Here is a 40,806-nt window from a genome sequence, read left to right as displayed (position 1 = left end):
TAAATTATGAAAAAGAGAAATCAAATTGTACTGTTGGTAGCCTTTGTGCTTACTGCCCTAAACGTTAAGGCACAGCAAGCTGCCGTTATGCCACCTTTAGTAAATGTGAGCGGAACAGGTGAAGTAAGGGTGCAGCCAAATGAGGTTGTCATAAACCTGGGTGTAGAGACACGAGAGAAGACACTCGATGCTGCCCGAAAAGAGACAGATAAAAAGGCTGCTGCCATTATAAGTTATCTTAAAAAGCAGGGCGTGGATGCTAAAGATATTCAAACTTCTTATGTAACGCTTAACCCGATTTATAACAACGGTGAGTATGGGCGTACAGCGCCTGACTTTTATGTCGCTCAAAAGAATATGACAGTAGTAATAAAGAAACTGAATAAGTTTGACGAGTTACTGTCTGGGTTGTATGATGTGGGAGCCAACCATGTGGGGGGGATACAGTTTCAGGTATCAGATGTAGAGAAGTATAAAGCAGAGGCACGCAAAAAAGCTGTGGCAAACGCTAAGCAAAAGGCTACTGCGCTAACAACAGAACTAGGTGCTAAAGTTGGACGCGTATACGCCATCAATGAAAATAACGGGAGCAGTGGCCCCAGACCTATGTATAAAGCAGTGATGATGGAAGCCAGGGCAATGGATAATGAAGGCGGGCCTTCTATTGCAGGTGGCGAGGTTATTATTTCATCAACAGTAGATGTAAGTTTTATAATTGAGTAGCTATCACATCGGTTTAAAACAGAAGAGGCAGCGTTCGTAGGAGCGCTGCCTCTTCTGTTTTAAACCGATTCTTTATGCCGGCTTTTTGTAATGCAGCATAGGTATGAATGTGTTCTCTTCAGAAAGTAAGAAACTTATCGGCTGCTTTGGGTTCTCAAGTATAGTATCTTCTCTTATACCCCAGGGTTTTAGCATTTCTTCCAGCATATGAGCATAGGCTGTCATATCCCAAGGGTTAAAGATTTCGTTGGTCACATCATCAATCAGCGTGTCAAGTATAAGTTGTTTATCTTCAGGCTTTACCTGCCGCACAAAGTATTCTGGCACCACCGCAAAAATATAGGCTGCATAAAAAACACGGGCTTTAAACTCGGCAAGCTGGATGGGGTGCAGCTGCTTTCCTTCAGTTAGTTTGTAGAGTTTACCTAAAGCTTTCTTGATGATTTCGTTATCCAGAAGCGTGCAAATAATTGCCACGGAACCTATCTTGATGCTAAAGCACATGGTTGTCAGCTCGTCCTGGTACTCAAACGGAAGTTCATCTTCTGTAGGGTCTACGCTAAGTATAAACAAGGAGCAGGGTAGGAAATCTGAGAAAACCATAGGTACCCTTAGGGATTGCAGCACAGAGAAAAATGACCTGATCTTACCCAGCATTTTCGGATCTTCGGTTATGGCATATTCTGGCATAATGAGCGGATTGGTCTCTCGGATCATCTCGGTTATGAGCGTGCCATAGTACATTTTTCCAATCCACTGAAAAAGACGCTGAGGGGGTAATTGCTGTAAGCCTTCTAAACCTTTTGCAGAGGCTTGCTCTATCTCGTTTTCTAGCGGCAGCAGGTGTTGCGTATGGCAATGGTCACAGCAGGGGATGGTTAATTGCCCAAAGGTACTGACGCTTTTATCAAGTAACAGCAGTTCTTTGTCTTTCAGGTTATACGTGTGTTGTAGCCATTCTGCAAAAACAGGAGCACGTTGTTCACTTGTTATATCTGTGCCGCATAAGAAGCAGTTCGTGTCGGTAAACTGCATTTTTTCAAACGGGTCATATAACTTTAAATCGTTCATAAGTTCTGATGTAATCTTCTGCAAAGGTAATCAAGTATGAGCATGATTAAAATTCATGCTTTGCGCGGCACAAGCCTGTAAAAGAATTTGGCTTCAGGGTTTGTACGCTTCACAGCACTGCTAAGTAACGCTTAAACTGCTTTGCCACAGAGGCCTTTCTATTTAATTTTTGCTTCCAAACACATAATCTAGACAGGCTCAAAGCTCAATACTAAGAGGCATGGAAAATCAAGTAAAGCAAAAGTAGAATGGTGCTCCTTTACAGAGCAGCTACTGGCATGCTTTGTTGTAGTTGTCTCAGCAGTTATACTTTATGTATAGGCCACTCTTAGCTTAATGAAGCTGATAAGACAAAACCATCAAGCGTATGATTTGTTACAGATAAAATCAGAAATAGTGACAAGCAACAAACACAGGTAAATATTTATGTTGATGTGCTTTCCGTGTTTGGAGCCATTGTATTAAAATGTACTTTTGAAGAAAGTATTGTGCCCAAGCAGAGGTACACTGTGGCTTACGTTGAACTTTACCACTTTATCCTTACCAGATACTAGGTATAACATTTTATGTGTAAGCGGATTGAGTGTTTTCTACTTTGATGAAATGAAGCAGAGTAAACTTGCAAGTTGTGAAGTAGGAACTGGTTACGGTAGAGAAACAAACAGAAAATAATTTTAGCAATTAGAGCGTTATAAACTGATCTAGTTCTTCACATGAGCATTCGGGTGAAAGACTTTCAAAAGTTCAGTAATCTTTATAAGAATATGGAAGACAAAGCAGCTACTATTAACATTACCTTAGAAAAAAACTATGATTCTGAATTTTGTGGAAGCATCCCGCTACACTTGGTTAACTTAATTCAGCCACACGGCATGCTTTTAGTTCTGGACAAGGCGCAGCTTATCATAAAGCAGGCAAGCGAAAATTCAGAACAATTCCTTCAAATTTCTTTAGATGAATTACTGGAGCAGCCTTTGTCTACATTTCTCTCAAAGGAGCAAGTAGATGAAATACAAGCCAAGATTGCTAGCCAGGGCAACCACGGTAAAATTCCCTATACCCTTAGCTTTAAGGCAAAAGAGAAGCTAATTGATTTTACTGCGATTGTACACCCAAGTGAGGATTATGTATTGGTTGAGCTGGAAGAAAACACAATTAAAAGCTCAGAAATACCCTTTATAGGGCTATATCAGCATATAAAATATATAACATCGCTGCTGAAGCAGGCTGCCTCTACCGCCGAGGTGGCACAAACAGCAGCTGTCGAACTGAAAAAACTGACTGGTTTTGATCGGGTGCTTGTCTATCAATTCGACCCGCAGTGGAACGGCATCGTAATAGCACAAGCTAAGGAAGAAGACATGTTAGATTACATGGACTTGCGTTTTCCAGCTTCCGATGTACCAAAGCAGTCAAGAGATTTATACTTCAGCAATCCGTACAGGTTGATTCCAACACGAAGTTATACTCCTGTACGGCTCATCCCGATTATAAATCCTTTGACGCAGCGGTTTACTGATCTTTCTGATTGTAATCTTCGTAGTGTGGCTACAGTACACCTGGAGTACCTTAAAAATCTAGGTATTACAGCGTCTATGTCTTTGCCATTGATTATCAATAACAAACTATGGGGCTTGATTTCCTGCCATCATAAAACAGAAATGAACCCCAGTTATGAAATGCGATCAGCACTTGAGTTACTTTCAGGTATTCTGTCGGCCCAACTTGCAAATAAAGAAAATGAGAAGGCAATAATGCTTAGGGCGCAACTGCGCGGTATACATGCACAGATAGTGGAACAGCTTTATAGCAGCCCTAGTTTTGCTGAAGGACTGATGTCTGGCACTCCCTACCTGCACGACCTGCTTTCGCTGACAGGTGCAGCCATCTTATTTGAAGGAGGTGTTTGGACGAGTGGAAACACCCCGCAACACCAGGAAATAAAAGAGCTTGTGTCCTGGCTGAGAAGAAATAAAATTGAGTCTGTTTTTGCTACTGATAATATAGGGAAAGACTATGGCCGCAGCAAAGAGTATAAAGACATTGCCAGTGGGCTAATTGTTTTGCCAATAAATGTTGATCAGGGCGAATTTATACTTGGGTTCAGGCCAGAAGTGCTGCAGACTGTTAGTTGGGGCGGCGATCCTAACAAAGCCATTCAAATGGAGGCAGATGGTAAAACCTACCACCCCAGGAATTCATTTGAAACTTACAAGGAGATTGTAAAACATACTTCGCTGCCTTGGCGGGAAGAAGAATTAGAAGCGGCAGCGGCATTACGTAGTGCTGTGCTCGAAAAGATTATTAAAGAAAGCTACTAACACGAGTTGTTAAGGGTAATAAGTATACTAGCAGTGCACACAACCTATGACAGAAATTGCACCCATCATGAAAGATTATAAGCAGCCAACCGACCATTACCTGGTAGGGATAGGCGCTTCTGCGGGTGGGTTAGAAGCAATTCATAAGCTCTTCGACCACTTTCCTAATAACTCAAGCTTCTCTTTTATAATCATTCAGCATCTGTCTCCTGACCATAAGAGCCTGATGGCAGAACTGCTCTCTAAGCACACGCGCATGCAGGTGCAGGAGGCTGAAGATAAAATGATAACCAGGCCTAACTGTGTATATGTATTGCCTAGCGGCAAGCAACTAACGGTTGAGCATGGGCGTTTGCGCCTTACAAATAAAGAGCGCAGCCGGGAGCCTAACTTTGCCATAGACCTCTTTTTTGAGTCGATGGCGAAGGAACGGGGGCGTTTAGCCATCGGAGTAGTTTTATCTGGTACTGGTACTGACGGTACAAAAGGTGTAAGAGCTATCAAAGCTGCTGGCGGCATGGTGGTAGTGCAGGACCCAGCTACGGCAAAGTTTGATGGCATGCCACATAGTGCTATAGACACTGGTGCAATAGATTATGTGTTGCCTCCAGAAAACATGCCGGAGCAAATCATTAAATATACAAAAGAAGTTCCGCTGGTGCTGCCAGCTATAGAGGGTTCTACTAATCATTTTGACGAAGCCATACTAAGTGACATTTTAGATTTGGTATGCACACACACCCAAACTGATTTCACCAACTATAAAAGACCCACTATTGAGCGCAGGCTTACCAAACGCATAGAAGTAGTACAGGTGAAAAGCCTGGAGGAGTATTTGACTTTTCTGCATGAAAATCCTTCTGAAATAACCTTGCTCTGCCAGGAGTTCCTGATTGGCGTCACCAGATTCTTTCGAGATGAAGACGCATATGAGTTGCTGGAGAAAGAAGTTATTCCTGCTATTGTAGAAAAAGAAGGCAAAGAAGAAAGTATAAAGGTATGGGTGGCTGCCTGTAGTACCGGCGAGGAGGCTTATTCCATTGCTATGCTTTTCAGAGAGCTCTTTAAAAAGCTGAATAAGCAGCCTAAAGTTAAAATATTTGCGACAGACATAGACAAAAGGGCAATCAGCTTTGCGTCGAAAGGTGCTTATTCGACTTCTATTGCGGAGGATGTTTCACCTGAGCGATTGAAAGATAACTTCTACCTGAAGGGTAATAAGTATATAGTGAATGAGGAACTACGGAAGCTGGTAATATTTGCGCAGCACGATTTACAGAAAGATCCTCCTTTCAGCAAGATAGATTTGGTAACATGCCGCAATATGCTCATTTACCTGAATCCGAATCTTCAGAAAAAAGTGCTTTCCCTCTTTCCTTACGCGCTCAACATGAGAGGTTATCTGATGCTGGGGCCAAGCGAGAACATCGGGGACATGGGTTCATACTTTGTTGAGGAGAACCGAAAATGGAAGCTGTTCCAGAAGGTAAAAGAAAGTGTAGGAATCAGGCAAAACTACGGTATCTCGGACTATAAACCTGCCGACATTACACTTAGCCAAACTACTATTAAGATTAGCGAGCTAGTGCAATACAGCGAATCTTTTATGGATGCTGTGGCCGAAGATTTTAAAATTACAGGCTTGTATGTAGATGAAACATACCAGCTGCTGCATGGCATAGGAGACATTAACAGGTTTCTTAAATTTCCGAACAAACGTCTGCAATTTAATTTGCTAAAGATGGTGCCGGAGGAGCTTGCCGTTACTTTAAGTGTAGGTATCCGGAAGGCTCTTAAGCAAAATTATAAAATAGTATCCAGGCAGGTGGCTATCCGGGAAGGCAAAAAAAATGTATTGGTTAATGTTTCGATCAAACCCATTGCTGCCGAAAAAAATTTACCTAAAGTTATACTTGTTCTTTTGCAGGAAGTAGGGCAGATCAAGGCTTCTGCAAAAGACATAGATTTACCTTCTGTTGCCGATGCAGATTATTACCAGCAACTGGCCTCGCTGGAAGCAGAGCTGAAAGAGGCACGGGAAAGTTTGCATCTAACAGTGCAGGATTTGAGCACTTCGAATGAGGAGCTACAGTCCAGTAACGAAGAGTTGATGTCTTCTAACGAAGAGTTGCAGAGCTCTAACGAGGAAATGCAGTCATTAAACGAAGAACTGCACACAGTTAACACAGAGCATCAGCTTAAGATAAAGGAGCTTCAGGAGTTAAACGAAGACCTTGATAACTACATCAGAAGCTCTAACATAGGGCAGATCTTTGTTGATCATAACCTGGTTATCCGGAAATTCACACCCTCTGTTACAAGCCTGATCAATATCATAGAAGGAGACCTGGGCCGTCCGATTCATCACCTGTCTCATAACCTGAAGTATGACGGGCTTAGCCATGATATCAGAGAAGTGAACAATACTTCCATTGAGGTAGAGCAGGAGGTAGAAACAATAGATGGGCAGTTTTTTCTGATGCGCATTATTCCGTACCTGAAGCATGATGGCAACAAAGACGGCGTAGTATTAAGCTTTGTGGAGGTAACCACACTGAAGGCGTTAAGTAATGTAGTGCAGGGAGTTTTAAATAGCTCCTTGAATAGCATCATGGCTTTTACAGGGGTGCGTGACGAGAAAAATGTAATCTCCGATTTTACCTGGAGCCTGCTTAACAGACAAGGAGAGGAGCTGGTTGGAAAGCCTTTTAGCTTGCTTTCCGGATACAGCGTTTTGCCAGACATGCCTTTTATTAAGAAAAATGGCCTGTTCAGAAAGCTTGTAAATGTAGTAGAGACTGGCGTGCAGCTTCATTTAGAGCAGCAACTGGAGATAAGGGGGAAACGTGCCTGGTACGAAATTGCCGCTGTCAAAATGGGCAATGGCGTAGCTGTAACAATGGCCGACATCACAGAAAAGAAAAGTAGTGAAGAAAAAATACTGCTTGCTTACGAGGAGCTGAAAAAAGTTGAGGAAGACCTGATAAACCTGAATGGAGTTTTAGAGAGAAGGGTAACAGAACGAACGCAGGAATTAGCAGCCAGTGAAGAGCGCTTCAGGTTAGTGTCTATGGCCACAAACGATGTCGTATGGGATTGGGACCTGGTGACAAACGAATTGTGGTGGAGTGATAGTCTTGAGAACATTCTCGGTTTTAGCAAAGAAGACTTTGGGGTGGGTGTAAACGGCTGGTTTGATAAAGTGCATCCCGACGACCGCACTGCTATGGTTGCAAGCCTGAACAAGGCTATTAACTACGGTAAAGCACAGTGGTCGGCTGATTACAGAATCAGGAGAGGAGACGGTTCTTTTGCCTACGTGGCAAACAGGGCCTACATCATGCATAATGAGTACGGAATACCTTACCGTGTCTTAGGTTCTTTTATTGACTTATCTGATTTAAGAAAAACACAGGAAGAACTACAAGACACCAACCTGCACTTAAGAAAAGTAAATGCCGATTTAGATACATTTGTTTATACTGCATCGCATGATTTAAAAGCCCCGGTTGCCAACATCGAAGGTCTGGTGCTTTTACTGGAAGATCAAATTGAGGCAGTAGGGCCTCTGCCAGGTGAGCCCACCAAGCCTATTTTTGATATGGTGAAAGACTCTATCATTCGCTTTAAAAATGTGATAAAAGACCTTACTGATATTGCAAAGGTACAGCGCGATGTAGACGGCTCTGCAGAGCAAGTTGATTTGCAGGAAATTTTCGATAATGTGAAAGCTGATATGCAGGACTGGCTGGCAACTGAAAAAGCACAGATAATAACGGATTTTTCAGAAGCCCCTAAGTTAAATTTCTCAACTAAGAATTTGCATAGCATACTGTATAACCTGGTTAACAACGCTATCAAGTATAAGTCAGATAAGCGTACACCGGAAGTATATGTTAAGTCTGAGAAAGAAGATGATTACATCATTTTATCTATAAAAGATAATGGCTTAGGCATGAGCGAACATAACCTGTCTAAGATGTTCACCTTGTTTAAACGTTTTCACTCACATGTAGAAGGCACAGGAATGGGGCTCTATATCGTAAAACGCATCATGAATAATGCTGGCGGTAAGGTATATGTAGAAAGCAAAGAAGGGGAGGGTACAACGTTTAAACTATACTTTAGAAATACTGTAGCTGAAGTACAACCTGAAGTTGTGCGAACTTTATAAGCAGTAAGATTTTGTTTAAATTGAAAAGCACCTGGTCTTCATAAACCTAAGTAACAGTTAACTCAAACTAGGTGCTTTTCAATTTAAAGATCAAGTATACATCTGGCGCATTCCAAGCCTCCCCATTAGCTGGACAAGTCAACGCAGGCCCTTTCAATTAGCCATCTGTTGCAAGTATAAATATCGGTGCCGTTTATCCAACATATAAGCTCACCTCTTCGTTAAGCCTTTTTTAACCAAGAGTGCGTTTATATTTCGTTTTACTGCGCAAAGTATAAATCTAAAACATGCGCTAAACCTACACATTTAGATAAAGCTTTTTTTCGACTACCTAATGCAAGACATACCTGACATAACCACTGGTGCTAGTGATAACTTTTTAGACCAGTTTAGAGGTGGAGGCGAAATGGGAGTGATGATGCGCAAGTATGACTGGGATTCTCATCCGCTGGGGGCACCGGAGCATTGGCCATTAAGCTTGAAGGCAAATGTCAGGTTGATGTTAAACTCTGGATTCGCGATGTTTATATGGTGGACAAAGGAGTTATATATGTTCTATAACGATGCATATATTCCTGCATTAGGCAAAAAGCATCCTTCGTCTTTTGGGTCCGTAGCACACCAGTCTTGGGCAGAGATTTGGGATCAGGTAGGTGGAATAGCAGAAGGCATTTTAAAAGACGGGCAGGAGTTTTATGCTGAAAATTTACTTTTATACTTAGATAGGAAAGGCTACTCAGAAGAAACCTACTGGACGCTTTCCTATAGCCCTGCATTTGATGATTTAGGTGAGGTGAACGGTGTTTTCTGTGCGTGTAGCGAAGTTACAAACGCTGTGGTGGGGCAAAGGCGGTTAAAGACATTAAGAGACCTTTCCGAAGCTCTTTTGCAGGTTAAAACACTGCAGCAAGCAGGGCAGACAGCATGTGATATCTTAAATGAGAATGTGCAAGACTTGCCATTTAGTTTAATTTACCTTTGCAACAGTACAGGAACAGAAGCTGAATTAGTTGGTAAAGCAGGTGCGTTGGATGAGCAGTTGATACCGCTTACAATTGATTTAAGTACAGAATCGCCGTGGCAACTGAAACAGGCTAAGGAAACAAAGCAACGGCTTTCTATCAAACTGAAAGCTGTGCAGCAGGAGTTAAAAGCTAGTAGTTTTACAGGAGAGTTATGCTGCAAAAATGTGGCTGTTCTTCCAATTCTGAAGCCTGGGCAGGACTTGGTTATAGGCTTCTATGTATCAGGCATCAGCGACAAGCAAGAGTATAATGCGTTATACAACGAGTTTCATGATATTCTGGCTACTCAAATTGCTACCGCTATCACCAGTGTACAAAATAAGCAGGAGATACTAAGGCAGCAGGAGTACCTGAATGAGATATTTCAGCAAGCGCCAGTTGGTATTACCATGCTTAGAGGCCCGCAGTATATCGTAGAGATTGCCAACCCGGGTGTGTGTGAAATATGGGGCAGGAAACAGGAAGATGTCTTAGGTAGGCCAGTACTAGAGGCTTTACCTGAAGCAGTAGAACAGGTAAAGGATTTATTAGATGGTGTGCTGCGTACAGGTACTCCTTTTGTAGCAGAAGAATTGCCCATTACATTAGAGCGAATGGGTGTGTTAGAGAAGCTGTACCTTAATTTTGTCTACCATCCCCTGCGCGATGCCCAGGGTTTTGTAACAGGAATAATAGTAGTAGCGATTGATATAAGCGAGCAGGTAAGGGCCAGACACAAAATAGAGGTCATGAATAATGAATTGATGGCCTCCAATGCTGATCTTGATAATTTTGTTTATTCTGCCTCTCATGATTTAAGAGCTCCAATTTCGAATATCGAAGGGCTGGTAGAGGAGTTACAGGAAAACCTGCCTGAAGATGCCACGTCTTCACAGGATTATCAGCAACTTTTTGGCCATGTTCAAAGCTCTATAGATAGGTTCAAAAGAGTGGTTGCTGACCTGACTAAAGTTGCTAAAATACAACGTGAAGCAGGGGAGGATATAGCTTCTATAAAATTAGAAGAGGTGATTAAGGAAGTTATACTTGAGTTTGATCCTATAGTTGCCGCATCAAAAGCCCTATTTCAGATAGATGTAGCACCGGCATCAGCAATAAAATTCTCTGCCAAAAATGTCAGAAGCGTTGTGTACAATTTAATCAGCAATGCTTTGAAATATCGCTCTCCAGACAGAACACCTATCATCAACATCAGTACCAGGATCACAACAGAGTATTGCATACTAACTGTTTCAGACAATGGCCTGGGTATCAGAATGGAAGATGTACGTAAAATGTTTTCTATGTTCAAGCGCTTACACGATCATGTAGATGGCTCAGGTATAGGCTTATACATTGTTAAAAGAATTGTTGAGAATGCCGGTGGTAAAATCGAAGTTGAAAGCGAAATAAACAAGGGCACAACCTTCCATATCTTCTTTAAAAAATAGTACCTAAGGACTCAGTTTGCAGCGTAACTACCCTCAGACGCTGCTTTCAATCAGGTGACAAGCAAGTCAGACTTTATAATCTGGTAGAAATCTTAGCAACACCTTTACAAATTTGCAAGGCCATACCTCATAGATGAGCCTCTTCTCCCGTACCTGTCTCAAAGGTAATAAGCACTTGAAATTCCTTTAAACAATAGGTGTTTCAAGTCGATAGTACCAACTCAACGGTAATATTGCTTTGTCTTGATTGGCATATCAATTAGCTTATTGCTAAAGCTTTAGCATCTAAATTTGGATATCTGAAACTTTATAGTTAGATTACATGTACATACATTAAATCAGGCATATTAAAATCCTGAATGCAGTGATATCCGTTGCTGAAGTTTAGAAGTGACAAAGAAAATCGAAGTAAATAAGTCCATTAGCTTAAGATATAAACAGATAACCATCAACAATTATGGCGACAACTAAATGGGTAGTAGACCCTACACACAGCGAGGTTCAGTTTAAGGTAAAGCACCTGATGATTACAACTGTAACAGGTTATTTCGGATCTTTTAACGTAGAGGTGGAAACTGAAGACGATGATTTCACAAAAGCAACACGAACTGTTTTCACAGCTGACGTTGATTCTATTAGTACGAACAATGAACAGCGTGATACGCACCTGAAATCACCTGATTTCTTCGATGCTGAAAACCACGGACAAGTTAGGTTTGAAGGCAAGGACTACGAGAAAAAAGGTGACGACGAGTATAAGCTAAGCGGCGACTTGACTATCAGAGGCGTAACAAAGCCTATAACAGTAAACGTTGAATTCGGTGGTGTGGTCGTGGATCCTTATGGGCAGACAAAAGCTGGTTTCACAATATCAGGAAAGATAAATCGTAAAGAATTTGGCTTATCCTGGGATGCTGTAACTGAGGCTGGTAATGTGGTTGTAAGCGATGAGATTAAATTACAGTCAGAAATCCAACTGGTAAAGCAGGGATAGTAGAAATAAGACATACAAAAAGAGGCTGCCTTAACAAAGGCAGCCTCTTTTTGTACGTACCAGTAATTAGCGGCTTGTTCTTTAGTTTACAGATCTGACTTCTTTTCTTGCTGAAATAATATTCCCGCTAATTTATAATTCAATGTAAAAGGCTAATAGATACGAGAGGAGGCTAAACACACTAGCCGCTATTCTTAATGAAGGAGATGAATATAAATAATTCCTTTTGCCAACCTTGAGCAGGTGTAGCCCCTGAGTCGATATAAAGTCTCTTTCGCTAAGGTATAATTAACCATTTAAGTATATCATCCTGTTTATTTAATGCCTTTCAGAAAACTTAAGTAACACCAGATGCTCGAATAGGCTGTATAAAAGAAGTGTAGCACCAGGAATCCATCCAGCCTTTAATTCTATTCTTCTTTTGCTGATAAGTATACTGTAAGATAGCTTTTTATATTTAATTGCCATGTCTTCAAAGGTGGCTATAGGATAACGCTGCTAACCTAGCAAAGACTGATCATGCACCAGCCCTTTCTAGCATAAATAAGGAGGCTTATACTACTAGTCTGGCAAATGTACTATTGTCAGTATAGCGAAAAGATGACAGCTGAAATGGGTGAAACACCTAAAGAAAAAAGCGCCTTGCTTAGGGCGCTTTTTATAATTTAATTCCAGATTAAGCTGCGTACATTTTCTTTAAAACTGTGGCAAGATAGTTCAAATTGCTACGAAATGCTGTGTTTGTCCATTTATTGCAAAATTTCTTTCGCTTCTTCATTTCCCTGCTGATAAGCCAGGTCTAAGGCTGTAAGGCCTTTGATATCTTTGATAGTTGTATCAGCACCTAGTTCTTTCATTAGCTTTACCAGCTCGTTGCGTCCAAAAAGGGTGGCAAACATAAGTGCTGTACCTCCATTACCATTTTGCAGGTTTAGGTCAGCTCCTTTCTCTACCAATAGTTTAGCTATTTCGGGGTAGCCTTTAAAGCATACACCCATCAGCGCTGTATTTCCGCCGCCATCCTGCGCATTCACATCTGCACCCGCCTCAAGCATCAACCTTGTTACTTCTTCATGACCATCATAAGCAGCTATGATCATCGGTGTAAATCCACGGCCATCAGTAATGTTGAGATCAGCCCCAGCTGCAATTCGCTCTTTAATGTAATCTATATCACCTTTTCGGGCAGCATCAAAAAGTAGATGGTCCTCGTTAGTTGAAGAGAAAGTCATATTAGTATATCGTTATGTTGATTTATAAATTAATACGGAGGATATGCTCAAATGGCTGCGAACTTATCTTCATTTAGTCGGTTGAATTTTCAAAATCAGGAACAGCTAAGGTAGCCGGGCTGTTTTTCCGCGCAAAAAGCAGATGCACTGCTAAAGCGAGAGAAGAAAATACCAATCCAACCACTACCACACCATCCCACTGCCAAATATGCCACGCTTGGCTAGCCAGAAATGTGCCTATAGCGCCCCCAATAAAATAGGTAAACATATACACGGTATTGAGCCTGTTGCGGGCCTGCGGGTTTAAGGAAAAAACAAGGGTCTGGTTCGCGATATGGGAAGCTTGCAGCCCCAGATCGAGGAGGATTACCCCAACCACAAGTCCAAGTATACTATCACTGAACATCCCAAACACAACATAGGCAAGTATGATCATGGCTATGGTAGCCACCAAAATATACTTAGTATCAAACTTATCGCTGAGCCTGCCCATAACAGATGCCATTACGGCTCCTCCTGCGCCTATTAGCCCAAATGCTCCTGCTACATCGCTGCCCTGGTTAAACGGTGGTTCTTCCAGCAGAAACACCAGCGTTGTCCAGAAGCCACCAAAGCAGGCAAAAGACAAAGCCCCTCTGGCAGCGGCGACGCGCAGCTTAGGCTCTGTTTTTACGAGATGTACAAGCGATTTCATGAGCTTCCTGTAATTGCCCTTAAAATCCGGGTGCACTTCGGGCAGCATAAAATAAATGGCTACCCACAGCACTACCATCAGTCCGGCTGCAATCATAAACATGGCTCTCCAACCAAGAAAAGCGCCCACAAAACCGCTCAACGTGCGGGAGCAGAGTATACCAATCAATAGGCCGCTCATAACAGTGCCCACTGCTTTGCCGCGGGCCTCTGGTTTGGCTAAATGTGCTGCCATCGGTACAAAGAGCTGCGGAACTACACTAGTTGCCCCTATCAAAAGACTTGCTGCCATAAGTGTATACATGTTAGGAGCCAGGGCTGCCAGCAAGAGCGAAAGTATGATGAGTACAAAATCAACCATAATCAGGCGCTTACGGCGAAGCATATCTCCTAAAGGTATGATAAAAAGTAAACCAATGGCATAACCAACCTGCGTGAGCATGGCAATGTTGCCGGCATCAGCTTCCGGTACCTGAAAGGTGCGGGCAATTTCAGCTAAAAGCGGCTGGTTGTAGTATATATTGGCTACAACCATGCCCGATGCAATGGTCATAAGCCAAAGAGTGGTGCGTGTTAACTGTGGTGGAGTTGAAGAAGTATGCGGGTTATTCATTGCAATGTAAACGAAACGGAAAATTTAAAAGCCATAAGTTACAAAGAACAACTTGAGAGATTAATTGTTTGTACATTGAATTTCTGTACAGGGGCAAACTCTTTACAGACAATTATGTATAGATTTGGTATTGTGTGGCATAAAGCAAAAGAGCAAATCTGTATTCGGGCTTCATAATTTCAGCTATATAAATCTGCCATGGCAGGCTACTGCTAAGTATAAATCTTAATCTTATGCTGTGCCGTTACCTGTTTTCTTTACTTCATGCACAATGCCTGTTAATCACATTAAACTCATCGATACTAAATGCTAAGTGCCATCTTAATACTGGGGCTGTTTTCCCTTTTAATGGATTTATATGTATTCCAGGGTATAAAAAGAATCACCAGGGGCTGGAAGTCGAAAGGCCTCCGGAAAGCAGTTTTCTGGGGCTACTGGTTCTTTTTCCTGCTGTTTATACTTTCCTTCGTCTTTGCTGTTTACCTGCGCTTTTCTTCTGATGTGGCTACCACCTTTATCAAGTGGCTCATCAATGGCTTCCTGACGCTGTTTGTAACGCAGCTGGTGTTTATACTTGTGCTGTTTGCTGAAGACATATACCGGATAATAGCAGGCGGCATCCGCTTCTTTAAAAGGCAAAAAACTACAGGCACAACAAAGGAACCGCTACTGCCGGAGCGCCGGAAGTTTGTGAGCCAGATAGCGCTGGTTCTAGCAGGCATTCCCTTCGCCTCTTTCTTGTACGGCATGGTTAAGGGCAAATATGATTACACCGTGCACCGCCATACTTTATACTTCGACGACCTGCCGGAGGCTTTCGACGGCTTTACGATCACACAAATTTCTGATGTGCATTCAGGCAGTTTTGATGATAAGGAGGCAGTTCGGCGAGGCATTGAAATGGTGCAGGCTCAAAATTCTGATCTGTTTGTGTTTACCGGTGATCTGGTGAATGACCTGGCCTCTGAGATCGTGCCTTACATGGACATATTTAGCCAACTAAAGGCTCCTTACGGGCAGTATTCTATACTTGGTAACCACGACTACGGCATGTACCACGATTGGCCGAGCGAAGAAGCCCGACTTGAGAATATAGATCGTCTGAAAGAGCACCACGCCCAAATGGATTACAGGTTGCTGCTGGATGAAAATGTTACCATTGAAAAAGACGGTTAGAAAATCGTATTGATTGGAGTGGAGAACTGGGGCAAAGGTTTTATTCAGAAAGGAGATCTGGACAAGGCATTACAAGGTGTCGATGCAGCTGCCTTCAAGGTGCTGCTCTCTCATGATCCGTCACACTGGGATGATGTGGTAAAAGTACATCCAACTCATGTACACCTTACCTTGTCTGGCCATACCCACGGCATGCAGTTTGGAGTGGAAACACCTTTGTTCCGTTGGAGCCCAGTGCAGTACCGTTACAAAAACTGGGCAGGGATTGCGCAGGAGAATAACCGATTGCTTTACGTGAACCGCGATTTTGGCTTTATCGGCTTCTCGGGCAGAGTAGGTATTTGGCCAGAAATAACAGTAATAGAGCTTAAAAGAGGTAAGGCACAAGTATAAGGCCGCCTTTAAAGTATAAGCGGAGCACATGCCCTTGCAGGGATTAAAGTGTATCTTTGTACCGGAAGCAGTTTTTACTTAGCAGCACATACGCATGTCCTTTACATCACTTGGTTTATCAGATCAACTCTTAAAAGCAGTCGCAGAGAAAGGTTTCACAAAGCCTTATCCTATACAGCAACAAGCCATACCAGCCATACTTAAGGGCAAAGATGTGCTGGGCATCGCGCAGACAGGCTCAGGTAAAACGGCAAGTTTTGCTTTGCCTATACTACAGCGCTTTGCTGGATTAACGCCTTTAAGAAACCGAAGTATAAGAGGGTTGGTGCTGGTGCCAACGCGTGAGTTGGCAGTGCAGGTGGGGGAGGTGTTCCAGGAGCTGGGGCAGTATCTTTCCCGTAGAATCAAAACTGTTGCCGTGTTCGGTGGTGTATCCATAAACCCGCAGATGATGCAGCTGGCTGGCACAGAAATTTTAGTGGCAACTCCAGGCAGGCTTTTAGACTTGATTGCTTCTAAGGCAGTAAGGCTATCGGAGGTGGAGGTACTGGTGCTGGATGAAGCCGATAAGATGCTAAACCTTGGCTTTAAAGAAGAGATGGACCAGATATTCGCGCTGCTCCCCAATGAACGCCAGAACGTCCTTTTTTCTGCCACACTTGCCGACGATGTAGCCGCTATTAAAGAGAAGTTGTTGATTAACCCGGTAACAATAGAAATACAGGCAGAGCAACAGAACACTAATCTGATCAAACAAACTGCTTATAAGGTAGCGGATGAAAGCAAAGGACCCTTTCTGCGCTACCTGATCAAACAGCAAAATATGCAGCAAGTGCTGGTTTTTATATCCTCCACTAAAAAAGCAGATAACGTAGCAGCTAAGCTGAATAAGAATGGGATTGTAGCGATGGCCATGCACAGCGGCAAGAGCCAAGGCGCCAGAACAGAAGCGCTCAAGCAATTTAAGGCTGGTAAAGTAAGGGTGCTGGTTGCCACAGACTTAGCTTCCAGAGGCATTGACATACAGTTCCTGCCTTACGTCATCAACTACGACTTGCCACGCTCTCCCAAGGATTATGTGCACCGCATTGGCAGAACAGGACGGGCAGAAGCTGAAGGAGAAGCCATCTCTATGATAAGTCCGGATGAAATGCACCACTTCAAAATAATTCAGAAGAAGATGGGGAAGCAGGTACCCTTACTTGATACCGAAGATGTAGACCTGAAGGGTTTCTAAATTATTGCGCTTGTCTTCAAATAGTTAGTGCCTTTTGATCGACCAAATGACAGGGTGGCAGCCTTGGCAGGGAACCTTACGTGTACTGGAGCGCTTAATAAGTAGTTAAATCAGAAGTATAATTTCCTTTTGCAGCCTCATGCAAGTATACATTACCTCTTTAAACTCTGGGAGCAACGGCAACTGCTACTACATTGGCAACGATACGGAAGCAGTGCTGGTAGATGCAGGTATCTCGTGCCGCGAAACTGAAAAGCGCATGAAGCGCCTGGGTTTAAGTATGGGAAAGGTAAAGGCTATCTTTATTTCGCATGAGCACTCAGATCATATTAAAGGTGTAGCAGTTTTGGCAAAGAAGTATGAGCTGCCGGTTTACATCACACCCACCACGCTCTACAGCTGCAGTCTCAGGCACGAGAACATTCAGGCAATTACATTCCAGGCGCATGAGCCAGTAACAATTGGTAACCTATCTGTTACCGCCTTTCCTAAGCTGCACGATGCCACCGATCCGCATAGTTTTGTGGTAGCCTGCGGAGATGTGAAAATTGGTATATTTACTGATATCGGTTCACCATGCGACCAACTGATTCATCATTTCCAGCAGTGTCATGCGGCTTTCTTGGAAGCTAATTTTGACGAAGGGATGCTGGAACGTGGCAGGTATCCATATCACCTTAAAAACCGCATTCGCGGAGGCAAAGGGCACTTATCCAATCGTCAGGCAATAGCATTGTTTGCAGCTTATAAACCTGATTTTATGAGCCATATCCTGCTCTCGCATCTCTCTAAGGACAACAATAACCCGCAGCTGGTAAAAGACCTTTTTACCTTACATGCAGACGGAACAGAAGTAGTAGTAGCTTCGCGTTATGAGGAGACTCCTGTGTATGGTATCAGCGCCACAAGCTTTTTCCCCACAAAGCCGCAAGCCAGTCCGGGCATTCAAACCAGCCTGTTTGATTGGTAAGGCAGCCGCAGGTAAATCTTCGTTATCACATCTGTTAATACGGCAACTCCCATAACAGCTAAAGCAGACAACCGTACATACTAACCTGCCTTAGGTTGCTTATGTGCTGTAGGCACGTATACCTCAAACAGAAGCTTTAAGCTCTTGAAGTATACCGGGCTTTGACAAATAAAGGTAACCGTCGGGCAGGCGACTAAGATTTATAACCGCCAAATAGCAACTATGGAAAACTATGCGAAGATTGCAGATACCTCTAAATCAAGGGTTGTCATTATAGGAGGGGGATTTGCAGGAATCGAGCTGGCAAAATCGTTGCGAGATGCAGATGTGCAGGTTGTTTTGATTGATAAAGAGAACTACCATACGTTTCAGCCGCTGCTGTACCAGGTAGCCACTGCCGGAGTAGAAGCAGATTCAATCATACATCCCTTCCGGAAAATATTCAAAAATCAGGATAACTTCTACTTCAGGCTGGCCGAAGTAGAGCAAGTATACACCGAAAACCGTGTTGTTGAAACTTCTATTGGTCTGATCAAATACGACTACTTGGTTATTGCCACTGGTGCCACCACGAACTACTTTGGCAACAAGCAGATGGAGGAAAACGCTATTTCGATCAAAAGCCTTGATGATGCGCTGGAGCTCCGCAATACCATCTTGTATAACTTTGAAAAAGCCCTGCAGATAGACGATGAAGAGCAGCGAAACAGTTTGATGGACTACGTAATAGTAGGAGGTGGCCCAACAGGCGTAGAAGTGGCCGGTGCCTTGTGCGAACTCCGCAACCACGTTTTTCCAAAAGATTATAAAGAGCTGAACTTTCGGGAAATGGATATTTACCTGATCCAGAGCGGGCCGCAGCTGCTAAAAGGCATGTCTGACGAAGCAGGTAAAAAAGCGCAGGAATACCTGGAGAGTTTTGGGGTAAACTTATGGATGAACCGGCGGGTGAAATCCTATGACGGCTACACTGTAACCTTAGACAATGGCCAAACATTGCTGACGCGTACCTTAATTTGGGCTGCTGGTGTTACGGGAGCGCCAGTACAGGGTATACGCCCGGAAAGTGTACTGAAAGGTAACCAACTGCAAGTGGATGCCTATAATAGGGTAGTGGGTTATGAGGATGTTTTTGCAATTGGTGACATTGCCGCTATGATCACAGCAGAGCACCCGCGCGGCTATCCTATGCTGGCGCAACCTGCCATGCAGCAGGGGGAGCTGCTGGGGTATAACCTTAAAAGCCTGATGGCTGGCAAGCCCCTGAAGGCTTTTGAGTACAACGATAAAGGTTCTATGGCTACAGTAGGCCGAAACCGTGCTGTGGCTGACCTGAAGCTCTTTAACAAGGAGATTAAAACCCAGGGCTTCTTTGCCTGGCTCATCTGGATGTTTGTTCACCTTATTTCGGTGGTAGGATTTAGAAATCGCCTGGTGGTGCTGGTAAACTGGGGCTGGAACTACTTTACCTATGATACCGGCAATCGTCTGATCATGGGCAGGAAGCACGTAAACATACCTGTAGAAGAAACGGTGCCACATAAGGCTATGGAATGATCTTTTACCATACATGCTATAAAATCAAAAGCCCTTGTTCTACCTGAACAGGGGCTTTTGATTTGAGATTTAGCTGTTTTTAGAAAGGATAGTCACGTGCTTCCTGCTGCACGCTTACCCATTGTACAGTTGTCATTTCATCAATGATAAAGTCATCTCCAAAGCGGCCGACGCCTGAACTCTTCTCTCCTCCGAAAGGCGTGGAAGGCTCATCGTTCACCGATTGGTCGTTGATGTGTATCATGCCTGTCTCCACACTTTTGGCCACTTTAAATCCGCGTAGCAGGTCGCGGGTATGCAGGGCGCCGCTCAGGCCAAACTCAGTAGCGTTGGCTAGCTCAATGGCTTCCTCATCATCTTTAAACTTGATAATGCCGACAGCAGGGCCAAAGACCTCTTCATTAAAGATGGGCATATCTTTGGTTACGCCGGTAAGTACCGTCGGAACCACCACATTTCCTTCTGCCTTGCCGCCGATCTCTAACTTAGCGCCTGCCTGCACGGTTCTTTCTACAAGATCAACCACACGCTTAACGGCTTTGTTATCAATTAGAGGTCCTACAACAGTTCCTTTTTCGCTAGGGTTACCATGCTTTAGCGCTTTTGCCTTTTGAATAAACTTATCTTTAAATTCATCATGTATACTTTCGTGTATCAGGATACGGTTCGTAGACATACATATCTGCCCCTGGTGCATGAATCTGCCGAAAATGGCTGCATCTACGGCACGGTCTACATCTGCATCTTCCAGAATGATAAATGCGTTGTTGCCTCCCAATTCCAACGCGAGTTTCTTTAAACCTTCACCGCCGATGCGGCCTATGCCTTTACCGACAGGGGTAGATCCTGTAAAGGATATAAGGCTGGAGATGGGGTGACCTGTAAAGTAGTCGCCGATGACGCTGGATTTACCGACCACCACGTTGAACACACCGGCAGGCAAACCCGCTTCTTCAAATATTTTAGCAGCCAGCGTACCACCTGTTACCGGTGACTGAGAGGCTGGCTTCACTACAATACAGTTACCTGTTGCAATAGCGGGCGCAATAGAGCGCATGCTTAAGTATAGCGGGAAGTTCCAGGGACTGATCATGCCTACTACCCCAAGCGGCTTACGGAATACGTAATTTATTTTACCCGGAACAGATGAGTTTGTGATCATGCCTTGCATGCGGGTAGGGAAGGAAGAGGCTTCCAGGATCATGTCATACGTTTGCTGTAGTTCAACCTGTGCCTTTAGAGTGGTGCTACCAACCTCTTTTACCAGCCACTCAACTACTTCCTCTTTCCTTTCTAGTAATATCTGAGCCGCTTTCAGCATAATTTCCCGCTTCTTGGTTGGCAGTGTATCCCGCCAGGAAACGCTGTTATCTTTTGCCACCTGAAAAGCCCGGTCCACATCATCGGTGTTTGCGGCTACAAACTTGTTTATGACAGTGTCATCAAAGGGATTTAAGTTTTCAATTTCATAGTCCTCACTGCCATTGATCCACTCGCCGGCAATGAATTGTTTGTTTAGGTCGTTGTATTTTTTCATTGTATTAAATTACTATTGAAGTTTGCTTTCTACCTATTTTACAGTCTTAGGTACCTATATGTTTTTACAAGCTGTAATTAAGTTATTGAATATGATTATACTTATACTTATATATGCAGGCTTGCTATGTATGCTGCAGCACCTGCTAAGTGGCTTTGTTGCAGCAGGCTTACAGGATAAGGGACAGGGGAAGAGATTAATCGTGTAGTACCTTCAAACTTGATTATTTGTAAGGAGTCAGTACGCCATCATCAATCAGGAAAGCCTTTTCTGCATGATCGAGAATTTCCTCTTTACTGTCGGAGTAGGCTTCTATGATCCTGAAAGGCTTGCCAGCCAGGTATTCCTCCAGCCTTCGTATCTTCTCTTCGTGCTTACAGGCTAAACCATCCACTACGTATGTGTGGCCTTCGTAATAGACCTTAGTTCCAGCAAAAGCATTGATAGTATAAAGATCAAAAAGTGGCTTCACGTATAGCTCTAACCCACCAGTGGCACAAAACAGCACGACGCCTTGCTTCTTTAGTGCATCAAAACGCTGTATCAGCTCTTTATTAAATTGCCTTGGATACTCCTGTTGCCAAAACACTTTTGCATAAGCTTCTACCTGGGAGGGGGTGAGGTCGTTCAGGTAGTCAAAGAAGTTTTCTTTAAATTCAGTTTGTTTTATCTGGTGGAGCTTCTTTAGCAGTTTGTAGTAGCCAATCTCCAGCATATACCTGATGCGGGAGGGTCTTTTGGTGCAGATGAACTTATAAAACTCGTCTTTGGAGCTCTTGTTGTAGAATGTACCGTTCAAATCAAAAACGACCACTTTTACTTCTTCGTCCTTCATACTTTCTTTTCAATTTGTAAATGGAGTACATGCTATTCAGCGGTTTGTTTACGTACAACTTCCTGGTTTGCCTTCAAATGGTAGCTGTTTTTTTACAGTGACCGTCAGGTAAAGCCAAAGGATTTGAAACTGATTACTGCAGGGTTTAGTTAAAGTACAGAAGCACAAGAAAGGAAGCTATACATGATTGAAAGCTCAATGTTCCAGAAGCTCCCGCTCTGGCACCAGGAGGAGGTGCTGGTAAAGCACGGCACTTTGCTGGCGCAGCGCACGCACAAAGGCTGGACCGTAACCCTCTATGCGCTGGGCAATTCTTTTGTTGAACGGTGGACAGGTAAGGGGGCAGAGGTGATGGCCTCTTTTGCAAAAACTGCCAATGTGCTGGAAATTCTGGAGCCTTACACAGACGCCATCAACATACAGGATTACCTGGAGTATTAGCTTTACGTATTAGAGCTTGTTTAAATTTCGTTTTTGCAAGCGGTTTGCAGCGCAAAAGATGAATTTTAAACATGCTCGTAAGGCTGGTTCAGAACGCAACGAAAGACGGATTGAGCAGGTCCTGTTTGTTGTAGATCAATTCAGATGTTAAATCTGTTTGGTATACACTTCTGTTTACAGCATTAAGTATGGCATGGCCTGCGGCTGTGTCCCATTCCATGGTAGGAGCGAAGCGGGGGTAAATGTCAGCTTTGTTTTCTGCCAGCAGCATCAACTTAAACGAACTGCCCATATTTACCAGCTGCACATTTTTAAACTGCTTTATAAAAGCTTCTGTCTCTGTAGACAAGTGTGAGCGGGAAGCTACTACAATTACTTTCTCCTGTTGCAGCAGTGCCTCTAAACTTACCTTTTCAGATAGGGGCAGCAAGTGCTCTGTTATACCCTCGGCTTCCTTGTAAACATTCGTTTCCTTGGAGCCATAGTATAAAATATCCGGAACCGGTGCATAGATAACACCTGCCACAGGTTTGTTGTCCTGCATCAAGGCGATGTTTACCGTAAACTCTCCGTTTCGCTTAATAAATTCCTTTGTGCCATCCAGTGGGTCCACGAGCCAGTAAGCGGGCCATTCCACTCGCTTTTCAAAAACAGCGTGCGCACCCTCTTCCGATAGTATAGGCAAACCTGTTGGCGTAAGCAGTGCTGCTATGATTTTATGTGCGGCCTTGTCAGCTTTGGTCAGGGGGGAGTCATCTTCTTTATGGTTTATATCAAAGTCACCGGAAGCGTATACTTCCATTATGGCTTTTCCGGCTTCCAGTGCGGCTGTGCGTGCAGTATCTATCAGTTGCTTGATATTCATGGTGTTGTAAAGTATGAGGCGTCGGCAGTTGCTATGAGCAGGATTTATACGTTGGAGAGTACCCGCATCACTGCCTGGTTTTTTAGCTGTGGCTCCACGTTTTCAATCAGCCGGCAAAGAGATTGCTCAATTGATTCCGCATCGGTTTGTACCTCCATATCTGGTGCAGCCGGACACTCATAAGGGGCGCTGATGCCTGTAAAGTTCTTGATTTCACCTTGTCTGGCTTTGGCATAAAGCCCTTTGGTATCGCGCCGCTCACATTCTCCCAACGAGCAATTGACATATACTTCGGTATAACGTCTTGCACCCACTATTTCCTTTACCAGCTTTCGCTCTTCGTGGTAAGGTGCTATAAAAGCACTTATCACTACCACACCTGCATCCAACATCAGTTTCGCCACTTCGGCCACTCGACGCATGTTCTCCTTTCGGTCGGCTTCTGAAAAGTTAAGGTCTTTGTTCAGACCATGCCGCACGTTATCGCCATCCAGCAGAAATACTTTGAAGCCTTTATGAAACAGGTAGTGCTCCAGCCGCAGGGCCAGTGTGCTTTTACCGGAGCCGGATAAGCCTGTCAGGAAAATAAGCCGGGGCTCCTGCTGCATCATTTCTTTGCGCTGACTGTACGTAATCTGAGACTCAAACGGGAACACGTGCTTCATAGTATCTAATGTTTTGTGTGATAAGGGCTACAGGCTAAAGCGTGAAATATCAGTCCTTTTACCTGAAAAGGTGAATCTGAGTTATGCTTTGCTGCGGCTATACTTCCGCTTTATCCTTCATGGCAGTTTATTAGTATGCGTTTGTTTCAGGGTGAAGTATAGCGGCATGAAGTATACTTTGCCTTATCTTATACTTGCAGGAGCCGTATAGGGGCTTGTTCACCCTAAATGCAAACCAGATAATGAGAATTCTGCAAGGCGGCGCACCCAAATGTGGTAACTTCTGGCTTTACCAGATCATACAGCAACTGTTGCAACGCACCGGCCACGACACCACCAGCTTTATACAGAAGCAGCCGATTTATACCTTGGCTCAAGAGTGGGACTTAAATTATCCGAGTCAGGCAAGTATAGATGTGCTTGATGTAACAGACCTGCAGTACAGCTACCGCATCAGCAGTATTTTCCGCATGCCCATACTGGATATAGCCAGTTATATCAGCCAGACCAACCATGTCTGGACGCATTCGCCTATTTGCAAGCGAAGCCCGGAGTTGTTCAATCTGTTCGATAAGCAAGTATACATTGTCCGCGACCCACGGGACAGAGCCATTTCAGCCGCTAAATATTATACTTCTGATTACATGCTGAAGTATTACCCGCAGGGAATAACCGAGCCGCAGCGCTACCTGGAGCAGCACTTTGAGGAGCTGATGCTAGAGTGGGTATGGCATGTATATGACCATGTGCGTCTGAGCCAGGAGCAAAACATTCACATTGCTTTTTATGAAGGCTTTCTGCTGGATTTTCAGGAGGAATTAGGTCGTTTGCTTCGTTACCTGGAGATAGACTTAAGCCAGCAGGAGCGGGAGGAACTGCAAGAGGCCATGAGTTTCTCTACACTTAAAAGGAAAAACCCGAAGCACCTTAAGAAAGGAACTTCAGGTTATTGGATGGACCAGCTGACAGCGGAGCAAACTGAAAAAGCCGACATTGTTGCCGGCCCTTTAATTAACTTCCTCGGTTACCCCACCGGAAAAGACCAGCCTATGACGTTTTCACCTGTGCCACCGCACCAAGATTTCGAGCAGCTGAAGCAGGACATCATAGCGGCACAGCAGCCGCTCTACCAAGTATAAACTACCAGACTCCTAACTGCCGGCCAACTGTTTTCAGTTGGCCAATGTGGTAGCCTGTGTGATGCAACGTGGTCATGGCTGCCCAGGAGCGGGTTTTGCCATTTGCCTGCACTTCAAAAAGATCGGTAATTGGGTTCTGAACTAACGCAATCATCTCGTCCAACTCTCGTTCATAGGCATCAATGGCATCGTTCCATTCCTGTTCGCTTTGTGGCTGGTGGTTCTCCGGCCAATGCGCGTCCGGCCACACATTGTCGTTGTTGGCTGGGTCTTTCATAAAGTTTAGCAGCGTTTGGTGGCGTGCCCTGATGTGGCCCAGCAAAACCCAGGCAGAGAAGTGCAGGCCGTCCAGCATTACACCTGCTTTGTTGTAGTCAAACTCGCGTAGCAGAATTACATTGGGTGCAAATCCACCCTTTAACAGCTCTGCCAGTTGCTCTCTTACCAAGGCATCTATTTCTTTTTCGGTTGTTACTCGTTCTGTTTTCATGTCATTTCTTTTTCAAGATTCAGAAACGGAGACAGCAGAAATGAGTTGATGCAGAGCAAGCTTATACTTGGTAGGTGCTTTGTAATCAGCTACATCAAATCATGAAGCAGTAGGGTGCTGCTGCAGAAGTTTCTCTTCCTGCTCGTGTACTGCTTTTAAAGCTTCGTTCTCCGGGGCTGAAAGCGCTTCCTGCATGTCTACATCTTCTATCTGGAAGTTTACAAGGCTGGCGTGCTGTACAAGTGACTTAAACAGCCGGCGGTGCGTTTTCTTCTGTGGCAGATACTCCGGGTGCCACTGCACGCCAATCACAAAGTCCTGGGCTACGTTCTCTATCCCTTGCACCACCTCGTTTTTCTCGCGGGCAACGATGTCAATGTGCTGGCCCGGCTCTTTTACTGCCTGGTTGTGCAGTGCATTGACCTCTAACTGCTGGGTGCCAAGTATATTACCTAGCTTACTGCCTGTCTTTATATACACCCGCTTCACCGGAAAAATACTGGAAGGGTTTGGCTCCTCTAGGTAAAAGGTGTTGATGTCCTGGTATAAGGTGCCCCGAAAGTATACGTTAAGCAGCTGTGAGCCTCGGCAGATGCCAAGCACAGGTAATTCCTTTTTAACCGCCTGATCTATAAGCTGTATTTCCAGGTGGTCGCGGGCATGGTCCAGTCCATGCGTGCTTTTGCGGCTTCGACTGAAAAGCTTACGGGCAAAAAATAAAGCAGGGTAGTAGAGCCAGCGAGCAAAGCGGCCAACCCGCTGAAAAATATTTTTGTGTGGGTGGTTGATCGTTTGCTGCAGGTACTCATCCAGCACATGTTCCTGCTCATATGTACTTGGGTCTACATCGGCACCGCCCCCTATCACCAGTGCCTGCAGTCCATCGGCCGTGCGTGGGTTTGAGGGAGTGATGCGTACAGGTCTGCCACCTGCTATCCAAATACCTAAAGCTGTAAAAAACCATGCGGCACCACCACCTTTGTCAGGGCCTGTTACGCCTATGGTAGGTCTGTTTCTGTTTATCTTAAACTTCTTTGTCAGGTTAGCCATTTTTCTGTCTCCTTTGTCCATTTGCTGTCAAACCCAATCAGGCAGTTGTCTTTGAGGTGCAGGTATTCCTGGCTCATTTTTTCCAGCTTATCTGGCGTATTTGCCAAATCGTCTATCACCACCCAGTAGTTCCACTCCTGTGCCAGCGTCCAGTCGGGTTGCGAAATAGAGCTGTTAGGCAGCCTGTAATGGAATGTTTCCCTTGATTTTACTTTGCCTATGTCTTTAAACTGGTTTACGGTATCCTGGCTTAGCGCTGAGAAGAGCGGGTACATGTCCAGTGGGCGATTGCGGTCGGGGTTATAGCGATGGTAATCGCTGATCATTTTTTCCTGATCAGGCTGATAAGCTGGGTTAAGTATAAGTTTGGCATAAGCCTCCGGATATGGATCAATAAAAGGACTTACGCGCCTTGCCAAATCTGTCTTTCCGGCCTCCAGCAGCCAGGGGTATAGCAGCAGGAAAGCTCTTAAGTAATTGATGAGCGTTTCTGTTCGTGTGTTGGGTACCTCTACGTTGATGTGTGTGCCGAAGGCGTTGGTAAGAAAAGCTTTGGTTCCCTGTGCACGGTGCTCATATAGAGCTTGCCGCAGCTTTTCCAGTTGGCCTAGCTGATTACACGGCACAGGCGGTATGGCAATCTCATAAGGAAATATCTTGCCCACCACACTTTCCAGCATGTCTTCCACACTATCCTCCAGCGTGCCTTTTTCCAATTTGTAGTCTTCTAGTTTAATATTCAGCTTGTTGAACACCTTTTTGTAGTTCTTTTCGGTGAGGAGGGTCAAGTCGAACTCAACTGTAAAGTCACCAAGCGATGTACCTACTACTTTCTGAGAAAAGCGATGTGCCTCTTCTACTTTTCCTCCGTACAGCTCCTGTACAATCTGTACTGCTTCTTCAACCCCCACATTAGAAAATTCCATTTCGAAACCTACCTTTCGTAGATCTCCCTTCTCATTATGCTGCACAGAAAGTTGTTTAAAATCCATAGCTTACCTTCATTTTTATGCTAGTACAAACGGGAAAAACAAAATCCTGTTCGAGTATTGGTTAATTGGGAAAGTATAAATACCATTAATGAGCTTTTTAGGATCTAAAGGCTTAGCAGAATATCCTTGAATATTTTAACTTTCTAAGCTTCACTAGTAGCACGTTGCGGAAAGTATGAAAGCACCAAGAAGGAGAACAATGTGTGTGTAAACTCCGAGTTTTAATCAGGGTTTTAATCAGGGTTTTGTATATTAAACTTTCTTATCTAAACTTTCGCCTGATATTACATAGCTTTTATGCAAAAACTTATACTTGGTGTTGACATTGGAGGCACTCATATTTTGGCTGCCGTAGTTGACTTAAACAACCAGCAAGTGTTGCATGAAACCATGAGCAGGGCAGATGTAAACGCTGGAGGCTCAGTAGAGGAAATAATCGAGGCATGGAGCACTGCCATACTGGCCGCTACAGGTAAATGTGATACTGTGGTACAGCACATTGGCATCGCCATGCCCGGCCCTTTTGATTATGAACAGGGGATAGCCTTGATGAAAAACCAGGGTAAGTTTGACGCCCTTTATGGTGTGCATGTGAGGCCTTTGCTGACGCAGCAGTTGCAGGTGCGGCCGGAACACATCCTGTTTCAGAACGATGCTCCCAGCTTTTTGTACGGAGAGGTATTGGGCGGAGCAGCCAAAGGTTATGGCAAAGCTATAGGCCTTACATTGGGCACCGGCCTTGGCTCCACCTGGTTCAGAGACGGCAGCGCAGAAGATGCCAACCGCTGGAATATTCCGTTCAAAGATAGTATAGCTGAAGAGCACCTGAGCTCCCGCTGGTTTGTAAAACGTTTTCAGGAGCTGACCGGCCAGCAGTTACCCCATGTAAAAGCCATCGCAGACATGCATGCGGAAGATCCAAGGGTGCAACAACTGTTTGATGAGTTTGGGCAAAACCTGGCTGCTTTTCTCATTCCCTTTGTGCAGGACGAGCAGCCGGAAGTAATCGTATTGGGTGGAAATATTGCCAAAGCCCTGCCTCTTTTTGAAACTGTCCTTCTGAAAACGCTACATCAGCAAAGTATAACGCTGCCCGTAAAGCAAGCCGTATTAGGCGAAGAGGCTGCTTTGATTGGAGCGGCAAACCTCTGGAACACCTCACACATCCAAAAATTGTAATTCAGCATTCATAATTCCTATAAATACCTCGTTCTATGAAAAAGTTACTCTTGCCTGCGCTTCTGCTCACGCCCCTGCTGTCGCTGGCGCAGGCTGATTTGGTGAAGCACGTGAACCCGCTGGTCGGCACGGCCAAAATGGGCCACACCTACCCGGGGGCGACGGTGCCCTTCGGCATGGTGCAGCTCAGCCCCGACACCGACACCATCCCCTACGCTGTTGACGGTAAGTATAACAAGGACGTTTATAAATATTGCGCAGGCTATCAGTATGATGATAAGACGATCGTCGGCTTCAGCCACACGCACTTCAGCGGCACCGGCCACTCCGACCTAGGCGACTTCCTGATCGCCCCCACCACGGGAAGGCTGCAACTCAACCCGGGCACAGAAGACAGGCCCGAGAGCGGCTACCGCTCCGCCTTCTCGCATAAAAACGAGGTGGCAGAGCCGGCCTACTACAAAGTGAAGCTGGACGACCACAACATCACCGCCGAACTGACGGCTACCAATCGGGTAGGGATGCACCAGTACACCTTTCCCAAATCGGACGAGGCGCACATCATACTTGACCTGATGTCGGGCATCTACAACTACGACGGCAAGAACGTGTGGACCTTTGTGCGGGTGGAGAACGACACGCTTATTACGGGCTACCGCCAGACGAACGGGTGGGCCAGAACACGCACCGTATACTTTGCCATGGCCTTTAACAAGCCTTTTTACCAATACGGTAACAAGAACTACGACGAGGAGCAGGTGTATAAAGGCTTCTGGCGCAAGTTCGACCAGACGAAGAACTTCCCGGAGTTCGCTGCTAAAAAGCTGCGCGCCTACTTCGATTTCAAGACAGAGGAAGGAGAGAAAATCAAGGTTAAGTTCGCCCTCTCGCCGATAAGCACGGAGGGTGCCCTTGCCAACATGCGGGCCGAGATACCGCACTGGGATTTTGAGCAGGTGAAGCAGCAGGGGCAGGCCCAGTGGAACAAAGAGCTGAACAAGGTGGTGGTGAGCGCCGAGAAGGACGACCTGGTGAACTTCTACACCGCCCTGTACCACGCCTTCCTCGGCCCGACCACCTACATGGACGTGGACGGAAAGTACAGGGGCCTGGATATGAACGTGCACCAGGCAAAAGGCTTCACCAACTACACCAGCTTCTCGCTTTGGGATACCTACCGCGCGCTGCACCCGCTCTTCAACATCGTGCAGCCCAAGCGCAACGCCGACATGGTCAAGTCTATGCTGGCCCACTACGACCAGAGCGTGCATAAGATGCTGCCCGTGTGGTCGCACCACGCCAACGAAAACTGGTGCATGATCGGCTACCACAGCGTACCAGTTATCGCTGACGCGGTGATGAAGGGAAACACAAACTTCGATGCAAACCGTGCCCTGGAGGCATGCGTGACTACGGCCCGCAACAACTACTACGACGGCCTGAGCTACTACATGGAGATGGGCTACGTGCCGGAGGATAAGAACGGCTCCTCTGTGTCCAAGACGCTGGAGTACGCCTACGACGACTGGTGCATCGCACAGATGGCCAAGAAGCTGAATCGACAGGATATTTACGAGGAGTTTATCAAGCGGTCTCAGAACTACAAAAACGTGTATGATGCCAAGTCCGGCTACATGCGCCCGAGGCTGAGCGACGGCAGCTGGAAGAAAGAGTTCGACCCGCTGGACACGCACGGCCAGGGCTTCATCGAAGGCAACTCCTGGAACTACAGCCTGTACGTGCCGCACGACCCTGCTCAGATGGTCGCCATGATGGGCGGAAAGCGGCGTTTCGCGCAGCATCTGGATTCGCTCTTCACGATGGAGCTGCCGGGCAGGTACTTTGAGAACACGGAGGACATCTCCCGCGACGGCATCATCGGCAACTACGTGCACGGCAACGAGCCCTCTCACCACGTGGCCTACCTCTACAACTGGACCGACCAGCCTTGGAAGACGCAGGAGCGCACGCGCATGGTGCTCAAGGCCATGTACAAGCCGACCGTGGACGGCCTGGGTGGCAACGATGACTTTGGGCAGATGAGCGCCTGGTATGTGTTCAGTGCGCTTGGCTTCTACCCGGTGGCCCCCGGCTCTGAGCATTACGCCATCGGCAGCCCCGCTGTGAAGTCAGCAAGTATAAACCTGGAGAACGGGAAAACCTTCGTCATCGACGTGAAGAACCAGAAGGATAGGAACGTTTATGTGCAGAGAATCGAACTTAACGGGAAAGACATCAACCGCAGCTACATAACGCACAGCGAGATCATGGACGGCGGCAGGCTCACCTTCCACATGGGCAGCAAACCCAATAAGAAACTCATGGCAGTGGCTCCGTAAGTATAAATCAGCAAGTATCAAACAACAGAACAGCACGTCCGGCAGGAGGTGCTGTTCTGTTATAATGCGTGATCAATCTGGAGCAAGCGTCCGCATGTGCCAAAGACTGCCTTTTCTTATACTTAGATACCCCTGCTGGCGCGAGTTTGCATCTCGTGTCCTACTATGCATACTAGCTCGCAGAGCCATACCTGTACAGCTTCGGCTATACTTGTTTCAGTCATACTTGCTTAGCTGCTGCCTACTGCATCTCCGAACAAGCTAACTTTTCTAGCTGCTGCTGAGCCTCCAGCTCCCAAATCCCTGTTATACGTTTATAGCTGTAAAGCGCTTAAGAGTGGGAACAGGAGAGTAGTCTCTGCTGACGTAGCTTTAGCCAGTTCCCCTCCTTAGACAAGGGGGCTGGGGGTGGTTGGATAATGTTACCATGAAACTTATACTTGATGAATAGTACTAGCCGAGATTCCTCTCCTCGAGAGCGTCCGGGACTCCTAAACAATAATTGAATGAATAACTGGTTTTTGAAAACTTGAACCCCTCTTTGTCATCTTGGAAAGATCTTGGTGGCGGAGTGAAAGTGTTTTAAAGCTCGCTCACAAGATCCTTACAGGATGATAAAAGGTGAAAAAGGAACAAGTATAAAATTCAATCAATCACTTATCCGCTCATTCAAAATTGTTCCAGACGCTCGCAGGTGCTGCGCACGCTGCGAGGTTTGAAGCCTACTTCAGGATTGTAATTAGGGGATGGCTTTGAGTGAGCAGCATCAGCTTAGTAGTCGTTTTAGCAAGTTCCAAAAGTGGGCATTACTCCTCGCGTTTAACTTACAGACTTTACTCTTTCTCTGCACTTGATAGAGAGTATGGGAAAGCACTCTCTTCAGTACCACGATTCATGTTCGGCGTAGCGCCCATATCAAACTTTAGCTTGCCACCGTCCAGAATATCCTCATGCGAGATCCAGTTCTTGTTGTGTTTTTTGCCGTTCAGCCTGGCCTGTTGTATGTACAGGTTCTGGCTGCTGTTAGCAGGTGCTTCTATTACAAACTCTTTTCCGTTCTCAAGCTTGATGGTTGCCTTTTTGAAGAGTGGAGCACCAAGCACATACTGGTTAACGGCAGGCGTAACAGGGTAGAAGCCCAAGGCAGAGAACACGTACCAGGCAGAGGTCTGGCCGTTGTCTTCGTCACCGCAGTACCCGTCAGGAGTAGCAGAATACATGCGGTTCATGGTCTCACGTACCCAGTGCTGTGTTTTCCAAGGCTCACCGGCGTAGTTGTAGAGGTAAGTCATGTGCTGAATGGGCTGGTTACCGTGCGCGTACTGTCCCATGTTGGCAATCTGCATCTCGCGTATCTCATGGATCACGCCACTGTAGTAACTGTCATCGTACATGGGAGGCAAGGAGAAAACTGAATCCAGCTTGGCTACGAAATTCTTCTTGCCACCCATCAAATCCACCAGTCCCTGCACATCATGAAAAACTGACCAGCTGTAGTGCCAGCTGTTGCCCTCGGTGAAAGCATCACCCCATTTAAAAGGATTGAACGGCGACTGAAAGGTGCCATCCTGGTTCTTGCCGCGCATCAGCCCGGTGGATGGGTCAAAGAGGTTGCGGTAGTTCTGGCTGCGCTTCCTGTACAGTTCTATTTCATTTGGAGGCCTCTTCAGCGCCTTAGCCAGTTGGTAGATGGCAAAATCGTCGTAGGCATACTCCAGCGTACGGGCGGCATTCTCGTTGATTTTTACATCATAAGGAACATAACCCAGCTTATTGTAATAGCCTGCACCGGCACGCCCTATGGCGGAGATAGGGCCTTCGTTGTTTGCCCCGTGCTGCAGCGCCTCGTAGAGCGTCTCAATATCATAACCACGCAGGCCTTTCATGTAAGCGTCTGACACCACAGAGGCAGAATTGTTGCCCACCATGATGTCGGCATAGCCCGGGCTGGACCACTCCGGCAGCCAGCCACCTTCTTTATAGTCATTCACCAGGCCCGCCTGCATCTCTTTGTTGATAGATGGGTAGGCCAGGTTCAGGAAAGGGTACAGCGCCCGGAACGTATCCCAGAAGCCAGTGCCGGCAAAGCGGTAGCCGTTGTAGGTCTTGCCGTCGTAAGGGCTGTAATGCACCGGCTTGCCAGTAGCGTCCAGCTCGTACATCTTGTGCGGGAAAAAGAGCGTGCGGTAGAGGCAGGAGTAGAAGGTGCGCAGCTGCTCGTCGGTGCCTCCCTCCACCCTAATACGGCTCAGGGCCTGGTTCCAGCGTTCTTTGGCCTTGCGTTCAGTTGTCGCAAAATCATCGTTCGCCAGCTCGCGTTGCAGGTTTAGCTCGGCCTGCTCCATACTTATGAAGGAGGAAGCCACCTTTAGGTTTACTTTCTCGCCTTTAGCTGTTTTGAACCCTACGATTGCACCGGCATGATTGGCATCCATCTCCAAAGCATTTTTAACAAGTACCGTGTCGTGCCAGGTGTATGCTACCTTTAGGGGTTTACCAATATAGATAACAAAATAGTTTTTAAAATCGACAGGGTTACTCCGAGCGGCGCGGGTAGTATAGCCAATGATTTTGTTTTCTTCAGGTATCACCTTCACATAAGAACCTCTGTCCAGAGCGTCGATCACAATAAAAGAGCTGTCGGATTTAGGGAAGGTGAAGCGAAACTGGGCGGCACGCTCGGTAGGGGTGAACTCAGTGGTCACGTCGTGGTCTGCCAGGTAAACGCTGTAGTAGTAGGGCTTTGCCACCTCCGACTTGTGGGAGAACCAGCTGGCCCGGTCGTCCTCCCGGAACATTGCTTTACCAGTAATGGGCATAATCGCAAACTGCCCGTAATCGTTCATCCAGGGCGAAGGCTGGTGTGTTTGCTTGAAGCCCCGGATCTGATCGGCGTCGTGCGTGTAGGCCCAGCCATTACCCATTTTGCCCGTCTGTGCGGTCCAGAGGTTCATGCCCCAAGGCACGGCCACGGCAGGGTAGGTGTTGCCGTTCGAGAGGCTCACCTTGGAGTCGGTGCCCATCAGCGGGTTTACCAGCTCCTCCGGCTCAAAAGGCTTTTCCTTTTTTTGAGCAACAACAGGAGAGCAAAGAGAGGCAAGTACGAGTAAAGTACAGACAATTCGGCAAGGTAATTTCATAGTAGAGAAGGAGCAGTTTATACTTAATTCAGGAGTAAGGTAGCATTTTAGATTTTCAGAATAAAGCGAAAAGGCATCCTATACTATTGACCCGCTACTATTTGTGTGCTCTTAGTACAAGAGCGTACTTCTCTCCACATCTATAAAAAACTAAACAGCTTATCTTGTCTAGTTAGATGTTTAGCTGGTGAAGCTCCCTAGAAGATGCAAACTTAGCTTTTGTTACTAGAAGGGACAAGTACGTGAAATGTATAAGTATAAATCATACTTAAGACACCAGTTTATACCCCACACCGCGAATGTTCAGAATTTCCACGGCAGGGTCTTTTTTGAGGTGTTTGCGGAGTTTAGAGATGAAGACGTCCATGGAGCGGCCGTTGAAGAAGCTGTCGTCTCCCCAAAGTTTGAGCAGGCTGGCTTTGCGGTCGAGTACCTGGTTCTTTTGCTGCACGAGTAGCTTGAGCAGCTCGCTTTCGCGGTGGGAAAGCTTGGTGACCAGCTCCTGTTTATACCAGAGCTCCTGTTTTTGTGGTGCAAATGTATAAGCACCAATCGCTATCGTTTCAGGTGATTTATCTGCCGCCGTGCTGCCGTTTCTTCGGAGCAGTTCTTTCAGGCGCAGCACCAGCTCCTCCAGGCTAAATGGCTTTTTGAGATAATCATTGCCACCCAGCTCAAAGCCCCGCACCACATCTTCTGTCATGGATTTGGCGGTGAGGAAAAGTACAGGCGTTTTTGTGTCGGTTTTGCGTAGCTCCTGCACAAAGGTAAAGCCATCCATGAGGGGTAGCATCACATCTACTACGCAGATATCGAAGGCAGTAGCCCGAACGGCATCCAAACCTTGTAGCCCGTTAGCAGCATGCGTTACGTTAAAGTCTCTGCTCTGCAGGCTTTCCATAACGATTTTGGCTAATTGCGGCTCATCTTCAAGCAGTAGTACGCTCGGCTGGCTCATGCTGGTATACTGGAAGTGAAAGGATGAAAGTGGAGCCCTTTTGCTCCTGGCTCTGCAGGCTTATACTTCCGCCGTGCCGCTCTATGATCGTTTTGGCATAGCTCAAGCCCAGACCATAGCCTTTGGTGTTGTGCGTGTTGCCATTCGTTACTCGGAAGAATTTGTCAAACACCTTAGCCTGCATAGCAGCAGGGATGCCTATGCCATTGTCCTGCACACTAAGTATGGCTTGCCCGTTTTTTTGCTGGCAACGGAGGTGTAGCTGTAAGGTGCCCCGGCTATACTTCAGGGCGTTCTCGATGAGGTTCGAAAGCACATTAAGCAGGTGCAGTTCATCGGCATTTACAAGTATCGGTTGTGCCGGGAAATCATAGGTTACACCGGCCCCGGCCAAGTCCAGTTGCGGCTTGTGCTGTAGTATAGCCTGTTCTGCCAACTGCTGCAAGCTTGCCGGGTGTGGTGCCAGTTCCAGCTGGTCCTGCTCAAAAGCGAGGTTTTTCAGGATGCTATCTATCAGGTGGGAGAGGCGACCCGACTGTTGCCGGATGATACTCAAATACTCCTCCGCAGAAGTTTTGCTAAGGTTAAACGCTTGTATGGCTTCGGCGGCAATGCTGATGGTGGCAACTGGCGTGCGCAGCTCGTGCGTCATGTTGTTTACAAAATCGCTCTTCAGCTCTGCCAGCTTTTTCTGGCGGAGGATGGTAAGGATGGTGTAGGCAAAGCAGCAAATGGTAACAGCTATCAGCACCAGAGAGCTTAGCAGTACCCATTTCATGCGCAGCAGCAGCACCTTGTTTGGGTCCGGGAAGTAGGCTTTTACCTGGTTGAATGGTTTCCTGAAGCCGAATTCAAATGTGCGGGTAGCGTAAGGGAAAGCTTCTCCAACAGCTGGTTCATTTCCTGAGAAGCTAAGCTGATAGCCTGCTTCAACTTCTCTTGCTGCGAGCGCTTCTGTGAACAGTTGCTGCAATCGTGCCTTGTTCAGTTTCTCCTTTTTATATGTTTCTTCCAGCAGATCACCTAACTGGCGCGTGTAGTAGATCGCTACTTTCTCCTGCAGGTTTGGCCGCACCGTATGGTTTACAAATCGTTTGATAAAATACTGCTTTACCTTCGGTGTCATTTTGCCTTCTTCCGCTCTGTACTCCTGAAATCCTATTGTAAAGGTGGCTTCATCATTATCTGATGCTTTCCTATCCGACACGGTAAAGACGGTTGTGCCGGAAGCGGTATCCACATGGCAGTCGATGTTTACCAGGTTAGTATCCGCGAGCCAGGTTTCATACTTGCTGGCAATGTAATCCTGGCGCAGTTCCATTTCACGGTCCACGGCTGCTTGCAGGGCAGCATTTATATCAGTTTTAAAGGCCTTAGAGGCACTTTGGAAAGCCTCATAGCTCCAATAAAACTGAAAGGCCAGCAAGCAGCAGGTGCTCACCGACATCAGGATAAGGATCAACTTTACACGCTGCTTCATGATCAAATATAATAATTCGGGGGCAGATAAGGTCAGTCGTTAACACTATTTAACACTCCTTAACAGGGCTTAACGCTAAATCTGAAAGTATAAAGCGTGCTTTGTAAAAGACAAAATATAAAACTATGAACACATCTGTAAAAAAACTCCTTAACCGCCTTACCGCAAGTATAAAGCTTAAGAGCGGCTGTATTCTCTTACTTTTCGTGCTGCTTCAGCTGCAAAGCGTTGCCAAAGCATCAGACGACAGCACTACGGTAACTGTTACCTGGGACATGCAATCCAGCGAGTTGCGGGATGTGCTGCGGCTGCAGGACATGGAGTACTTTAAAGTAGCCTTTTCTGATACCAGCTTACGAGGGAAGCACTTTAAATTGGTGTCGAAGGAATACCGAAAAGGCAAGCTGGTGAAGGTACGTAATTTGTCTGCCGATACAGGTTACCCGGAAGCCTTTGCTTTTGGAGAGGCTGATTCAATATTTCAGTTCAAATTTATCTCCCATCAGCCCGAGAAAAAGCTGACGCACTTCCTGTTGCAGTTCGATCGAGTTGGACTAAACCCAAAGTATAAATCAAACAAAACAGACCTGTACAGCCTGCGCGATGCTACGGGTTCACTTGGCGATCCGGTTCGGGTGCCGTTAAACTCTTCTTTTCCGCTGTTTGTGTACTCGCTGCCCTATGTCGACCCAAAGCAGCCGGACCTGTACCAGTATTGCGCCCTTACGCAGGATGCCGTGCCACCCAGCGAGTGGGGCAGCAAGTATGGCGTGAAGCACTACATCGTGTTTGAGCTGGAAATTGCGAATTGATCTATGAGTAGAGCATTATAACCTTAGCAAAAGCAGCTCCGGGCAGTAGCGGGAGCAAAGGCATATCGTGCTCCGTGTGATGTAATTTTAAAAACGAACAATCATCCTATGCGCAACTATAAACTTCTTAACACTGTAACCGGCTGGGTCATATTTGGTGTAGCTCTGGCGGTTTATACGTTGACCCTGGAGCCAACAGCCAGCTTCTGGGACTGCGGTGAGTTTATTGCCTGCTCGTACAAACTGATGGTGCCGCATGCGCCGGGCGCGCCGTTGTTTCTGCTGGTGGGGCGGCTGTTTTCCTTGTTTGCAGCCGATGCCTCGCAGGTAGCCTGGTGGGTGAATTTTCTGTCCGGCCTTAGCAGTGCCTTTACCTCCTTGTTCCTCTTCTGGACCATCACTATACTTTCCCGTAAGGCTGTTTGTGCGGCCGGAGAGAAACCATCGGCAAGTAAGTTAGTGCTTATACTTGGCAGCGGCGCAGTTGGAGCACTGGCTTATACTTTTACCGACACCGCCTGGTTCTCTGCCACCGAGGCCGAAGTATACGCTATGTCCTCCTTCTTCACAGCGATTGTTTTCTGGGCGATGCTGCGCTGGGAGGCAAAAGTTGGGGAGGTTACAGCAGATAAATGGCTCATCCTGATCGCTTACCTGGTGGGGCTTTCCATTGGCGTGCACCTGCTCAACTTAGTAGCCATACCTGCGCTGGCTTTTATCTTTTACTTCCGCAAGTATAAGCCTTCTTTAAAAGGAGCTATACTTACTTTCTGCCTCAGTGCCGCCGTGCTGCTGTTTATACTTTGGGGCGTGATACCGGGGCTGCCTTCTCTGGCTGGAAGTATGGAAGTGTTCTTTGTGAACAGCCTGGGCTTTCCCTTTGGTGCTGGCATTGTGGCCTTTGCTATCCTTCTGGCGTCAGCTATACTTTATAGTTTATACTTCTCCGTCCGCCGCAACAACCGTGTTCTGAATACAGCCATACTTTCTTTTGTGTTTGTGCTGATTGGCTATGGCTCTTACATGATGATCCCGATTCGCTCCGGCTATGACACGACCATCGATATCAATAACCCGGAGGATGTGATGAGCTTTGTGTCTTACCTGAAGCGGGAGCAGTACGGTGACAGACCGCTGCTGTACGGCCCGCAGTACAATGCACAGCCTGTGGGGCAGGAGGAGGGGCCGATGCGCTACACTAGGGGCAAAGACAAGTATGTAGGCTCCCCAAGTATAAAACATGTGTATGATAGCAAAGACCTCTCGCTGCTGCCCCGCATTTACAGCGATAAGCCAGCCGATTTGCAGGAGTATAAAAAGTGGCTAGACCTGCGCGAAGGGCAAAAGCCGACATTTGCGCAGAATCTAAGTTTTCTGCTGAACTACCAGTTGGGGCACATGTACTGGCGTTATTTTCTCTGGAACTTCGTGGGGCGGGAAGGTGATGTGCAGCATGCCGGGGCGCTGTGGTTTCGTGGGGATGATAGCGGTATTCCGGCGGTTATACTTCAGAACAAAGCCCGCAACTGCTTCTATATGCTTCCGCTACTGCTCGGTATACTTGGCTTGCTTTTTCACGCCCGAAAGCGCGAACAGGATGCTGTCGTGGTGGGGTTGATTTTCTTTTTTACAGGCATAGCCATTGCTTTATACTTGAACCAGCCACCCGCCGAGCCACGGGAGCGGGATTATACGTTTGCCGCCTCCTTCTATGCCTTCTGCATCTGGATAGGCTTGGGTGTGCCCGCGCTGGCTTCTCTCTTTCGAAAGCTTTGGCAGCATAAAGTAGCTACCGCTGCTATTGCCACGGCGGTAAGTATGGCTGTGCCTGTACTAATGGCCGCAGAAGGTTGGGACGACCACGACCGCTCCGAGCGCTACTTTTCCACGGTATCAGCTAAAAACCTGCTCGATTCCTGCGCTCCCAACGCCATACTTTTCACTCATGCCGACAACGACACCTATCCGCTCTGGTATGTGCAGGAGGTGGAGGGTTATCGTACCGATGTGCGCGTGGCCGTGATGACTTTCCTGAACACAGACTGGTACATCAACCAGATGATGCGTCCGGCTTACGATGCAGCAGCATGGCCGCTCTCGCTCGGAGAAGAAAGCTACAGGCAAGGCACAAACGATTATCTGCCTTTTGTGGAGCGCCCGCAGGTAGCAGCTGGCATAGATCTGCGGCAGTTTATGCAGCTGGTGCAGCATAACCATCCGGCGCTACAGGTGCAGTACGGACAGGGCACCACCTTGCTAACTTTTCCTACAAAAGACTTTTACCTGGACGTGAACCCAGCCCTTGCCAAAAGTTTTGTACCCAAGTATAAACAGGATAGTATCAGCACCAAAATGCACCTGCAGGTAAATGTGCCTTACCTCGAGAAGCGCCACCTGGTTATACTTGATTTGCTTAGCAGCAATAACTGGCAAAGACCAATTTACTTTTCCAGCGCTATTCCTGTGTCAGATTACATTGGTTTAGACCAATATGCACAGCTGGAAGGCATGGTTTACCGCATTGTACCAGTAAAAACAGAAAGCGAGCAGGAGCAGGGATATGTAAATAAAGAGGTGCTATATGATAATCTCATCCACAAGTTCAGCTACCGCAGCCTCGATAGCAACAGCGTTTATCTAGATGAAAACTACCTGCGTTTCACCGCCAGCACCCGCGAAAAATTTGCGTTATTAGCAGAGGCTTACCTGCAGGAAGGCAATACAGCCAAAGCCAAAGAGGTAGTTGATTTTTGCCTCGCCAAAATGCCGCTAGATACCGTGCCACCCGATTACTTTACACCCAGGCTTATACCTGTACTGGCTGCGGTCGGAGAGCAGGAACAGGCTAAGATTCTTCTAGACACTATAGGGCAGGAAACGCAGCAACAATTGGACTACTACTTTGCAAAAGGAGCTCTTTTTGACAGAGAAATTCAACTGAACATGCTTAAACTTCAGAACCTGATCATAGCGGCGCAGGACAGTGGAATGCAGGAGCAGGCGGTGGCACTGCAGCAGCCTTTTATGCAGTACCTGCAGCGGATGCGGCAGTAGCGTAAGTGGTTGGCGTACTTATTTTTTATGCATATTAAGCGACAGGTACTTTGCTCAGAGTGTGGGGTGGTATTAACTTTAAGCACGCTAAACACCTGTCATTCAGTAGGAAGTCTGGTAGAAATAGAGGCCTACTACCTAAGGGGATAAAGCTTTTCCAAGTATTAATCCTAGTTTACTATACTTAACTAAGTATTTATTCCTTTTAATGTATATATACG

Annotated in this window: 29 protein-coding genes; 16 read left to right on the top strand and 13 right to left on the bottom strand. The window is 46.2% G+C overall.

Features of this window, described 5'->3' with window-relative positions; genetic code table 11:
• Positions 1-6: 6 nt before the first annotated feature.
• Positions 7-723: an SIMPL domain-containing protein gene (locus tag ACFQ2O_RS02980; protein WP_377522801.1), complete on the top strand. Its 717-nt coding sequence runs from the start codon at positions 7-9 to the stop codon at positions 721-723.
• 72 nt (positions 724-795) lie between these two features.
• Here the strand turns inward: ACFQ2O_RS02980 and ACFQ2O_RS02975 are convergent, their stop codons facing one another.
• Positions 796-1,794, bottom strand: a complete 999-nt coding sequence (locus ACFQ2O_RS02975; protein ID WP_377522800.1) for a hypothetical protein — start codon at positions 1,792-1,794, stop codon at positions 796-798.
• 764 nt (positions 1,795-2,558) lie between these two features.
• Between ACFQ2O_RS02975 and ACFQ2O_RS02970 the strand changes: the two genes are divergently transcribed.
• From ACFQ2O_RS02970 to ACFQ2O_RS02955, 4 genes are all read left to right on the top strand, one after another.
• Entirely contained in the window at positions 2,559-4,115 is a 1,557-nt protein-coding gene (locus ACFQ2O_RS02970; protein WP_377522799.1) for a GAF domain-containing protein, read from the top strand.
• Positions 4,116-4,161: 46 nt separating this feature from the next.
• Entirely contained in the window at positions 4,162-8,289 is a 4,128-nt protein-coding gene (locus ACFQ2O_RS02965) for a chemotaxis protein CheB (RefSeq protein ID WP_377522798.1), read from the top strand.
• A gap of 334 nt (positions 8,290-8,623) precedes the next feature.
• Positions 8,624-10,744: a sensor histidine kinase gene (locus ACFQ2O_RS02960; RefSeq protein ID WP_377522797.1), complete on the top strand. Its 2,121-nt coding sequence runs from the start codon at positions 8,624-8,626 to the stop codon at positions 10,742-10,744.
• A 457-nt stretch (positions 10,745-11,201) separates the two neighbouring features.
• Positions 11,202-11,738: a YceI family protein gene (locus tag ACFQ2O_RS02955; protein WP_377522796.1), complete on the top strand. Its 537-nt coding sequence runs from the start codon at positions 11,202-11,204 to the stop codon at positions 11,736-11,738.
• A 749-nt stretch (positions 11,739-12,487) separates the two neighbouring features.
• Here the strand turns inward: ACFQ2O_RS02955 and ACFQ2O_RS02950 are convergent.
• Positions 12,488-12,970, bottom strand: a complete 483-nt coding sequence (locus ACFQ2O_RS02950; protein WP_377522794.1) for an ankyrin repeat domain-containing protein — start codon at positions 12,968-12,970, stop codon at positions 12,488-12,490.
• A gap of 73 nt (positions 12,971-13,043) precedes the next feature.
• The gene (locus tag ACFQ2O_RS02945) at positions 13,044-14,216 is read right to left on the bottom strand and encodes an MFS transporter (RefSeq protein ID WP_377522793.1); all 1,173 of its coding nucleotides are present in this window, start codon (positions 14,214-14,216) and stop codon (positions 13,044-13,046) included.
• Positions 14,217-14,624: 408 nt separating this feature from the next.
• Here ACFQ2O_RS02945 and ACFQ2O_RS02940 point away from each other — a divergent pair, with 408 nt between their 5' ends.
• The 5 genes from ACFQ2O_RS02940 (at position 14,625) to ACFQ2O_RS02920 (ending at position 19,609) form a co-directional block, all read left to right on the top strand.
• A complete protein-coding gene (locus ACFQ2O_RS02940; RefSeq protein WP_377522792.1) occupies positions 14,625-15,452 on the top strand; it encodes a metallophosphoesterase in 828 nt (275 codons plus the stop codon).
• 9 nt (positions 15,453-15,461) lie between these two features.
• A complete protein-coding gene (locus ACFQ2O_RS02935) occupies positions 15,462-15,845 on the top strand; it encodes a metallophosphoesterase (RefSeq protein ID WP_377522789.1) in 384 nt (127 codons plus the stop codon).
• Positions 15,846-15,939: 94 nt separating this feature from the next.
• Positions 15,940-17,082: a DEAD/DEAH box helicase gene (locus ACFQ2O_RS02930; RefSeq protein WP_377522787.1), complete on the top strand. Its 1,143-nt coding sequence runs from the start codon at positions 15,940-15,942 to the stop codon at positions 17,080-17,082.
• A 139-nt stretch (positions 17,083-17,221) separates the two neighbouring features.
• On the top strand, positions 17,222-18,052 hold the full coding sequence (locus ACFQ2O_RS02925) for an MBL fold metallo-hydrolase (RefSeq protein WP_377522786.1): 831 nt from the start codon (positions 17,222-17,224) through the stop codon (positions 18,050-18,052).
• Between the two features lie 222 nt (positions 18,053-18,274).
• The gene (locus tag ACFQ2O_RS02920; RefSeq protein WP_377522785.1) at positions 18,275-19,609 is read left to right on the top strand and encodes an NAD(P)/FAD-dependent oxidoreductase; all 1,335 of its coding nucleotides are present in this window, start codon (positions 18,275-18,277) and stop codon (positions 19,607-19,609) included.
• A 79-nt stretch (positions 19,610-19,688) separates the two neighbouring features.
• Here ACFQ2O_RS02920 and ACFQ2O_RS02915 read toward each other — a convergent pair whose 3' ends face one another.
• Both ACFQ2O_RS02915 and ACFQ2O_RS02910 read right to left on the bottom strand, forming a co-directional pair.
• The gene (locus tag ACFQ2O_RS02915) at positions 19,689-21,146 is read right to left on the bottom strand and encodes an aldehyde dehydrogenase family protein (protein ID WP_377522784.1); all 1,458 of its coding nucleotides are present in this window, start codon (positions 21,144-21,146) and stop codon (positions 19,689-19,691) included.
• Between the two features lie 223 nt (positions 21,147-21,369).
• The gene (locus ACFQ2O_RS02910) at positions 21,370-21,981 is read right to left on the bottom strand and encodes a haloacid dehalogenase-like hydrolase (RefSeq protein WP_377522783.1); all 612 of its coding nucleotides are present in this window, start codon (positions 21,979-21,981) and stop codon (positions 21,370-21,372) included.
• A gap of 183 nt (positions 21,982-22,164) precedes the next feature.
• Between ACFQ2O_RS02910 and ACFQ2O_RS02905 the strand changes: the two genes are divergently transcribed.
• Complete coding sequence (locus ACFQ2O_RS02905) at positions 22,165-22,422, top strand: hypothetical protein (protein WP_377522781.1); 258 nt, start codon at positions 22,165-22,167, stop codon at positions 22,420-22,422.
• Positions 22,423-22,510: 88 nt separating this feature from the next.
• Here the strand turns inward: ACFQ2O_RS02905 and cysQ are convergent, their stop codons facing one another.
• On the bottom strand, positions 22,511-23,287 hold the full coding sequence (gene cysQ / locus ACFQ2O_RS02900; RefSeq protein WP_377522780.1) for a 3'(2'),5'-bisphosphate nucleotidase CysQ: 777 nt from the start codon (positions 23,285-23,287) through the stop codon (positions 22,511-22,513).
• A gap of 44 nt (positions 23,288-23,331) precedes the next feature.
• Positions 23,332-23,952: an adenylyl-sulfate kinase gene (gene cysC, locus ACFQ2O_RS02895; RefSeq protein WP_377522779.1), complete on the bottom strand. Its 621-nt coding sequence runs from the start codon at positions 23,950-23,952 to the stop codon at positions 23,332-23,334.
• Positions 23,953-24,194: 242 nt separating this feature from the next.
• On the opposite strand from cysC, the gene ACFQ2O_RS02890 reads away from it, so the two are divergent.
• Positions 24,195-25,091, top strand: a complete 897-nt coding sequence (locus ACFQ2O_RS02890; RefSeq protein WP_377522777.1) for a sulfotransferase domain-containing protein — start codon at positions 24,195-24,197, stop codon at positions 25,089-25,091.
• A 1-nt stretch (position 25,092) separates the two neighbouring features.
• Here ACFQ2O_RS02890 and ACFQ2O_RS02885 read toward each other — a convergent pair whose 3' ends face one another.
• The 3 genes from ACFQ2O_RS02885 to ACFQ2O_RS02875 all read right to left on the bottom strand — a co-directional run bounded on the left by ACFQ2O_RS02885 (position 25,093) and on the right by ACFQ2O_RS02875 (position 27,623).
• On the bottom strand, positions 25,093-25,581 hold the full coding sequence (locus tag ACFQ2O_RS02885) for a hypothetical protein (protein WP_377522776.1): 489 nt from the start codon (positions 25,579-25,581) through the stop codon (positions 25,093-25,095).
• Between the two features lie 99 nt (positions 25,582-25,680).
• Complete coding sequence (locus ACFQ2O_RS02880; RefSeq protein WP_377522775.1) at positions 25,681-26,652, bottom strand: gamma-glutamyl-gamma-aminobutyrate hydrolase family protein; 972 nt, start codon at positions 26,650-26,652, stop codon at positions 25,681-25,683.
• A complete protein-coding gene (locus ACFQ2O_RS02875; protein WP_377522773.1) occupies positions 26,619-27,623 on the bottom strand; it encodes an amidoligase family protein in 1,005 nt (334 codons plus the stop codon). The genes ACFQ2O_RS02880 and ACFQ2O_RS02875 overlap by 34 nt, the downstream gene beginning before the upstream one ends.
• A gap of 297 nt (positions 27,624-27,920) precedes the next feature.
• Here ACFQ2O_RS02875 and ACFQ2O_RS02870 point away from each other — a divergent pair, with 297 nt between their 5' ends.
• On the top strand, positions 27,921-28,802 hold the full coding sequence (locus tag ACFQ2O_RS02870; protein WP_377522772.1) for an ROK family protein: 882 nt from the start codon (positions 27,921-27,923) through the stop codon (positions 28,800-28,802).
• A 35-nt stretch (positions 28,803-28,837) separates the two neighbouring features.
• Positions 28,838-31,141 (top strand): GH92 family glycosyl hydrolase, encoded by a 2,304-nt coding sequence (locus tag ACFQ2O_RS02865; protein ID WP_377522769.1) that lies wholly within the window; start codon positions 28,838-28,840, stop codon positions 31,139-31,141.
• A gap of 833 nt (positions 31,142-31,974) precedes the next feature.
• Here ACFQ2O_RS02865 and ACFQ2O_RS02860 read toward each other — a convergent pair.
• The 3 genes from ACFQ2O_RS02860 to ACFQ2O_RS02850 all read right to left on the bottom strand — a co-directional run bounded on the left by ACFQ2O_RS02860 (position 31,975) and on the right by ACFQ2O_RS02850 (position 36,719).
• On the bottom strand, positions 31,975-34,281 hold the full coding sequence (locus ACFQ2O_RS02860) for a GH92 family glycosyl hydrolase (RefSeq protein WP_377522768.1): 2,307 nt from the start codon (positions 34,279-34,281) through the stop codon (positions 31,975-31,977).
• 268 nt (positions 34,282-34,549) lie between these two features.
• Positions 34,550-35,239 (bottom strand): response regulator transcription factor, encoded by a 690-nt coding sequence (locus tag ACFQ2O_RS02855; RefSeq protein ID WP_377522767.1) that lies wholly within the window; start codon positions 35,237-35,239, stop codon positions 34,550-34,552.
• Positions 35,211-36,719, bottom strand: a complete 1,509-nt coding sequence (locus ACFQ2O_RS02850; protein WP_377522766.1) for a sensor histidine kinase — start codon at positions 36,717-36,719, stop codon at positions 35,211-35,213. The genes ACFQ2O_RS02855 and ACFQ2O_RS02850 overlap by 29 nt, the downstream gene beginning before the upstream one ends.
• 125 nt (positions 36,720-36,844) lie before the next feature.
• Here ACFQ2O_RS02850 and ACFQ2O_RS02845 point away from each other — a divergent pair, with 125 nt between their 5' ends.
• Positions 36,845-37,531, top strand: a complete 687-nt coding sequence (locus tag ACFQ2O_RS02845; RefSeq protein WP_377522765.1) for a hypothetical protein — start codon at positions 36,845-36,847, stop codon at positions 37,529-37,531.
• 108 nt (positions 37,532-37,639) lie between these two features.
• A complete protein-coding gene (locus tag ACFQ2O_RS02840; protein ID WP_377522764.1) occupies positions 37,640-40,585 on the top strand; it encodes a glycosyltransferase family 117 protein in 2,946 nt (981 codons plus the stop codon).
• Positions 40,586-40,806: the final 221 nt, after the last annotated feature.

This window comes from Pontibacter rugosus, from assembly GCF_042678745.1.
GTDB lineage: Bacteria > Bacteroidota > Bacteroidia > Cytophagales > Hymenobacteraceae > Pontibacter > Pontibacter rugosus.
This window is presented reverse-complemented; position numbering and strand designations above follow the sequence as displayed.

What these genes read in the sequence shown, in the direction of transcription:
- ACFQ2O_RS02905 (WP_377522781.1), top strand. Translation starts at nt 22,165, where the DNA reads ATGATTGAAAGCTCAATGTTCCAGAAGCTCCCGCTCTGGCACCAGGAG.
- ACFQ2O_RS02925 (WP_377522786.1), top strand. Translation starts at nt 17,222, where the DNA reads ATGCAAGTATACATTACCTCTTTAAACTCTGGGAGCAACGGCAACTGC.
- ACFQ2O_RS02955 (WP_377522796.1), top strand. Translation starts at nt 11,202, where the DNA reads ATGGCGACAACTAAATGGGTAGTAGACCCTACACACAGCGAGGTTCAG.
- cysQ (WP_377522780.1), bottom strand. Translation starts at nt 23,287, where the DNA reads ATGAATATCAAGCAACTGATAGATACTGCACGCACAGCCGCACTGGAA.
- ACFQ2O_RS02910 (WP_377522783.1), bottom strand. Translation starts at nt 21,981, where the DNA reads ATGAAGGACGAAGAAGTAAAAGTGGTCGTTTTTGATTTGAACGGTACA.
- ACFQ2O_RS02950 (WP_377522794.1), bottom strand. Translation starts at nt 12,970, where the DNA reads ATGACTTTCTCTTCAACTAACGAGGACCATCTACTTTTTGATGCTGCC.
- ACFQ2O_RS02915 (WP_377522784.1), bottom strand. Translation starts at nt 21,146, where the DNA reads ATGAAAAAATACAACGACCTAAACAAACAATTCATTGCCGGCGAGTGG.
- ACFQ2O_RS02980 (WP_377522801.1), top strand. Translation starts at nt 7, where the DNA reads ATGAAAAAGAGAAATCAAATTGTACTGTTGGTAGCCTTTGTGCTTACT.
- cysC (WP_377522779.1), bottom strand. Translation starts at nt 23,952, where the DNA reads ATGAAGCACGTGTTCCCGTTTGAGTCTCAGATTACGTACAGTCAGCGC.
- ACFQ2O_RS02855 (WP_377522767.1), bottom strand. Translation starts at nt 35,239, where the DNA reads ATGAGCCAGCCGAGCGTACTACTGCTTGAAGATGAGCCGCAATTAGCC.
- ACFQ2O_RS02885 (WP_377522776.1), bottom strand. Translation starts at nt 25,581, where the DNA reads ATGAAAACAGAACGAGTAACAACCGAAAAAGAAATAGATGCCTTGGTA.
- ACFQ2O_RS02965 (WP_377522798.1), top strand. Translation starts at nt 4,162, where the DNA reads ATGACAGAAATTGCACCCATCATGAAAGATTATAAGCAGCCAACCGAC.
- ACFQ2O_RS02850 (WP_377522766.1), bottom strand. Translation starts at nt 36,719, where the DNA reads ATGAAGCAGCGTGTAAAGTTGATCCTTATCCTGATGTCGGTGAGCACC.
- ACFQ2O_RS02890 (WP_377522777.1), top strand. Translation starts at nt 24,195, where the DNA reads ATGAGAATTCTGCAAGGCGGCGCACCCAAATGTGGTAACTTCTGGCTT.
- ACFQ2O_RS02960 (WP_377522797.1), top strand. Translation starts at nt 8,624, where the DNA reads ATGCAAGACATACCTGACATAACCACTGGTGCTAGTGATAACTTTTTA.
- ACFQ2O_RS02920 (WP_377522785.1), top strand. Translation starts at nt 18,275, where the DNA reads ATGGAAAACTATGCGAAGATTGCAGATACCTCTAAATCAAGGGTTGTC.
- ACFQ2O_RS02930 (WP_377522787.1), top strand. Translation starts at nt 15,940, where the DNA reads ATGTCCTTTACATCACTTGGTTTATCAGATCAACTCTTAAAAGCAGTC.
- ACFQ2O_RS02860 (WP_377522768.1), bottom strand. Translation starts at nt 34,281, where the DNA reads ATGAAATTACCTTGCCGAATTGTCTGTACTTTACTCGTACTTGCCTCT.
- ACFQ2O_RS02880 (WP_377522775.1), bottom strand. Translation starts at nt 26,652, where the DNA reads ATGGACAAAGGAGACAGAAAAATGGCTAACCTGACAAAGAAGTTTAAG.
- ACFQ2O_RS02945 (WP_377522793.1), bottom strand. Translation starts at nt 14,216, where the DNA reads ATGACCATTGCATCGGGCATGGTTGTAGCCAATATATACTACAACCAG.
- ACFQ2O_RS02845 (WP_377522765.1), top strand. Translation starts at nt 36,845, where the DNA reads ATGAACACATCTGTAAAAAAACTCCTTAACCGCCTTACCGCAAGTATA.
- ACFQ2O_RS02940 (WP_377522792.1), top strand. Translation starts at nt 14,625, where the DNA reads ATGGATTTATATGTATTCCAGGGTATAAAAAGAATCACCAGGGGCTGG.
- ACFQ2O_RS02875 (WP_377522773.1), bottom strand. Translation starts at nt 27,623, where the DNA reads ATGGATTTTAAACAACTTTCTGTGCAGCATAATGAGAAGGGAGATCTA.
- ACFQ2O_RS02840 (WP_377522764.1), top strand. Translation starts at nt 37,640, where the DNA reads ATGCGCAACTATAAACTTCTTAACACTGTAACCGGCTGGGTCATATTT.
- ACFQ2O_RS02870 (WP_377522772.1), top strand. Translation starts at nt 27,921, where the DNA reads ATGCAAAAACTTATACTTGGTGTTGACATTGGAGGCACTCATATTTTG.
- ACFQ2O_RS02970 (WP_377522799.1), top strand. Translation starts at nt 2,559, where the DNA reads ATGGAAGACAAAGCAGCTACTATTAACATTACCTTAGAAAAAAACTAT.
- ACFQ2O_RS02975 (WP_377522800.1), bottom strand. Translation starts at nt 1,794, where the DNA reads ATGAACGATTTAAAGTTATATGACCCGTTTGAAAAAATGCAGTTTACC.
- ACFQ2O_RS02865 (WP_377522769.1), top strand. Translation starts at nt 28,838, where the DNA reads ATGAAAAAGTTACTCTTGCCTGCGCTTCTGCTCACGCCCCTGCTGTCG.